Annotated in this window: 54 protein-coding genes and 1 pseudogene (1 of these 55 running past the window's edge); 22 read left to right on the top strand and 33 right to left on the bottom strand. The window is 42.4% G+C overall.

What is annotated here, in order from left to right:
- Positions 1-372: 372 nt before the first annotated feature.
- Complete coding sequence (locus tag FTU46_RS16740) at positions 373-513, bottom strand: hypothetical protein (protein ID WP_257224656.1); 141 nt, start codon at positions 511-513, stop codon at positions 373-375.
- A gap of 469 nt (positions 514-982) precedes the next feature.
- On the opposite strand from FTU46_RS16740, the gene FTU46_RS12405 reads away from it, so the two are divergent.
- On the top strand, positions 983-1,765 hold the full coding sequence (locus FTU46_RS12405) for an rRNA large subunit pseudouridine synthase E (protein WP_005236402.1): 783 nt from the start codon (positions 983-985) through the stop codon (positions 1,763-1,765).
- Positions 1,766-1,773: 8 nt separating this feature from the next.
- On the opposite strand, the gene FTU46_RS12410 is transcribed toward FTU46_RS12405, so the two are convergent.
- Together FTU46_RS12410 and FTU46_RS12415 are read right to left on the bottom strand one after the other, a co-directional pair.
- Positions 1,774-3,132, bottom strand: a complete 1,359-nt coding sequence (locus tag FTU46_RS12410) for a heavy metal sensor histidine kinase (RefSeq protein ID WP_180105100.1) — start codon at positions 3,130-3,132, stop codon at positions 1,774-1,776.
- The gene (locus FTU46_RS12415) at positions 3,129-3,800 is read right to left on the bottom strand and encodes a heavy metal response regulator transcription factor (protein ID WP_180105101.1); all 672 of its coding nucleotides are present in this window, start codon (positions 3,798-3,800) and stop codon (positions 3,129-3,131) included. The genes FTU46_RS12410 and FTU46_RS12415 overlap by 4 nt, the downstream gene beginning before the upstream one ends.
- 174 nt (positions 3,801-3,974) lie before the next feature.
- On the opposite strand from FTU46_RS12415, the gene FTU46_RS12420 reads away from it, so the two are divergent.
- From FTU46_RS12420 to paaI, 3 genes are all read left to right on the top strand, one after another.
- Complete coding sequence (locus FTU46_RS12420; protein ID WP_240904205.1) at positions 3,975-4,418, top strand: heme-binding protein; 444 nt, start codon at positions 3,975-3,977, stop codon at positions 4,416-4,418.
- A 31-nt stretch (positions 4,419-4,449) separates the two neighbouring features.
- Positions 4,450-4,848, top strand: a complete 399-nt coding sequence (gene uraH, locus FTU46_RS12425; RefSeq protein WP_180105103.1) for a hydroxyisourate hydrolase — start codon at positions 4,450-4,452, stop codon at positions 4,846-4,848.
- Positions 4,849-5,018: 170 nt separating this feature from the next.
- Positions 5,019-5,411, top strand: coding sequence for a hydroxyphenylacetyl-CoA thioesterase PaaI (gene paaI / locus FTU46_RS12430; RefSeq protein ID WP_180053860.1), 393 nt, complete (start codon positions 5,019-5,021; stop codon positions 5,409-5,411).
- Between the two features lie 71 nt (positions 5,412-5,482).
- Here paaI and FTU46_RS12435 read toward each other — a convergent pair whose 3' ends face one another.
- Entirely contained in the window at positions 5,483-7,186 is a 1,704-nt protein-coding gene (locus tag FTU46_RS12435; RefSeq protein ID WP_180105104.1) for a M61 family metallopeptidase, read from the bottom strand.
- 175 nt (positions 7,187-7,361) lie between these two features.
- On the opposite strand from FTU46_RS12435, the gene FTU46_RS12440 reads away from it, so the two are divergent.
- The 3 genes from FTU46_RS12440 (at position 7,362) to slyD (ending at position 10,793) form a co-directional block, all read left to right on the top strand.
- The gene (locus FTU46_RS12440) at positions 7,362-8,675 is read left to right on the top strand and encodes a D-alanyl-D-alanine carboxypeptidase PBP6B (RefSeq protein ID WP_180105105.1); all 1,314 of its coding nucleotides are present in this window, start codon (positions 7,362-7,364) and stop codon (positions 8,673-8,675) included.
- Between the two features lie 212 nt (positions 8,676-8,887).
- Positions 8,888-10,174, top strand: a complete 1,287-nt coding sequence (locus FTU46_RS12445) for an NAD(P)/FAD-dependent oxidoreductase (protein ID WP_180105106.1) — start codon at positions 8,888-8,890, stop codon at positions 10,172-10,174.
- A gap of 136 nt (positions 10,175-10,310) precedes the next feature.
- The gene (slyD, locus tag FTU46_RS12450; RefSeq protein ID WP_004784172.1) at positions 10,311-10,793 is read left to right on the top strand and encodes a peptidylprolyl isomerase; all 483 of its coding nucleotides are present in this window, start codon (positions 10,311-10,313) and stop codon (positions 10,791-10,793) included.
- A 139-nt stretch (positions 10,794-10,932) separates the two neighbouring features.
- Here slyD and FTU46_RS12455 read toward each other — a convergent pair whose 3' ends face one another.
- The 5 genes from FTU46_RS12455 to FTU46_RS12475 all read right to left on the bottom strand — a co-directional run bounded on the left by FTU46_RS12455 (position 10,933) and on the right by FTU46_RS12475 (position 15,702).
- Positions 10,933-11,706, bottom strand: coding sequence for a M48 family metallopeptidase (locus tag FTU46_RS12455; protein ID WP_125279059.1), 774 nt, complete (start codon positions 11,704-11,706; stop codon positions 10,933-10,935).
- 112 nt (positions 11,707-11,818) lie between these two features.
- The gene (locus FTU46_RS12460; RefSeq protein ID WP_180004067.1) at positions 11,819-12,127 is read right to left on the bottom strand and encodes a hypothetical protein; all 309 of its coding nucleotides are present in this window, start codon (positions 12,125-12,127) and stop codon (positions 11,819-11,821) included.
- Positions 12,128-12,220: 93 nt separating this feature from the next.
- Entirely contained in the window at positions 12,221-13,006 is a 786-nt protein-coding gene (locus FTU46_RS12465; RefSeq protein ID WP_180105107.1) for a M48 family metallopeptidase, read from the bottom strand.
- Between the two features lie 130 nt (positions 13,007-13,136).
- Positions 13,137-14,456 (bottom strand): adenylosuccinate synthase, encoded by a 1,320-nt coding sequence (locus tag FTU46_RS12470; protein ID WP_004784184.1) that lies wholly within the window; start codon positions 14,454-14,456, stop codon positions 13,137-13,139.
- A gap of 79 nt (positions 14,457-14,535) precedes the next feature.
- Entirely contained in the window at positions 14,536-15,702 is a 1,167-nt protein-coding gene (locus FTU46_RS12475) for an ATP phosphoribosyltransferase regulatory subunit (protein WP_180105108.1), read from the bottom strand.
- A gap of 533 nt (positions 15,703-16,235) precedes the next feature.
- On the opposite strand from FTU46_RS12475, the pseudogene FTU46_RS12480 reads away from it, so the two are divergent.
- A pseudogene (locus FTU46_RS12480) lies at positions 16,236-16,926 on the top strand (AzlC family ABC transporter permease); the annotation flags it as partial.
- Positions 16,923-17,222, top strand: a complete 300-nt coding sequence (locus FTU46_RS12485) for an AzlD family protein (RefSeq protein ID WP_180105109.1) — start codon at positions 16,923-16,925, stop codon at positions 17,220-17,222. The pseudogene FTU46_RS12480 and the gene FTU46_RS12485, both read left to right, overlap by 4 nt.
- Positions 17,223-17,258: 36 nt before the next feature.
- Here FTU46_RS12485 and FTU46_RS12490 read toward each other — a convergent pair whose 3' ends face one another.
- Together FTU46_RS12490 and FTU46_RS12495 are read right to left on the bottom strand one after the other, a co-directional pair.
- Complete coding sequence (locus FTU46_RS12490; protein ID WP_180105110.1) at positions 17,259-17,555, bottom strand: hypothetical protein; 297 nt, start codon at positions 17,553-17,555, stop codon at positions 17,259-17,261.
- A 179-nt stretch (positions 17,556-17,734) separates the two neighbouring features.
- Complete coding sequence (locus tag FTU46_RS12495) at positions 17,735-18,763, bottom strand: type I glyceraldehyde-3-phosphate dehydrogenase (protein ID WP_004815403.1); 1,029 nt, start codon at positions 18,761-18,763, stop codon at positions 17,735-17,737.
- Positions 18,764-19,172: 409 nt separating this feature from the next.
- On the opposite strand from FTU46_RS12495, the gene alaS reads away from it, so the two are divergent.
- The 3 genes from alaS (at position 19,173) to csrA (ending at position 23,717) form a co-directional block, all read left to right on the top strand.
- The gene (gene alaS / locus FTU46_RS12500; RefSeq protein ID WP_180105111.1) at positions 19,173-21,866 is read left to right on the top strand and encodes an alanine--tRNA ligase; all 2,694 of its coding nucleotides are present in this window, start codon (positions 19,173-19,175) and stop codon (positions 21,864-21,866) included.
- Between the two features lie 64 nt (positions 21,867-21,930).
- A complete protein-coding gene (locus FTU46_RS12505) occupies positions 21,931-23,211 on the top strand; it encodes an aspartate kinase (RefSeq protein WP_159123232.1) in 1,281 nt (426 codons plus the stop codon).
- 248 nt (positions 23,212-23,459) lie between these two features.
- Positions 23,460-23,717, top strand: coding sequence for a carbon storage regulator CsrA (gene csrA, locus FTU46_RS12510; RefSeq protein ID WP_004784202.1), 258 nt, complete (start codon positions 23,460-23,462; stop codon positions 23,715-23,717).
- A gap of 79 nt (positions 23,718-23,796) precedes the next feature.
- On the opposite strand, the gene rnhB is transcribed toward csrA, so the two are convergent.
- The 7 genes from rnhB to yaaA all read right to left on the bottom strand — a co-directional run bounded on the left by rnhB (position 23,797) and on the right by yaaA (position 29,720).
- Positions 23,797-24,387, bottom strand: a complete 591-nt coding sequence (gene rnhB / locus FTU46_RS12515) for a ribonuclease HII (RefSeq protein ID WP_004784204.1) — start codon at positions 24,385-24,387, stop codon at positions 23,797-23,799.
- Between the two features lie 57 nt (positions 24,388-24,444).
- Positions 24,445-24,825, bottom strand: coding sequence for a hypothetical protein (locus tag FTU46_RS12520; protein ID WP_159123230.1), 381 nt, complete (start codon positions 24,823-24,825; stop codon positions 24,445-24,447).
- A gap of 183 nt (positions 24,826-25,008) precedes the next feature.
- Entirely contained in the window at positions 25,009-25,353 is a 345-nt protein-coding gene (locus FTU46_RS12525; RefSeq protein ID WP_180011669.1) for a hypothetical protein, read from the bottom strand.
- 82 nt (positions 25,354-25,435) lie between these two features.
- On the bottom strand, positions 25,436-26,437 hold the full coding sequence (locus FTU46_RS12530; protein ID WP_180011671.1) for an adenosine deaminase: 1,002 nt from the start codon (positions 26,435-26,437) through the stop codon (positions 25,436-25,438).
- 77 nt (positions 26,438-26,514) lie between these two features.
- Positions 26,515-27,837, bottom strand: coding sequence for an NCS2 family permease (locus FTU46_RS12535; RefSeq protein WP_004815389.1), 1,323 nt, complete (start codon positions 27,835-27,837; stop codon positions 26,515-26,517).
- A 440-nt stretch (positions 27,838-28,277) separates the two neighbouring features.
- The gene (locus FTU46_RS12540) at positions 28,278-28,466 is read right to left on the bottom strand and encodes a hypothetical protein (protein ID WP_004784216.1); all 189 of its coding nucleotides are present in this window, start codon (positions 28,464-28,466) and stop codon (positions 28,278-28,280) included.
- 471 nt (positions 28,467-28,937) lie between these two features.
- Positions 28,938-29,720, bottom strand: coding sequence for a peroxide stress protein YaaA (gene yaaA / locus FTU46_RS12545; protein ID WP_180011673.1), 783 nt, complete (start codon positions 29,718-29,720; stop codon positions 28,938-28,940).
- A 122-nt stretch (positions 29,721-29,842) separates the two neighbouring features.
- Here yaaA and FTU46_RS12550 point away from each other — a divergent pair, with 122 nt between their 5' ends.
- On the top strand, positions 29,843-30,475 hold the full coding sequence (locus FTU46_RS12550) for an alpha/beta hydrolase (protein ID WP_159123226.1): 633 nt from the start codon (positions 29,843-29,845) through the stop codon (positions 30,473-30,475).
- Positions 30,476-30,508: 33 nt separating this feature from the next.
- On the opposite strand, the gene FTU46_RS12555 is transcribed toward FTU46_RS12550, so the two are convergent.
- From FTU46_RS12555 to pheA, 5 genes are all read right to left on the bottom strand, one after another.
- Positions 30,509-31,054 carry a GNAT family N-acetyltransferase gene (locus FTU46_RS12555; RefSeq protein WP_180004051.1) on the bottom strand — a complete coding sequence of 182 codons (546 nt, stop codon included), beginning with the start codon at positions 31,052-31,054 and terminating at the stop codon, positions 30,509-30,511.
- Positions 31,042-31,407, bottom strand: a complete 366-nt coding sequence (locus FTU46_RS12560) for a hypothetical protein (protein WP_166136040.1) — start codon at positions 31,405-31,407, stop codon at positions 31,042-31,044. Before FTU46_RS12560 ends, FTU46_RS12555 begins: the two co-directional genes overlap by 13 nt.
- 100 nt (positions 31,408-31,507) lie before the next feature.
- Entirely contained in the window at positions 31,508-33,754 is a 2,247-nt protein-coding gene (locus FTU46_RS12565; protein ID WP_180105112.1) for a bifunctional prephenate dehydrogenase/3-phosphoshikimate 1-carboxyvinyltransferase, read from the bottom strand.
- A gap of 3 nt (positions 33,755-33,757) precedes the next feature.
- The gene (gene hisC, locus FTU46_RS12570) at positions 33,758-34,849 is read right to left on the bottom strand and encodes a histidinol-phosphate transaminase (protein ID WP_179993203.1); all 1,092 of its coding nucleotides are present in this window, start codon (positions 34,847-34,849) and stop codon (positions 33,758-33,760) included.
- A gap of 66 nt (positions 34,850-34,915) precedes the next feature.
- Positions 34,916-36,025 (bottom strand): prephenate dehydratase, encoded by a 1,110-nt coding sequence (pheA, locus tag FTU46_RS12575; RefSeq protein ID WP_125279073.1) that lies wholly within the window; start codon positions 36,023-36,025, stop codon positions 34,916-34,918.
- 487 nt (positions 36,026-36,512) lie between these two features.
- Here pheA and FTU46_RS12580 point away from each other — a divergent pair, with 487 nt between their 5' ends.
- Positions 36,513-37,031: a DJ-1/PfpI family protein gene (locus FTU46_RS12580; RefSeq protein WP_180018496.1), complete on the top strand. Its 519-nt coding sequence runs from the start codon at positions 36,513-36,515 to the stop codon at positions 37,029-37,031.
- Positions 37,032-37,113: 82 nt separating this feature from the next.
- Here the strand turns inward: FTU46_RS12580 and FTU46_RS12585 are convergent, their stop codons facing one another.
- Positions 37,114-38,256 (bottom strand): acyl-CoA dehydrogenase family protein, encoded by a 1,143-nt coding sequence (locus FTU46_RS12585; RefSeq protein WP_005236468.1) that lies wholly within the window; start codon positions 38,254-38,256, stop codon positions 37,114-37,116.
- 167 nt (positions 38,257-38,423) lie between these two features.
- Positions 38,424-39,767, bottom strand: a complete 1,344-nt coding sequence (locus tag FTU46_RS12590) for a dicarboxylate/amino acid:cation symporter (protein WP_005236469.1) — start codon at positions 39,765-39,767, stop codon at positions 38,424-38,426.
- Between the two features lie 414 nt (positions 39,768-40,181).
- Between FTU46_RS12590 and FTU46_RS12595 the strand changes: the two genes are divergently transcribed.
- Positions 40,182-41,183 carry a glycosyl transferase family protein gene (locus FTU46_RS12595; protein ID WP_166136025.1) on the top strand — a complete coding sequence of 334 codons (1,002 nt, stop codon included), beginning with the start codon at positions 40,182-40,184 and terminating at the stop codon, positions 41,181-41,183.
- Positions 41,184-41,242: 59 nt separating this feature from the next.
- On the opposite strand, the gene FTU46_RS12600 is transcribed toward FTU46_RS12595, so the two are convergent.
- Together FTU46_RS12600 and FTU46_RS12605 are read right to left on the bottom strand one after the other, a co-directional pair.
- On the bottom strand, positions 41,243-41,515 hold the full coding sequence (locus FTU46_RS12600; RefSeq protein WP_004784238.1) for a YeaC family protein: 273 nt from the start codon (positions 41,513-41,515) through the stop codon (positions 41,243-41,245).
- A 2-nt stretch (positions 41,516-41,517) separates the two neighbouring features.
- The gene (locus FTU46_RS12605; protein WP_125279078.1) at positions 41,518-42,456 is read right to left on the bottom strand and encodes an NAD(+) kinase; all 939 of its coding nucleotides are present in this window, start codon (positions 42,454-42,456) and stop codon (positions 41,518-41,520) included.
- A 191-nt stretch (positions 42,457-42,647) separates the two neighbouring features.
- On the opposite strand from FTU46_RS12605, the gene mrcB reads away from it, so the two are divergent.
- Entirely contained in the window at positions 42,648-45,038 is a 2,391-nt protein-coding gene (gene mrcB / locus FTU46_RS12610; RefSeq protein WP_180105113.1) for a penicillin-binding protein 1B, read from the top strand.
- 14 nt (positions 45,039-45,052) lie between these two features.
- Positions 45,053-45,601, top strand: coding sequence for a tetratricopeptide repeat protein (locus FTU46_RS12615; RefSeq protein ID WP_125279080.1), 549 nt, complete (start codon positions 45,053-45,055; stop codon positions 45,599-45,601).
- A 41-nt stretch (positions 45,602-45,642) separates the two neighbouring features.
- Here the strand turns inward: FTU46_RS12615 and FTU46_RS12620 are convergent, their stop codons facing one another.
- A complete protein-coding gene (locus tag FTU46_RS12620; RefSeq protein ID WP_179993307.1) occupies positions 45,643-46,542 on the bottom strand; it encodes an NUDIX domain-containing protein in 900 nt (299 codons plus the stop codon).
- Between the two features lie 138 nt (positions 46,543-46,680).
- Between FTU46_RS12620 and hemP the strand changes: the two genes are divergently transcribed.
- Positions 46,681-46,851 (top strand): hemin uptake protein HemP, encoded by a 171-nt coding sequence (gene hemP, locus FTU46_RS12625; protein WP_004784247.1) that lies wholly within the window; start codon positions 46,681-46,683, stop codon positions 46,849-46,851.
- An 86-nt stretch (positions 46,852-46,937) separates the two neighbouring features.
- On the opposite strand, the gene FTU46_RS12630 is transcribed toward hemP, so the two are convergent.
- The 4 genes from FTU46_RS12630 to FTU46_RS12645 form a co-directional block, all read right to left on the bottom strand.
- Positions 46,938-48,263: a HAMP domain-containing sensor histidine kinase gene (locus FTU46_RS12630; RefSeq protein WP_180105114.1), complete on the bottom strand. Its 1,326-nt coding sequence runs from the start codon at positions 48,261-48,263 to the stop codon at positions 46,938-46,940.
- A complete protein-coding gene (locus tag FTU46_RS12635; protein WP_034703721.1) occupies positions 48,260-48,931 on the bottom strand; it encodes a response regulator transcription factor in 672 nt (223 codons plus the stop codon). The genes FTU46_RS12630 and FTU46_RS12635 overlap by 4 nt, the downstream gene beginning before the upstream one ends.
- Before the next feature lie 136 nt (positions 48,932-49,067).
- Positions 49,068-49,433, bottom strand: coding sequence for a NirD/YgiW/YdeI family stress tolerance protein (locus tag FTU46_RS12640; protein WP_034170733.1), 366 nt, complete (start codon positions 49,431-49,433; stop codon positions 49,068-49,070).
- Between the two features lie 95 nt (positions 49,434-49,528).
- On the bottom strand, positions 49,529-51,286 hold the full coding sequence (locus FTU46_RS12645; RefSeq protein WP_180033818.1) for a GspE/PulE family protein: 1,758 nt from the start codon (positions 51,284-51,286) through the stop codon (positions 49,529-49,531).
- 213 nt (positions 51,287-51,499) lie between these two features.
- On the opposite strand from FTU46_RS12645, the gene FTU46_RS12650 reads away from it, so the two are divergent.
- Positions 51,500-52,765: an MgtC/SapB family protein gene (locus FTU46_RS12650; protein WP_180105115.1), complete on the top strand. Its 1,266-nt coding sequence runs from the start codon at positions 51,500-51,502 to the stop codon at positions 52,763-52,765.
- Positions 52,766-52,894: 129 nt separating this feature from the next.
- A complete protein-coding gene (locus FTU46_RS12655) occupies positions 52,895-53,947 on the top strand; it encodes a hypothetical protein (protein ID WP_180105116.1) in 1,053 nt (350 codons plus the stop codon).
- Between the two features lie 53 nt (positions 53,948-54,000).
- On the opposite strand, the gene tsaA is transcribed toward FTU46_RS12655, so the two are convergent.
- Complete coding sequence (tsaA, locus tag FTU46_RS12660) at positions 54,001-54,720, bottom strand: tRNA (N6-threonylcarbamoyladenosine(37)-N6)-methyltransferase TrmO (protein ID WP_180105117.1); 720 nt, start codon at positions 54,718-54,720, stop codon at positions 54,001-54,003.
- Between the two features lie 105 nt (positions 54,721-54,825).
- Between tsaA and FTU46_RS12665 the strand changes: the two genes are divergently transcribed.
- Both FTU46_RS12665 and FTU46_RS12670 read left to right on the top strand, forming a co-directional pair.
- Entirely contained in the window at positions 54,826-55,605 is a 780-nt protein-coding gene (locus FTU46_RS12665; RefSeq protein WP_005236496.1) for a ferredoxin--NADP reductase, read from the top strand.
- A 372-nt stretch (positions 55,606-55,977) separates the two neighbouring features.
- On the top strand, positions 55,978-57,671 hold the 5' portion of the coding sequence (locus FTU46_RS12670; RefSeq protein ID WP_180105118.1) for a membrane-bound PQQ-dependent dehydrogenase, glucose/quinate/shikimate family. The gene runs 721 nt beyond the window's last position; the window shows 1,694 of its 2,415 coding nt (coding positions 1-1,694); its start codon is at positions 55,978-55,980; its stop codon lies off the right edge, out of view.

Raw genomic sequence — 57,671 nt, forward strand, 5'->3', positions numbered from 1 at the left:
ACTTGGGCGGTCTGCCTTTGGCAGGGACATGTTTCTTCAATTGCTCAACCATTAAATCAAAGGTTGACCATGAGATGCCCGTGTATCGCTTGAACTGAGGATCAGAAAGCTTGTTTGAATCGATGTAATTCATCCGCAGATTATGCATGAATGCCAAGAAATCTGGAGTGCAAATATTAACCAAAAAGAAGATCGTTTTTTGATTTATGAAAGAGATCTAATAGATTAATCATGTAACCTTCATTTTGATATAAATTTTCTTATGCACCTTATTTAAAAATATTCAAACGATAAAAATAAAAAATCCCAACAATATATGTTGAGATTCTCTATTCATAACCGGGTTAAGCTGGCAGTAAATATAGGTAATGTTCAGGCTATAAAATCTCGTAAAATGTGTTGATTTATCACTTCATCAAAATTTAGATTTGAAAGATTTTGCTTGTTATATTTGATGCTTTTATAACAATAACTCGCTGCAATACCCATACTAATTAAAGTCAACAATTTCATTGTTCACCTCAAAATTAAAAATATTAGAAACCGTGAAATTAAAATATCAGCTTGCTTTGTAGTGGTCTAAGCCAGTTTGGAAAGCTTTTTGTATGGTATGTAAATTCATCAAAACTATTTCAGCTCTATAAAAATCATTATCAATTTTTTGCTTTGCCTTGAATTGTCTGATCTTCCTTTAACTGACTCGACAAGTTCAGTAGAAAATGAAGATCATTGAGGATTAACATTCTTAAACGGAAGATCATATTTGAATACAAAAAGTACATCATTTTAAAGCGGTATGGTCGTAATCAAATTAGATGCAAAACATAAATTCGAGGAAGATAAATCAGAATCTGCTATGATAGCTTCCACTTAGTGGACTCTTTTATGTTTTCCCTTATCTCCTATTTATAAGTAAAGGAGTATCACAATGGGCAACATGACTGCCACATCAGAATTATTTTATATATTTTAGTAGGTTAAAGTGAAAATTGTCATTCTTAACAAGCCTTATGACGTCCTCTCCCAATTTCGTCCAGATGAAAAACATCAGACTATGGCAGATTTCGTAGACGATCCGGATCTGCGTATTGCCGGTCGTCTGGATATGGATTCTGAAGGTTTGATGTTCCTGACCGATCATGGTGGTTTAAACCAATATATTACCAATCCAGCCAGCAAAAAATTCAAAACTTATCTGGTTCAGGTCGATGGGGATATAACCGAAGAAGCTCTAGAACAGCTTCGTAAAGGCGTTGAACTGAATGACGGTATTACGCTACCAGCCAAAGCAATTAAAGTCACTGAACCGGAATGGTTATGGGAACGTAATCCTCCTGTACGTTTCCGTGCTTCTGTTCCAACTTCATGGGTCGAAATTTCAATCTGTGAAGGTCGTAACCGTCAGGTTCGTCGTATGACTGCAGCAGTCGGCTTTCCTACATTACGTTTGATTCGCACCAAAATCGGTTCGATTGATCTGGTTCAATTAGGTTTACAGCCAGGTGAAACTAAAGAAATTGAACCCCTACTTTATCCAGACTTTAAAGATGTGCCTGCACAGGAACCGTATCGTTCGCGTTCTTATGTGAAGAAACCGGGTGGCACCGGTGGTAAACCGATTAACAAGAAAGTAACGAAAGACGGCACCAAGAAAAAAACCGGTACACCACGTATCTGGCAAATGGAAGAAGGTGAAAAACCACGTCGCAAGACCAATGGTACCACCCGTCCAAATACCAAGAGTCGTGGCCGTCGTACACGTTAAGCCACTGCTTAGATCGGGAAGATCAAACTAAAGACCACCCCTTGAGAATGGTTATTCACCTGAACTTCCCCCTGATGCAACTGCATAATCGACTGCACAATCGCCAAGCCCAAACCACCCGTTTGGGCTTTTTGATGCCGGCTGCTATCAACTTGATAAAAGCGTTCAAACAGATGGGCTAAATGCTGCTCGGGGATCTGTACACCTGCTGTCAGCACATCAATCCGACAGCTATTTTCTGTAGTCATCGCCGTGATTCTGATCTCGCCATTTTCCTTTCCATACTGCACTGCGTTGCTGAGTAAATTGGCAAGCGCACGTTGCAGATGTTCCGGATGCGCAGCTATATTCAGTTGAGCCGGAATATCCGTATAAATAGATATATTTTTTTCTTCTGCCAGAAACTCAAAATATGCCAGCAAATCTTCTATGATCTGGCTAAGTTCTAGTGTCTGTTTTTCTATCTGATAGTGGCCATGTTCAACTCGGGCGATAAATAGCATGTTTTCAATCATCTGAGTTAGACGTTCATACTCTTCCAGATGGGAATACAGCAAATTTTCTAATTCATCGCGACTGCGTGACTTCGACAAGGCAATCTGGGTTTGCCCCATCAAGTTATTCAGGGGCGTTCGTAATTCATGGGAAATATCTTCAGAAAATCGGGCCAACTGTTCATAGCCTTGCTGTATTCGGTCCAGCATGGCATTCATAGCCTCTGTTAGTTGCTGCACCTCAATAGTTCGGGATGGCAACTCGATACGCTGATCCAGCTGCTGCACATTAATTTGCTGAGTGGCGTAAATTAATTGGCGCATGGATCGCAGTAGATAGTGTCCCATCAGCCAGGCTAACAAAGTAGATAAAATAATACCAAGCAGAGTGTAGATCACTAATTTTATCAGGTAATGTTTTAAAACCTGTTGCCCTGCTGCGAGCTGCTTACCGGCAATCAGTTGATAAGACTGTCCATTAAAGTCCACTTGCTTAAATGCCAAACGGGTCGTGGGTTGTTCAAGCTTATTATTTTGATAATTCAGCCTGGTGTGATAATCCAATAGAGGAATAGCGATATTTAAAGGATTAATGTCAATCAAGGTATTCTGAGCATTTTTAAGAATCAGTAAATTATCTTCCTGTCCAAGCATATTCTCATAAAGCTCTGGATGTTCGATCAGCACCTGAAAGCTTTGCTGATCAGCCAGAAATATTTCTATTCTGGAAATCCGCAAGGCCAAAGCTTCATCCTGCTGTTGTAGCACCATCTGCTGCATATTTTGATAGGACAACCCGCCGATACTTAAAAAGACAATACAGGAAATGAGGCCAAAAGCGATGCCGAGACGTGTGCCCAAATGCATTTTCATGCTTGCACATCCAGTTTATAGCCCATACCACGTACTGTATGAATAAGTTTTGGACTGAAATGGTCATCAATTTTAGAACGTAATCGGCGTACAGCAACATCAACGACATTGGTGTCAGTATTAAAATTAATATTCCAGACCAGTGAAGCAATTTGTGTCCGGGTTAACACTTCGGACTGGTGTTCCATCAGCAACTGCAAAAGCGCAAACTCCTTTTGGGTAAGCTCAATTTTTTGCTGGTCTCGAAATACTTCCCGGGTTAAACGATTCAGCTCTAAATTGGCCACCTGATACGTTTCGTGTTCAGTTTTTGGTACACGGCGCAGCAGGCTTTTGATTCTGGCCAAAAGTTCGATATAAGAGAAAGGCTTGGTTAAGTAGTCATCTGCACCCAGTTCCAACCCTTTGACCCGGTCAAGCACATGATCTTTGGCAGTCAGCATGAGTACGGGGACTTTAGAGAAAGTACGCAAGGTTTTGAGGACTTGCCAGCCGTCCAGGTCGGGCAGCATCACATCCAGCAATACCAGATCAATCGGTTGCTGTTCCAGCACTGATAAGGCATGCAGGCCATTACCCACCTGTGTAGTCTGGTAGCCGGATTCATTTAAGCCTGTGGCCAAGAATCCGGCAATTTTGGTTTCATCTTCTACAATTAAAATATGCATGGGCTGAGTTTAATCAATTTCATACGGCGCAAAGATTACAAATTGGTAATCTGATTGTCATCCATGAGCTTCCATTCTTTGATTATGATCTTCTCAATTTCTATATGACTGAACACTATCATGAGAAGCAGATTAAATCAGAGAAAAATATTGTTATATCTAGCGAGTTTAGCAATGGTTAGCTTAAGCCATGCTGAATTAAAAACGGCCTATATTATGGACTTGAGTACAGCAAATCAGCTTACTGAGAACGTCATGCAAGCTTGTCAGAAAGCCAGCAAACCCGCTGCAGTCACAGTACTGGATCAAGGCGGTAATGTTCTGGCCAGCCAACGGCATGAATCTGTCGGAATTCACAATTTAACTGCATCACAGCGTAAAGCCTTTACTGCATACTCGACTAAGACCAGTACATTGGATTTCATGCGTCATGCACAAAAGAACCCGGATGCACAAAATTTAAATACCCTGGATGAATTGTTATTATTGGGCGGCGGGGTACCTGTGGTTTATAAAAACCAGCTCATTGGCGCTGTTGGCGTTGCAGGCTCTGGTGGCTCTGAACAGGATCATCAATGTGCCGCACAAGGCATTCAACATACTTTAAAACAACTTTAATTTTATCTATCTATTGAATAGGAACAGACCTATGAAAAAAATTATTTTTGGTGCTCTTCTAGCGGCGACAGCAAGCTTTTCTTTTGCACAGAATCCTTTAAGTGTGCATGTGCTGAATCAGGAAACTGGTCTGCCTTCCGCCAATGTCGCGGTGATTCTGGAAGCTCAGCAAGGTGACAAGTGGATAAAACTGAATGAGTTAAAAACAGATGCCAATGGCCGTATCAAAGAGTTTTATCCTAAAGATACAGCTTTACAGAAAGGCATCTATAAAGTGACCTTCAAAACCGGTGACTGGTTTAAGGCCAATAATCAACGCACCTTCTTCCCTGAAGTACCTGTGGTATTTACGATTGACGGTGCTTTGGAGCACTATCATATTCCCTTATTACTGAGCGCTTATGGTTATTCAACCTATCGTGGTAACTAATTCTTAATCCCTAAAAGCGTCATTTTCATGGCGCTTTATTTTGAAGCGTAAAACAGCTGCATTGCATCATTCATCTGGCTTTCGCTTGTTATTTATCTCCTGGAATGTTATTTATGATTCACATAATTAATATTTTTAAAACAAAGTGTATCTAAAAAAGGAGTTCTGCAATGGATCAGCAAGTGAACCAGATGTTTAATCAGGACCGATTAATTCAGTATCTCGGTGCACATCTAATTTCCTATAACCACAATCATGCGAAGATTGAACTTAAAGTGTCTGAACAACATTTACAGGGACATCAGACCTGTAACGGCGCTGTGATTTTTGCATTAGCTGATGCTGCATTTGCCATTGCCTGCAATACCGGCGAACATCCAGCAGTCGGCCAACATTGTGGTATTCATTATCTGAAACCGGCACTGCTCGGTGATACCCTTACCGCCATAGCTGAACATAAAGCCAGTAGCGGTCGCAGTGGGATTTACGATATTCAGATCCTGAATCAGAAAGATCAAATCGTGGCTGAATTCCGTGGAACCTCACGACTGATCGTTAAATAATTATTCTAAAACTTAATGCAATAAAAAAACCGGTGCATCAACACCGGTTTTTTAAAACAGCAAATGCTAAATTAAGCTTTCAACCATTTCTCAGCTTTAGTTTGATCTTCAACTTTCAATTCAACTTCAGTCAGTTCAGAACCACCATTTTGAACTTCAAAAGTCATCAGCTCATCACGACGGAATGCATGGACAGTATACGTACCTTCCTGTTTCGCATATTTCTCGACAAGTTTCGTCGTTGCTTTAAGGCCATCAATCGCCACAATTACATCATTCGCTGAAAGGCCCGCTTTCACCCCTGCTCCATCACGACGTGCAGACTGAACCAGCACACCTTCAGGCTTATCTGCAAGTTTCAAACCAAATGGTAATGACTTGTCATTTTTCAGGGTATAGCTCACGCCAAATTCAGGTAGTAACTGATCTAAAGGCAATTCATCTGTGGTATTGATCAAATGATTGATCTGTTCTAACCAGTTATCACCTGTCAATTCCTGACATAACTCAAAGATAGTCCGTTCATTGACCTGAATGCCATTTTGCGTATTTTCATATAGCTTACGCATCAAAGCGTCCAGACTTGAGCCACGCAGACGTAAACCTAGATCCAGACAAAGTGCAACTAAACAGCCTTTATTGTAGTAGCTGGTACCGGCATTATTTGAGTTTTCATCCTGACGATAGAATTTTACCCAGGCATCAAAGCTAGACTCAGATACTGACTGAATAAAACGTCCCGGGTTTTGCAAATAACGGTCAATCTGCGCTTTGAGCAATGCAATATAAGATTCCTGATTAATCACGCCACTACGGAGCAGAATCAGGTCATCATAATACGACGTAAACCCTTCAAAGATCCAAAGCAAAGAGGTATAGCCTTCTTTATTTAGATCATAATTCACGAAGTTTTCTGGACGAATAAATTTCACTAACCATGAATGGAAATACTCATGACTACATAGGCCAAGGAAACGCTGATAATCTTTCGATGGCTCTTCAGGCTCATCTACTTTAGGGAAATCATCACGCGGTGTAATCAGACTGGTTGAGTTTGGATGCTCCAAACCGCCATAGCTGTTACCGGTTGCTATGGTCATAAAGGTATAATCATTGAATGGCGCAGAACCGAACATGGAAATTTCTGTCGCACAGATTTTTTCAATGTCCTGCTTCATACGCTGTTCATTCATCGCATGCTTGCCTGACACCACAAACTCATGCGGAATGCCATTGGCTTCAAAGCTGAAACGGGTCTGCTCTGCCAGTTCAAACGGCGCATCAATCAGTTCAGCATAGTTTTTAGCTTTTAAGGTATAACGACCTTTGACCAGACTTTTAGCCTGCATACCTGTCGCAAGCTGGAAATGTTTTAGCTCATCCGGCAGGAATACTTCTACTTCAATTTCTTTATGCTCCTGACCTTCTAGACCCAAACATGCACAAGCTGGGTTCACATAGAGACGGTTTTGATCCACATATGCACCACGAACAGACAGGTCATACGCGTAGACATCGTATTCCACAGTAATCAGTTCATGATCCGTATTGAATAAACGCCATTTATTCTTTTCAAACTTCTGGATTTGTAGCTGGCGTCCATCCTCATCATAAGCCTTGACTGCTTCAATATGCTTGGAGAACTCGCGAATCAGGTAACTACCCGGAATCCAGGTCGGTAAAGAAAGGACTTGTGTTGGGTCTGCTAAAAAGCGAAGAGTTACGTGAATAAGGTGCTGACGATAATCGTCAAATTCGATTTGATAATGCAACATAATGGGCGATATAAAATACAAATAAATGAGTTATAGCTTAGCTTAGCATTTTTTAGGCCAGTATTGCTTAGCTGTCGCATTTGTCTACATTTCTGACTAGCTATCCTTAAAAAAAAGGCATAGCATGCGTGAAAATTAAATCGTTCATCGACCGGTTGGTTATTAAGGAACACCTTTGAAATACATCATCTCACTGCTTGCAGTTCTTAGCCTGTTTGTGCCTGCAATTTCATATGCTGCCCTTCTGAATATTTTGCCTGAAAGCGTTGAAGCAGAAGCCTGGACCATTCTTGACTCACAGTCAGGCCAGGTCATTGCCGAACACAATGCCGACGTTCAACGTGCTCCAGCTTCCCTCACCAAAATGATGGTCGCTTATATTGCATTGAAAGAAATTCAGGCGGGTAAATTAGATAAAAGTGAAGTATTAACTGCAACACCGATTGTGAAAACAGTGATGTGGGATGAGTCACAAATGTACCTGAAAGAAGGTGAGCAGATTTCGATTGATCAACTTCTGGCAGGTCTGATTATCATGTCGGCGAATGATGCTGCTGTGACATTGGCAGAAAAAATTTCAGGTGATATTCCGAGCTTTGTCGAGCGAATGAATCGGGAAGCAAAAGCTTTAGGTATGGTTCATACCCATTTCCAGAATCCGGCCGGTATTACCATGCCTGAGCACTATTCTACTGCAGCGGATCTGGCGCGTTTGTCGGCAGCTGTAGTCAATCAAACTCCGGACTATCTGTATTATTCCAAACAGCCAAGTTTTACCTATAACAACCATTTCCACCGTGCCACTAACCGTGTGTTGCAAGTGGACTCAAGCGTCGATGGTTTAAAAACTGGCTTTACTCGTGCAGCCGGCTATAACCTGGCGCTTACCGCCAATCGTCCGACTTATGATATGGAACTACCCCACCGTCGTTTGATCGTGGTGGTTCTAGGGACTAAAAGTGCTGCCAAACGTGCTGAAGTGTCGCATAAGTTGATGAATCTGGCATATACCTATACCCGTAATGAAGTCGCCATTAAAGATAAACAATTACTGGCTGAGTTACCGGTGATCAAATCGACTTTAAAAATGTTTAAGGTAGAGACCAAGCAGCCGCAGATTATTACCACCTCTTTATATGATCAGAATTATGCCATTGATCTGAACCAGTTCGATCAAAACCATCAACGGGTAATGTTGAATACAGGTGATGGTGTAATGCAAAGCATTGAACCGCTCCATGAAACCCAAACTCATATCAATGTAGAAATGAATGCTTCTGAGTTGATTGCACCTATGGCCAAAGTGATGCCATTAGCGACGATTCATGTGTATCAGAATAATCAGCTTATTCGTACCATCCAGATTGAAGATATGGTGGAACTTGAAGAAGCCGGTTTCTTCCAGAAATTCCTGAGCTGGTTATCTAGCTTCTTTGGCATCTTTGCAGAAAATGCACCAAGTGCCAAACTCTATCCAATCCAGAAATAAACGCTGAATACAGTTAGAAGGCCCTCATTTGTCTTCTAACTCCCACCATAGATTTCTTCTCTTCTCTCGTCGATTTTACCTCTTCTGCCATAATTGCTACGTTTTGTAATTTGTATAACAATTCTAATCAAGACGGCCTGCTGCCCATGCCATAGTATATTTGGTCTAAATTTCTCTTATTTTTATTAGAAAAATAAATAGGTTAATAATATATGACAGCACATCGAATCGTAATTGTAGGTGGTGGCGCAGGTGGATTGGAGCTAGCTACTCAACTGGGCGAAACCTTAGGCAAAAGTGGCCAAGCGCATATCACGTTGGTAGATCAGAAACTGACACATATCTGGAAACCCTTATTGCATGAAATTGCTACAGGTACGCTTAATCCGCATGCAGAAGAAACCAATTATTTTAGTCATGCTGCAGCTCATCATTATCACTTTGTGCTGGGAACATTTGTTGATCTGGATCGTAAGGCTAAAGAAATTGTTCTGGAAACAGATTACTTTTCTAAAAAAGCTCAGCCTAAACAGAAGAAACACATCAGCTATGACACGCTGGTGCTGGCATTAGGTTCCACTTCCAATGATTTTAATACGGAAGGTGTTGCCCAATACTGTCATTTTCTCGACAGCCGCCAGCAGGCCGATGTCTTTCAGCAGGATCTGCTACATCTTTATCTCAATGCTCAAAATCAGACCTCTTCGCGTGAGCTTAAAATTGCCATTATTGGAGCCGGTGCAACTGGTGTAGAACTGGCTGCCGAGCTGGTGATCGCCAAACAAAACTTTTTTAAATATGGTCTGAACAAGATCGATCCAAATAAAGTCAAAATCACTTTGATTGAAGCCGCTGACCGAATCTTACCTGCACTGTCTGAGAAAATGGCTGAACACACCATGGAGCAACTCGATCGTCTAGGTATTGAGGTATTAACCAGTCATAGGGTCGCTAAAGTCGATGAAGACCAGATTTATTTTGCAGATGGTTCAAGCCTCGAAGCAGAAATTAAAGTCTGGGCTGCTGGAATTAAAGCACCTGAAGTTCTGGCAAAACTTAAAGAGCTGGAAAAAGACAACATTAATCGCCTAAAAGTTTATGCAACTCTGCAAACTCTGTCAGACCCGGATATTTTCGTTTTTGGTGATTGTGCGCATTGTCAGCCTGAAGCAGATCAACCGGTTTTAGGCCCGCGTGCGCAAGTCGCCAGCCAGCAGGCCGCTTTTCTGGTCAGAGCCTTAAAAGCACGCATTAATGGTGAAAGCTATTTACCGATGTTCAAGTTTTCTGACAAAGGCTCATTAGTGTCTTTAAGTCAAAACAGTGCTGTCGGTGAATTATTGGGTCAGGTCAATGTTCAAGGCTTTGTCGCGAAATCCATGTATGTATCCCTGTACCGAATTCATCAGGCCACTATTCATGGCTATACCCATGCTGGCCTGTTAACTGCCAAAGACTTTGTTACACGAAAAATTGCACCCAAGCTGAAATTGCATTGAAATTGTAAATATTGTCCTCATATATGAAAAAATCGTCATTAAACATGTCAAATTGCATTTTTTTGCTATTTTTAGTCTACAAAAATACAATTTCACTTTATGATGTACCCTTAAAAAATTGAATGGATCAATTAATATGACTGCTATTGCAAATAACCTCGTGGTTTCTTTCCACTACACATTGACTAACGCAGAGGGTGAAACTCTCGACAAATCTCAAGGTGAACCACTTGCCTATTTGCACGGTGCAGGTAACATCATCCCTGGTTTAGAAAAAGCTTTAGAAGGCAAAACTGTTGGTGAAAAATTCACTGTAAATGTTCCTGCTGCTGAAGGCTATGGCGAATATAACCCAGAGCTAGTGCAAGAAGTGCCTAAACAAATGTTCCAAGGCGTAGACAACATCCAGGCAGGCATGCAGTTCCAAGCACAAACTGATGACGGCGTTCAAATCGTAACTGTTAAAGCAGTTGAAGGTGATAACGTAGTTGTTGATGCTAACTTCCCGCTTGCTGGTCAAGATTTAACTTTCGAAGTTGAAATCGTGTCTATCCGTGAACCTTCTCAAGAAGAACTTGATCACGGTCACGTACACGGTGCAGGTGGTCACCACCACTAAGACTTCCCGGTCTTTAGCACAAAAAGGCAAAGTGAAAACTTTGCCTTTTTTATTGCCTTAAGATTTTAAATATAAAAAAGCAGGACTACTGCCCTGCTTTTCATCATTAAAATCGCGAATCACTCAAATTACGCAATCATTAACGTTTGTTATAGATCTGCATTGCTGCTGGCAGATTTTGACGCATTGCTGCGATACGCTGACTGTTCGATGGGTGAGTAGACAGGAAAGTCGCGCCAGTGCTACCACCTTCAAGCTTGTTCATTTTTTCCCAAAGAGTAATCGCTGCATTCGGGTTATAGCCAGCACGCGCCATGAGAGTTAAACCGCCCTGATCAGCACGGCTTTCTAGGTTACGTGAGTAAGGCAAGCCGATACCAATCTGGCTACCCAATTGTGCTACTGCAGCACCACCTTGTCCTACGCCCGCTGCATTTAAACCAATACCCAATGCCAGATCAGTCAGGGCTTGTGCACCAAGTTTCTGTTTCGCGTGCTCTTCCAGGGCATGGACCATTTCATGACCCATAATGGCTGCGATCTCAGCATCGGTCAGATTCAACTTATTCACGATACCGGTATAGAACACCACTTTACCACCAGGTGCGACAAAAGCGTTGACCTGATCAGATTTTAGTACGGCTAACTGCCATTGGAATGCAGTACCCGTCTGGTTCAGCTGGTTGGCATAAGGTTTTAAACGGTTAAAAACAGCATTAATACGACTATATGTCGCTGAACTGGTATCCAGCTGGCCTTTCGCTTTAGCGTCTGCCACCATGGCATTGTAGCTTTGGCTGGCTGAAGCATTTAAAGTCGCAGTATCTGCACCTGCAATATCGGCAATAGTTGTACAACCAGACAAAGTAATGGCTGCGGCTGCACCCATACCTAACAAGAATTTATTTTTCATTATAGTGACTCCACCATAAGCAAAAGGTTAATTTACATTGTAAAAAATTATAAGTTAAAGGCCGGAGCAACTAAATGTACAATTACTTCATCTTGTTATATTTTATGTAATTTTAACCCCAATACTGTATCGTAAGCCAATAAATCAGACAGACAATATTTAAACCTAAATATAAATAACACAAAGGTTTAATTTTTTCTTCTAAAATTTCACTTTTACGCTTAAAAAATAGAAAAGCATTCTGTAACAAGATGACCGGTACCAATACACAGGCAATGATCACACTCAAGCCAATAAATGCACCGTAAATAATGTCAGGATCCCGAGTTTGGGCACGGATAATCAGCATCGCAATGGTCGGTGCGCCACCCATCGCGAATAACAAGGAATAGAACATCGTTCCCGAGATATTTTTATGCATCCTGCATACTCATATTTTATTTTGTTTTATTCTAGCAAGCGCCATGCCACTGCACAGCACTTGCCGTTAAGACTTTAGTCCTGAGTTTCAAAATTATTTCTTAGTCTTATATACCGTCATCGCTTCAGGCATCAGCTGTTGCAAGACTGCAATTCGGTCATCATTTGTTGGATGCGTAGATGTAAATTTATTCAGGACGCTATTGCCACGGCTGTCTTGCGCATTCATTTTTTGCCACAACGTAATCGCTGCATTCGGGTTATAGCCCGCTCGTGCCATTAGCATGAGCCCGCCTTTATCGGCACGGCTTTCCAGATTACGTGAGAATGGCAAGCCCACACCAAATTGAGCACCCATATCCAGCAGTAGCCCACCATAACCACCAGCGGACTGCCCGACATACTTGCTACCGATACTTACTGCCAAATCGGTAAGTGCTTGCGCTCCTACCTTATTTTTAGAATGTTCCTCAAGCGCGTGCACCATTTCATGTCCCATGATGGCAGCAACTTCATCGTCTGTAAGTTTTAGTGTGTCGACAATACCCGTATAGAACACCACCTTGCCACCTGGTGCGACATAGGCATTAATCTCGTTAGATTTGATCACAGCCACTTGCCAGTCAAACTTCTGCCCAGTCTGATTCAGTTGATCCGCATACGGCTTCATTTTCAGGAAAACCCGATTTACTTTTTTATAGGTGGCAGAAGTCGTATCCAGAATCTGTTTCTGCTTGGCCTCTGTCAGCATCTGATTATAGCTTTGTGCTGCACTCAGATTTAATGTAGCTGAATCAGCTCCCATCAGATCTGCAACCGTAGTACACCCCGTTAATGTGGTCGCGATAACCATCCCCGCCAATAAATTTTTATATTTCATAACCTTCTCAAATATATAAGGTCAAAACATCATAAAGAATCCGAACAGGTTTTCAATCATTTTTATAAGCTCGCTCAAATAAAAAACCCTGTGAAATCACAGGGTTTTTTATCATTTTCAGCTTAAAGAATTAAGCATCAAACGGGTGGCGAAGAATAATGGTTTCTTCACGGTCTGGACCAGTTGAAATGATGTCGATTGGACATTCAATCAATTGTTCAAGACGTTTCACATAGTTAATTGCCGCTTGTGGCAATTGATCTAGTGATTTCGCACCGAAAGTAGATTCTTTCCAGCCTGGCATAGTCTCGTAAATTGGTTTTAAAGTTTCAAATGCAAGCGCATCAGAAGAACCAACACAGCCAGAATCAGCAGCTTCGTAACCTACACAGATTTTCACTTCTTCCAAACCGTCAAGAACGTCAAGTTTAGTCAAGCAAATACCAGACAGTGAGTTCACTTCTACTGAACGACGCAGGATTTCAGCATCGAACCAGCCACAACGACGTTGACGGCCAGTAGACGCACCAAATTCTGAACCTACAGTACCCAGGTGTTTACCAATTGCATCACCTGTATCTGTTGCAGCGTCATACACCAACTCAGTTGGGAATGGACCTGAACCTACACGAGTAGTATACGCTTTAGTAATACCAAGAACGTAGTCAAGGTGTAATGGACCAAGACCTGAACCTGAACTTACGCCACCAGCAGTCGTGTTTGAAGAAGTCACGTACGGATATGTACCGTGGTCAACGTCAAGCAATGAACCTTGCGCACCTTCGAACATGATTTTCTTGCCAGCTTTACGGTAAGCGTGAAGTTCACCAGTCACGTCCATGACCATAGGCTCGATCACTTTGCGCCATTCGTCGCAAAGCGCAAGTACGTCTTCAACTTTAACTGCTTCAACACCGAAGAATTGAGTCAATTGGAAGTTGTGGTATTCAAGCAATTCTTCAAGCTGAGCTTTCAGATGTTCGCCACCACGTACCAGGTCAGCAACACGGATTGCACGACGTGCCACTTTATCTTCATAAGCAGGCCCGATCCCACGACCAGTTGTACCGATTTTCGCATTACCACGTTTTTTCTCACGAGCTTGGTCAAGTGCGATGTGGTGCGGAAGAATCAATGGACAGTTTGGAGAAATGCGTAGACGTTCACGTACTGGCACGCCTTCTTTTTCAAGAATATCCATCTCTTTGATGAGCGCTTCAGGTGAAAGAACCACACCATTACCAATTAAGCACAATACGTTTTCACGTAAAATACCTGATGGAATGAGGTGTAATACAGTTTTCTTACCACCAACCACGAGAGTATGACCTGCGTTATGTCCGCCTTGATAACGAACTACTGCAGCCGCTTGATCTGTGAGCAGGTCGACGATCTTACCCTTACCTTCGTCGCCCCATTGGGTACCAAGTACCACAACATTCTTGCCCATAATAGCCTCATTACATCATGCTGTTAAAGTTGAAAGTCCCACTCAGCGACATGAACACTGAGTAAAACAATTAAAGCGATTAAATCGTTTTGATGGTCCACTCACCGTCCACATTCACCAGCTGGTGAGTTGCATACGGTACCGAGTTTAAATCATCATTACCTAATAACTGAATTACACTTAAGCCTTGTGCACGGGTTGCCTGAATCGCATTTAACAGCGCAGCATCTGTACCCTTAGGTGCTACCACAACTTTAGCTGTAGCAAACTTGCCTGCACTTAAAGCATATAAGTCACAAGAGAAACCGGTTGCCGGACGTGCACGACCAAAATGCTCACCAATGCCATCATAACGGCCACCTTGTGCCAGTGCCGCAGCACGGTTTGGTGCATAAACTGCATACATCAGGCCGGTGTGATAATGGTATGAACGTAACTCGACGACATCAATCCCAATATGCAGATTCGGCCAGCGCACCTGAACTTCATTTTTGGTGGTTTGCAGTGCATCAAATGCCTGTCTGAAGGCTGGATTTTCTAATACTTCAGCACTTAAATTCGTTTTTAAGGCATCCAGATCACTTGCAAAGCGGCCAAGCGTATAGAAGTCTGAACCAAACTTAAGATTTGCAGTAAATTCAGCTAATTCTGGCAACGCTTTACGTTGATAAAGATCAGACAATTGGCGTTCGGTTGCCTTACTTAAACCCGCTTGTGCAATCAGACTACGGAACAGCCCCACATGACCTAAATCAAGGTGGATACCGTCGGCCAGACCTGCTTCCTGAATCAGGCTGATCATCAAGTCAACCATTTCCACGTCAGCGTCAATGCTGTCTGAACCAAATAATTCTGCACCTAACTGCAATGGTGCACGTGTGGTATTAAATCCTTGAGGTTTCGTATGTAAAACCGTACCCGCATAACAATAACGAGCCACACCTTCCACTGGATGTACATGCGCATCGATACGAGCCACTTGTGGTGTCATATCGGCACGCACACCAAGCAAACGGCCAGACAACTGGTCGATCACTTTAAAAGTGGCTAAGTCTAAATCCTGATTCGATTCTGAGAGAGAAGATAGAGATTCAATGTATTCAATAAATGGCGTGTACACCAGCTGATAACCTCGAGATGCGAGGAAATCCAGTGATTGACGGCGCAGGCTTTCGATGACTTGCGCTTGTTCTGGTAATACATCAGCTACACCATCAGGTAATAACCATGTCTCTGAAATGGGCATGTTGTAAACCTAAATTCTTGTCAGCGCGGAATAAACCGCATAAAAAAATCGGGAGCACACCCGATTTCTCCTAGTCTAGCACGATCGTTTAGGCTGTGCATCGCAATTTTGATAATTTTCTCTGACTGAACAAAGGACTTAGATAGATAAACCAAACCATCTCCCTCTTATCAAGAGAAAATAGGCTGAATAAAATTTAACAACCAACATATCAACTTGATTTTCTAATATATTTCCCCAACCAAAACAATGACGAAAAACTTATTCTTGATTCAATCCTCATCTATCCAAGGGTAAGAATTTATAAAATATCAGTACTAGATGCTTAAAAATAATCCTATACAAAAACCTAATGTGCAGACTTAAATGACCAAGAAAACAGCATCATTCTGGTAGAGTTTAAAGGCACTGCAAAGACTCCTATATTTCTTATAAACTTTCTTTCTCCTTCTAGAATAAAACCCGATCATCTCATGCCTCCCTTCCAGCCACGTATTACGCCTTCTGATGCTACTCCTCTGAGTGAATTCTAGCGTGGTGTGAAAGACTGCATACCTTTATTATTAATTAGGTGTAATTCCTCTCGCGCTGGTCTTGGGCGCAACAGCAGCACAAAAAGATTTTAGCCTGCTTGAGGTTCCCTTGCTGACCGGGTTGAACTTTGCTGGCGGTTCCGAGTTTGCAGTTTTAGAAGCCTGGACTGATCCACCGCATCTGCTTACCTTAATCTTTATTAGTTTTCTCATTAACAGCCGCTATATTCTGCTCGGTGCCAGTTTAGTACCTTATTTAAGACATCTTCCAAATCGAAAAGTCTTTCCGGCATTATTCTTTATGGTCGATGAAAACTGGGCCTTAAGCCTGACCGATGCACAGCGTCGACTGGCACAGTTTGGTTATCGATATGCTTTTAGTCTGCCTTATTATGCCGGGCTATGTATTGTTCTTTATCTGGCATGGGTCGGGTTTACGACGCTCGGTGCACTGCTTGGACCTATGCTAGTAGACATTAACCGTTTTGGTTTTGATATGGCTTTCCCCGCCATTATGCTGGTCTTACTGAAAGGTATGTGGAAAGGCTTTATTGAAGCCAGACCTTGGCTAATCAGTTGTATTTGTGCTGCACTGGCTTATAGCTATCTACCGGGAAACTGGTATGTGCTGATTGGTGCGCTTGCAGGCATTGCCTCTGCCTTCTGGCTCATTCAGGAGAATGAAGCATGATCCAGATGAGCACTTTTATCGCCATCTTATTGGTGGCGCTAACGACTTACTGCACTCGGATACTTGGCTATGTCCTACTCAAAAATAAAACTTTGAGCAAACGTCAGCGTAAAATTCTGGAAGTGATTCCGGGTTGTGTACTGATTTCGATGATCACCCCATATTTTTTACGAGATGATCCAGCTGATCTGATCGCTATAATGGTGACACTATTCGTTGCATCACGCTTTGGCATGCTGCCGACCATTTTGATTAGCATGCCCTCGGCAGTTATTTTAAGAACGTTACTGGTTTAAATCCTTTATATAAGGCTAGGCCAGCATAAAAAGGTCTTATGACTTTGGTTCTACTACTTTAGCGAGCAGATTTACCAGTTCTGCATTTTGCAGTTCAACTTTTTGCAGTTTGGCTGTAGTCTGATCCAGTACTTCCTGCTGCACATGCATCTTTTTCGCCAGATCCTGCATAATTTCCAAGGTCTTTTTTAAATTTTCTTCCAGATGTGCCACTTTTTCCTCAACTGGCACGCCTTCCACATTTTGTGAACTCTCATTATTATTAAATTGCAGCCAGATCAAAAAAATCACAGCCAAGGTCAGTAATATAATAAATCCCCAGATCAATATCATGTGCTTGCTCTTATTCCATTTAATTATCTTTATCTTAACGAAAAAATATCCAGATCACAGAAATATTCGGCATAAATCCAGAGCTTTTCGATCAATTACGTTCAAGTTCTTATTCATTTTCTTCTAATTTTTTAATTTTGCATAAAAAAGCACCCTATTTAGGATGCTTTCAAAATAGCTTAATCTGTATAAAAGGATTCACAGAGATCCAGCAAACGGTTGGCATAACCCCATTCATTATCATACCAGGCAAATACTTTAGCCTGATGCCCCACTACCAGGGTTTGGGTCAGATCCACAATCAATGAATAAGGCGAATGATTAAAATCGCTAGAGACCAAAGGCTCATCTGTCACAGACATGATTTCAGCAAAATCCTGACGTGCAGCGTTAATTAATACTTCATTTAACTGATGATCAGTAATGGGTGACTGAGAAATAAAAGTCAGATCAATTGCTGCGACATTAATGGTTGGCACGCGAATCGAATAACCATCAATCCGGTTCTCCATCTTCGGCATTACGCGTTTTAAAGCACCCAAAGCTGAAGATGTGGTTGGAATAATATTTTGCCCGGAAGCACGGGCACGTCTTAAATCACGATGGGCATGATCCAGTACTGACTGATCCGCAGTCACCGCATGAATTTCAGTCATCAGTGCAGTCTCAATCCCAAAGGCATCATCAATGATTTTGACTAGCGGTACCAATGCCTGCGTAGTACAAGACACGCTAGAAATAATCTGGTCACTTTCTTTGACATCACGATGGTTGACGCCATAGACAATTGCAGCATCCACCGTATCAAACGGTGCAGCGCCGATAATCACCCGTTTTGCCCCGGCAGTAATATGCTGAGTCGCAGCCTCACGCGAACGGAATAAGCCGGTACATTCCAATACCACATCAATATTCAGTTCATGCCATGGCATTTCCACCGGATTCGCCTGTCTTAACACCTGAACTTTCTGATAAGCATCGCGATAAGTGACATGCAGGTAGGCATACTCATCTTCATAAGTCAGATCAACCTGCCCCGGGAAACGGCCATGAGTAGAATCATATTTAAATAAATGCAATAAGGTTTCAACGTCGGCAACGTCATTAATGGCAACGATGTCAAAATTAAAATCTTTCGGATTTTCAAACCATGCACGCAACACATTGCGTCCGATTCGTCCAAAACCATTAATTGCGATACGTTGCATCGACGTTCCCTACTGCGGCATAAAACTTTGTGCGCCTATATTAATGGAATTATCCAGCTGACTGATAACTATTCAGCTAAATCCACTAAAAATTACACAGAATGTCCAATATTTCATCGAAAAATTCATGCTTTGCTTGAAGTAATCCAGTCTTTCTATCAGCGAGAATTAAGATAAATTGCTGTAATGACAATAGCTTTTGATTTTGCAGGGCATTTTTCTGATTTTTCTAATATTCATTCCTTATAGTTTTATGATCTATAAATATGAAAATCATTGGTTGAACAGGCATTTTCCGTTATAATTTGGCGTTTTTAAATATTTAAGCCCCGCATTGCAGCAGAGAACCAACCTTCTTGTCAGACTGTGATGTTTTTAGCCAAATCGGAAATTATGGAGTGACTTGGTTGTGAGTACTCGTTTTATGACATCAGCTGAAATTCGCGAAGCTTTTTTAAGCTACTTTGAATCGCAAGGGCATACACGTGTCGCGTCGAGTTCTCTGGTTCCTGCCAACGACCCAACATTATTGTTTACCAATGCTGGTATGAACCAGTTTAAAGACTGCTTCCTGGGTCTGGAAAAACGTGACTACGTTCGTGCAACATCTTCACAAAAATGTGTACGTGCAGGTGGTAAACACAACGACTTAGATAACGTTGGCTACACAGCTCGTCACCACACATTCTTTGAAATGCTGGGTAACTTCTCGTTTGGTGATTACTTCAAACGTGATGCGATTAAATTTGCTTGGGAATTTCTGACCGGCGACAAATGGCTGGCACTGCCTAAAGACAAATTGTACGTAACTGTGTATCACACTGATGACGAAGCGTTTGATATCTGGAATAAAGAAGTTGGTCTAGATGCCAGCCGTATTATCCGCATTGGTGATAACAAAGGCGAAAAATACGCATCAGACAATTTCTGGGCAATGGGCGATACTGGTCCTTGTGGTCCATGTTCTGAAATCTTCTATGATCACGGTGAGCACATTTGGGGTGGCCTGCCTGGTACACCTGAAGAAGATGGCGACCGTTTCATCGAAATCTGGAACAACGTATTCATGCAGTTCAACCGTACTGCGGATGGCGTCCTGCACCCTCTTCCAGCACCTTCTGTTGATACCGGTATGGGCCTTGAGCGTATTTCTGCGGTTCTGCAACATGTCAACTCTAACTATGAAATCGACCTGTTCCAAAACCTGTTAAAAGCTGCTACTGAAATTATCGGTCTAGATACTTCAGATATTGAAGCGAAAGCACAAGCTGAAAACAAACCGGTTGAATACCCTGCTTCACTTAAAGTTGTGGCTGACCATGCACGTTCATGCTGCTTCCTGATTGCGGATGGTGTGAACCCTTCGAATGAAGGTCGTGGTTATGTACTGCGTCGTATCATCCGCCGTGCAGTTCGTCACGGTAACAAACTGGGTGCGACTGGTTCATTCTTCCACAAAATGCTTCAGCCTTTAATTGATGTAATGGGTGCTGCTTATCCAGAGCTTGAAGCAAACAAAACACGTATCGAAGCTGCATTGCTGAAAGAAGAAGAACAATTCGCGAAAACACTTGAGCAAGGTCTGAAATTGCTTGAAGGCGAATTGGCAAACCTGAAAGGTTCTGTGATTCCAGGTGAAATCGTATTCAAACTTTATGATACTTACGGCTTCCCAACTGACCTTACAGCAGATATCGCACGTGAACGTGATTTAACGATTGACGAAGCTGGCTTTGAAAAAGAAATGGCTGCACAACGTCAACGCGCACGTGATGCCGGTAAATTCGCAATCGACTATAACAGCGTTGTTAAAGTTGAAGGCGAAACTCAGTTTGAAGGTTATGACGCGACAGCAGGTCAAGGTCAAATCATCGCAATCTACAAAGATGGCGAACAGGTTGACGAAGTGGTTGAAGGCGACGAAGCATTAATCGTTCTTAACCAGACTCCTTTCTATGCAGAAAGCGGTGGTCAAATCGGTGATACAGGACTCTTCAAAAACGATACCGGTATTTTCGAAGTTCAAGATACCAAAAAATCTGGTGGTGCATTCGTTCACCAAGGTATCGTGACTATGGGTAACTTGAAAGTTACTCAAAACGTGGAAGCAACGGTTAAAGCCGACATTCGTGCCGCAACTGCACGTAACCACTCTGCAACTCACTTGCTACACGCTGCCCTACGTCAAATCCTGGGTTCACACGTACAACAAAAAGGTTCATTGGTTGCGTCTGACGTATTACGTTTCGACTTTGCTAACGATCAGCCTGTAACGTTTGAGCAACTGCAAGAAATTGAACGTCTGGTAAATGCCGAAGTGATTGCCAACACGCCTGTTACCACTGAACTGCTCGACATCGAATCTGCGAAAGCCAAAGGTGCGATGATGCTGTTCGGTGAGAAATACGGTGAAGAAGTTCGCGTATTGTCTATGGGTTCAGTGATTGACGAAAAAAACTTCTCAATCGAGCTGTGTGGCGGTATTCACGTGAAACATACAGGTGACATCGGTCTGTTCAAAATCACTTCTGAAGGTGGTGTCGCAGCAGGTGTACGTCGTATTGAAGCCGTAACCGGTACTAAAGCGGTTGAAGCCGTACAGAAAGTCGATCGTGATGTTCAATATATCAATGGTTTGTTAAAAGCACAGAACCATCAAACAGTCGAAAAAGTTGAAGCTGTGGTGGACACTGCGCATCAATTGCAAAAACAGATTGAACAGCTGAATCAAAAATTGGCAAGCCTACAAGCCGGTGAACTTTTAAGCCAGGTTCAAGAGCTTGCTGGTCGTAAAACATTAATCACGACTGTTCAGGGTATGGATGCGAAAGCACTACGTAACCTGCACGATGGTGTGAAATCAAAATTAGAAAATGCAGTCATTGTTCTTGCAGGTGTAGAGGGTGACAAGGTTAGCTTGATTGCATCTGTAGCTAAAGACTTTACTGCTTCTATTAAAGCGGGTGACATCATCAAACACTTGGCAACTGAGCTAGGTGGTAAAGGTGGTGGTAAACCTGACTTGGCACAAGGTGGCGCGCCACTTAACGAGAAGTTTGCTCCAGTGATGGCTGATTTAGCAGCTTGGCTTGAAGCAAAATAAAAACTTCATTTTGTGTAACTGACCCTGATCGGAAAATCAGGGTCATGGTTTATATGGAACAACTATGGCATTAATCGTTCAAAAATATGGCGGTACCTCAATGGGTACTCCCGAGCGCATTCTCAATGTTGCTCGTCGTGTGAAGCGCTGGCATGACCATGGCCACAAGATGGTTGTAGTCGTATCTGCTATGAGTGGTGAAACCAACCGCTTGCTTGCTCTCGCGAAAGCCATTACCGAAACCCCTGACCCACGTGAACTTGACCAAATGGTTTCTACGGGTGAACAGGTAACGATTTCCATGTTAGCTATGGCGCTGAATTCAATTGGCGTTGAAGCTAAATCTTTAACTGGTCGCCAGGTTGGTATTAAAACTGACAGTGCATTCACCAAAGCACGTATCGAATCTATTGATACCGATGTATTGACTGAAAACCTGGATGCAGGCCGCGTGATTGTGGTGGCTGGTTTCCAAGGCTTTGATGCTGATGGCAATACCACAACTTTAGGCCGTGGTGGTTCTGATACTTCAGGTGTCGCACTTGCTGCAGCGCTTAAAGCGGATGAATGTCAGATTTACACAGACGTTGATGGCGTATATACGACTGACCCTCGTGTTGCGCCTAAAGCGAAAAAAGTAGACCGTATCTCTTTCGAAGAAATGCTGGAAATGGCATCTTTAGGTTCTAAAGTTCTTCAAATTCGCTCTGTAGAATTTGCAGGCAAGTACCAAGTGCCTTTACGCGTACTCTCAAGCTTCGATAATGACAATGATGGCGCATTTGACGAAGACTTCAAAAACAACGTCGGAACTCTTATTACTACTGAACTGGAAGACAACATGGAACAGCCAATTATCTCTGGTATCGCGTTCAACCGCGACGAAGCTAAACTGACTATTCTGGGTGTTCCAGATGAGCCAGGTATTGCATCTAAAATTCTTAAACCAATTGGTGATGCCAATATCGAAGTGGATATGATTATCCAGAACGTTGAAGAAGATGGTACAACTGATTTCACGTTTACTGTAAACCGCGGTGAACTCGCTAAAGCCAAAAAAATCCTTGAAGAAACTGCTCAAGCGATTGGCGCACGTGAAGTTGCAACTCGTGATGACATCGTAAAAGTGTCTATCGTAGGTGTAGGTATGCGTTCTCACGCTGGTGTAGCGAGCAAAATGTTCACTGCCCTTGCTGATGAAGGCATCAACATCCTGATGATTTCTACTTCTGAAATCAAGATTTCAGTAATTATCGAAGAGAATTATCTTGAGCTTGCAGTTCGCTCACTTCACACTGCGTTTGGTTTAGACCGTGAACATGGTGAATCTAGCGCACGCGCTTAAGAGAACTACAAAATACCGTCATTGTCTGACAGTATTTCATTAAATCTCTACAAAAATGCAGGGCCACTATAGTTTTTTTTATAGTGGCTCTGTTATATTAAGCCTAAGGATTTTCAACAATCTGGATAGTTAACCTCTTCATTTCATGGACAGGACTTTCTATTCAAACTTTAATTATATAATTTTAGGTTGTGTTTTTTTATTACATTCAATAGATTGCAGGTTTTGCATTTTGCAAGGAGAGAAACATGCTGATTTTGACTCGACGCGTCGGGGAAACTTTAATGATCGGAGACCAAGTCAGCGTGACTGTACTTGGCGTAAAAGGCAACCAGGTTCGTATTGGGGTAAATGCTCCGAAAGAAGTCTCTGTACACCGTGAAGAGATTTACCAGCGTATCCAGCATGAACGTGCAATGCATGAACATCTTCAGCATATTGACCAGGATTATCAGCCTTCTTCTTATGAAGATGATAACCAGACACAAAATAACTTTAACCGTTAATTTTGTATGAATATAAAAGCGGCTTTTAAGCCGCTTTTAATTTGTCTAATTTTCAACTGCATAGCAAAATAATCAGACTTTATCCTGCCTGCTGCTGATCAAGCAACGCTGCCAGCACTTTTTTCACCGGTCCGAAACTACGACGGTGCTCATCAATCACCCCGTGTAAGGCAATCGCTTCAAAATGTGCTTTGGTCGGATAACCCTTATGCTTGGCAAAGCCAAATTGTGGATACTTCTGATCCATCTCTACCATCTGGCGATCCCGGGTCACTTTTGCCAGAATACTGGCTGCCGAGATTTCAGGATGCAGAGCATCCCCACCTACAACCGCATCACAGCTCATCGCAAGACCCTGAGGAATCTTGTTGCCATCGACCAGTACATGTTCCGGCTGAATGCTTAATGCTTCCACAGCGCGGCGCATTGCCAGCAAAGAGGCCTGCAAAATATTATGCTCGTCGATTTCTGCCGCAGAGGCTTCAGCGATGGCCCAAGCCAGTGCTTTTTCCTGAATCTCAATAAAAAGTTTTTCGCGCTTCTTCTCGCTTAGCTTCTTGGAATCATTTAAGCCCTCAATCGGGTTATTCGGATCCAATATCACAGCCGCAGCGACCACCGATCCTACTAATGGCCCACGCCCTGCTTCATCTACACCAGCAATATTCATTTTATTTCCCATAAAAAATAGGCTGAACCAGTCAGCCTATTCAAATTTGATTTTGACTTAGTTTACCGCTTCAGCCACGCAAGCGTTAATAGTATTTGCAACGACATTGCCTACAATAGTTGCACGTGCTGCTGGGTCAATTGCTGCAGTCGCCAAATCTACCGCAGTCACGTTTTGTGGTGCCTTTTCACTCACGCAACCACAAATTTCAGACTGGATATTCTGTTTTTGTGTTTCTGTCATTAAACGTGTTGCAGTTTGCCAAGCCGGAATATTATTTAGTTCAGTAACACATTTTGCATTGATGGCAATTTTAATGGCTGCAGAACCGAGTTGCTGACCTGTACTTGCTTGAGTTGGGGTGCCTGTACCTTGGGGTGCTACGCAGGCAGAAAGAACAAGTGCTAATGGAGCAACAACAGCCAATAATTTTTTCACGGATTTTATCCTTTTTTCAACTTTTAAAATATGCAGCTATTGTGCCGAAGTTTATCGCAATAAGAAATCTAAAAATGCGCCATGATGTCTAATCTGCGCACAGCCAGATTCACAGCCATCACAGAAAGAAGACTCACTATTAATTTAAGGGTAAGGCCTGAATAAGCCAGCACCCAAAAATCCTTAATTGATAAACTCGCCCATACAGCCTTTTAAGCTATTGGCAATTGCTTTACGGGTCAGCTCTTTTTTAGTTTCTTCATCAACGGTTGCTTTTAACAGGGTTTTAGCCGGAACACCTTCCAAGGCATGCTCACCTACACAGCCACATACTTTTTGCTGTAAATGCTGTTTATTGGCTTCAGCCATGAAATAAGTACCCATTTTCCAGACTTTGGAATCTTTCAGCTCTTGGCCACACTGATATTCAATCACAGGTTTCAGGGCTTTCTGAGTCATTGAGGTATCTGCACAAGCAGGATTGATTAAGCTAACAGCCAGAACAGGCCACAGGAATTTTAATTTCATCTTTGGTTCACAGATCAGATTAAATAAAAAGGCAGAGCGAACTCCACCCTCTTTGGGCTAACAAATTTACTGGAATGATATTTTAAACGAGTGCCTGAATCAGGCTGATCCATTTCTGTTTTTCAGCATCAGAAATAAATGAAGCTTCAAAAGAATTGATCGCCAGCTGTTTTAGCTCATCATTGCTTAGGTCCAAAGCTTCAGCAATGGCAATGAAATTGTCATTCATATAACCACCGAAATACGATGGATCATCTGAATTCACCGTGACATGCACGCCCTGCTGCAACAGGCGACGGATATTATGCTGCTGCATATCATCTACCACACACAGTTTCAGGTTTGAAAGTGGACATACTGTAAGCGGCATCTTCTCTGCAATCAAACGCTGCATCAATTCTGGATCTTCCTCAGAACGTACCCCATGATCAATACGGTTTACTTTTAATAAATCCAAAGCTTCCCAGACATATTCTGCCGGACCTTCTTCACCCGCATGTGCAACCACCAGAAAACCGGCTTCACGCGCTTTGGCAAAGACACGTTCAAACTTAGATGGTGGATGCCCGACTTCACTTGAATCCAGCCCTACTCCAATGATTTGATCTTTATAAGGCAGTGCTTGCTCTAATGTCTCAAATGCCGCTTCTTCACTAAGATGACGCAGGAAACACATGATCAGATGTGAAGTAATGCCTAATTTAGCTTTCGCATCATCGCAGGCTTTCTGCAAGCCATTAATCACGGTTTCAAAGGCAATGCCACGATCAGTATGCGTTTGCGGATCAAAGAACATTTCAGTATGCACGACATTGTCATCTGCGCATTTTTCAAAATACGCCCAGGCCAGATCATAAAAGTCCTGTTCATGAATCAGAACATTGGCGCCCGCGTAGTAGATATCTAGGAAAGATTGCAGATTATGGAAATTATAAGCCTGCTTTACTTCCTCAACCGATTTATAAGGAATGCTAATTTCATTACGCTGTGCAATTGCAAACATTAACTCAGGTTCAAAGGTACCTTCGATATGCACATGCAGCTCAGCCTTTGGCAAGGCCTGAATCAATTCAAGACGGTTCATCGCTACTCCTGATTAAACCTGAGAAAAATAAAAAAGGGTGCAAACTGAGTTTACACCCTTTTGATATTCGACAAAAATTAGCCGCCAAACATCCAGAACTTCAATGCCCACAGTACTGCGATGATCCATACCATGTATGGAACAGTTTTCGCTTTACCTGTCAACAGTTTAATCAGCGCATAGCTGATAAAACCCATTGCGATACCATCTGCAATTGAATACGTAAATGGCATGAATACAATGGTCAGGAATGCCGGAACCGCTTCAGTAATATCATCCCATTCAATATGGACAATACCCTGAATCATCAATACACCGACAAATAGCAATGCTGGTGCAGTTGCAAAGCCTGGTACAGATTGAGCCAATGGAGCCAGGAACAGGCAGGCAATGAACAGCAAGCCAACCACAACTGCAGTCAGACCGGTACGACCACCTGCTGCAACACCCGCTGATGACTCAATATAAGGTGTAGTTGAAGAAGTACCCAAAGCAGCACCTGCAACAATCGCAGAAGAATCGGCAAATAATGCTTTTTTCAGACGCGGCAATTTACCATCTTTTAACAAACCTGCACGATGTGAAACACCTACTAGCGTACCAGTAGAGTCAAACAGATCGACCAAGAAGAATACGAAGATCACACCGATCAGGCTGGCTGTAAACAGACCTTGAAAGTCCATTTGCAGGAAGGTTGGTGCCAGTGAAGGAATTTGACCCACTACACCTTGGAACTGGTTATAACCTAAAGCAGTAGAAATCGCAGTGATTACCAAAATACTGATAATGATCGCACCACGTACTTTGAAGTGATGCATTACCACCACTAACAGGAAGCCAAGTAGCGCAAGCATAACAGTTGGCTGTTTCAAATCACCCAGACCCACCAAGGTCGCTTGATTATCCACAATGATGCCAGCATTTTTCAGTGCAACCAGGGCCAGGAACAGGCCAATACCACCGCCAATCGCCAGTTTGAGTGACATTGGAATGGCATTGACAATCGCCTCACGTATTTTGAACATACTGATGGCAATGAAGACCAGACCAGATACAAATACTGCACCTAATGCAGTTTGCCAAGGCACACCCATTCCCAGACAGACTGAGTAGGTAAAGAAGGCATTCAGGCCCATACCCGGTGCAAGTGCGATTGGATAATTGGCAATTAGCCCCATCACCAGACAGCCAATTGCGGCTGCAAGACAGGTGGCTACAAAGACAGCCCCATGATCCATCCCGGTTTCGGATAAAATCATCGGATTAACAATAATGATGTAACACATTGTCAGGAACGTGGTTACACCTGCCAGAACTTCTGTACGGAAACTGGTTTTGTTTTCACTCAGTTTGAACAGACGTTCCAGCATATTTTCTGAAGATGGATTAGGAGTCGTCATGACCTAGCCCCTATTGAGTAAACTTTATGCTTTAAGCATGCCGCCGAATCCAGGAAATTTTATAGAAAACTTCATGAATTTTAAGGATCTGTTAGCAACGAATATGCCAGCTTCGCCATTTAGCGGGTCAAAATGTTTCAATAGCGAACAGTAAGAAAACTGCGCTAGAAAAACTCAAAAAACAATCTAAACAAAAAAGCTGCATAACCCCTATGCAGCTTTTTCATCATTAGAATCAAATACTTAATTTAAGTAAATTTGATCTAACTTTATCTTTTGCAAATTATAACACATTGATTTCTGATTGCTTCTTAGAATTTATATTTTATTAAAAATTAATATAATCTAGTTCTACTATTATTAAATTTTCTTTTATTTATTATAATTTTATTTTTATCTTTTTACCTGTTTCCCTAATCAAAGAGCTTAGTACAAATCTATTAAGGTCGGGGCCGATTTGCATTCAGCAATTTAGTTGAATGTTGTACTTCTTTCAGAATCTGATGAAGCTCTTCATGTTTTCTTGTTTCGGCCTGTTGGTGAACACAATAACCGAGTAAACCCACCATCAGCACAAAAATAGGAATTGTATAAATTTTCATTTTTGTAGTTGAGTTATGTAACAGCATTGAAATTATGCTAACAAAATAACAATAAAATTGTGACATAGTTTACAAATAACCCGATAAAATGCAGTTTTTTCAAATATTTAGGGTCTTTTCATTCTTCGTTTTTTTATACTTCTTATTCAATTAATCATAATTTTCTGAGCCATATTTTTTTATTTTTTAGTCATTTTTTGAATATTAAAAGAAATTAATTGATTGATTCTATTTTTTATTTTTTTAGAAATTTGTCTTTACTATATAAATTTATCGAGTGAAAAATATCTTTTAAAGCTCCCTATAGCTTTCATTATTTTATTTAGCTTTTCTTCTAAAAAATTTATCCATTTCCTGTTAAAAATTCTTCTAAATAAATGATATTTTGGAAGTTCCTTCCTTTTTTTTAATTTTTATTCAATTCAATATTGCTAAACTTAAATTCACCCAAGACTTTTAAGAAAATTTCTTCATTCAGCCTTGGGTAAATCTTTTACCTTAAGCAGCTAGCTGCTCATCACGTCTAAATACCAACTCACCTTTTAATGAACTTTCAGCATCAAAATAATACCCATCGGTATTAAAGGCTTTTAAGTCTTCAGTTCGTTTGATCTTGTTTTCAATGATAAAGCGCGCCATTAATCCACGAGCTTTCTTGGCATAGAAGCTGATGACTTTATATTTGCCATTTTTCTGATCTAAAAATACCGGCTTGATGATTTCAGCCTGAATTTTGCTTTCTTTCACTGCCTTGTAATATTCATCAGAGGCAATATTGACCAGAATTTCAGACTCTGCTGCTGCCAGATCATGATTGATCAGGTCAGTAATGGTTTGTCCCCAGAACTCATAGAGATGAGCACCACGTGGGTTAGTCAATTTGGTTCCCATCTCCAGACGGTAAGGCATCATCAGATCCAGCGGACGCAATAAGCCATATAGGCCGGATAACATACGCAGATGGTTCTGTGCGTAATGAATCTGATCCTGCTTTAACTGGTAAGCATCCAGACCGGTATAAACGTCCCCTTTAAAGGCAAAGATTGCCTGACGAGCATTGGAAAAATCAAAATCTGGCTGCCAGTCTCTAAAGCGTTCCGCATTCAGATTGGCAATTTTTTCACTGACGCTCATTAAGCTGGCAATTTCAGTTGCGGATAACTGGCGGGCAACTTCTATCAATTCCTGGGAATGTTCCAGCAATCTTGCCTGAGTAAATTGATCGGTAGGTAAAGGTGTTTCGTAATCTAAAGTCTTGGCTGGTGAAATTAAAGCAAGCATAGCAACCTGGTTAAAAAATGATTAATCAAACTATATCAGTAGACTTATTTTAATTCCAATTCATGTTTTTATTTATCATAATCGTTAAAATAGAAAATTCTCCTGCAATTTATCGGTTTTCTATGTCCGAACCAATCTTCCTCCAAGGCCCTGCTGGCCAACTTGAGGTTTTTGTGGATTATCCTCAGGGTGAAGTGAAAGGATTCGCGATTGTTTGTCATCCCCATCCATTACAAGGTGGCACACCACAACATAAGGTTCCGGTGTTACTGGCACAAATGTTTTTAGAGCGTGGTTGTGTTGTCTATCGTCCAAGTTTCCGTGGTTCTGGTCAAAGTGCCGGTCTGCATGATGAAGGCTTTGGTGAAACGGATGATATACTTGAAGTCATTAAATATGCGCGTCGCCAACATATTGGCCTGCCTTTCTTTGCAGGCGGTTTCAGTTTTGGCGCACATGTCATGGCCAAGTGTTACGCTGCCCTGCCCGTTGAACTGCAACCTTCAAAAGTGATTTTGTGTGGCCTACCGACTGCGACCGTAGCTGGCCTACGTCACTATGTTACTCCACAGATCAAAGGTGATATTTTATTTATCCATGGTGAAGCGGATGATGTCACGCTTTTATCCGACATGATTGAATGGGCCAAGCCTCAACGTCATCTGGTCACGATCTTGCCTGGCGCAAATCATTTCTTTACCGGTTATTTAAAACAGCTTCGGATTGCGATGAGCCGTTTCCTCGCATTAAGCTGATCAAAAAAAACCTCATCGAATGATGAGGTTTTTTTATTCAGAAATAAAATCTTTAGCATGAATTTCATAAATTACAGCCCGATATTTAGGTTTATCTAGGTGGTTGGTAATTTTTCCACCTACACGTTCTGCAATTTTTCGGCTAGCCCAGTTTTCTTCGGCTACCGGATAGCTCAAAGCTTTGATCCCTAATGTATTGAAAGCATAGGCCACAATGCAACGTACTGCCTCATGTCCATAATGATGACCATGCGCCTTTTCACGAATCCAGATACCCACTTCAGGTATTTCATCATGCAGTCGATGTAAACCACATAGTCCGATAAATTCATGTCTTTCAATATGACGGATCACAAAGATATATTCTTTATGATCAGCCATATTGTTTAGCCAGTTTTGCCAGACTGTTGCAAATACCTGTTCAGATTCCGGTGCATCCCATGCCATAAAACGGGTCAGACTCGGGGTAATCGAGGCATAGGCTTCCGCAGCATCAGATGGCTTAAAATAATCTAAAACAAGACGTTCACTTTGTAGTATGGGCAAAACCCTTTGCATTTGTTGAACTAGTTCTTCCACTCAAACTCACTAAAACTTTCTTGTTCTTTCAATGATGCTTCAACGGCTTGTGCCAACTGATTTAATAAACTTTGTTCTGTAATCCGGTCCAGCCAGTCCTGTTCTTCATCCGGATAAGAAGCAATTTCACAAATCAGGTGCCCTTCCTGGTCTCGTGTCTCACAGCTCACTGATAATGGCAACTCATGTTCATCGACACTTACGGCCACTTGTGCACCACTTTGCGCCAAAGTCTTAAAGCCATATTTACCGAGCTCTTCCGTCAGCAGATGTGCCACATATTCCTGAGTCTGCTGACTGCCCTGTAATTGTTGCTGGCTCTGAGGATTGGCCATAAATTTTAATTTTCGCATTGCTACATCCAAATGGCTTTTTTGTTGTATGGTTTTAGCATAAGCCAATATAAACAAAACAGCCAAGCAAAAGCTTGGCTGTTTCATGTAAATTTTAGAATTATTCTGTCACTTCAATCGCCAGACCAGCTTGAGAAGTCAGTTCAGTGAAGGTTGGGAAACTGGTTGCGACAGTTTCAGTCCCAACAATCTTAATTTCACCTGAGTTACGCAGACCTGCGATTGAGAAGCTCATGGCAATACGATGATCATGATGCGATTCAATTTCACCACCGGTAAAGATTGGTGACCAGTCACCTGCCTTGCCCTTACCTTCAATGATAATGCCATCATCAGTTGGCGTACAATCAATGCCCATGGTTTTCAGACCATCTGCCATCACCTGAATACGATCCGATTCTTTGACACGCAGCTCAGCAGCACCAGTTAGAATCGTTTGGCCTTCAGCACAAGCTGCCGCGATAAACAATGCCGGGAATTCATCAATTGCTAGTGGCACTTGGTCTTCCGGCATATGAATGCCTTTTAAGGTACGTGTACCGCGAATACGAATATCTGCAATCGGTTCACCGCCCGCAATACGTTCATTTTCAACAGCGATGTCGGCTCCCATCTGTTTTAGGATTTCGACGACACCAGTACGAGTTGGGTTAATCCCCACAGCTTCCAAAGTCACATCTGAATTTTCAGTAATCGCTGCACCGACCATAAAGAAAGCAGCAGATGAAATATCCGATGGTACTTGGATATTGGTTCCGACCAGCTTACCACCACCTTGCAGGGAAATACGGTTAGCTTCAGTTTTTACGTCATAACCAAACGCACGCAACATACGTTCAGTATGGTCACGGGTTGGTTCAGGTTCAGTCACTGAAGTTTCACCTTCTGCCCAAAGACCCGCCAGTAGAATACCTGATTTCACCTGAGCCGATGCCATTGGCAAGTCGTATTGAATACCTTTTAGGTTTTGATTACCGGTAATCGATACTGGTGGTGTACCACGTTCACCCGTAGTTTGAATCTGTGCACCCATCAAACGTAATGGTTTAGCAATACGCTCCATTGGACGTTTAGATAGTGAAGCATCGCCAGTCATTACAGAATCAAATTTCTGTGCTGACAGTATGCCAGACAGCAGACGCATCGAAGTACCCGAGTTGCCCATGTAAAGCGCAGATTTTGGTGCTTTCAGACCATGCATACCCACGCCATGAATGGTCACTTCGCCATTCTTAGGACCTTCAATACTTACGCCCATGTCACGGAAGGCTTGCAGCGTCGCAAGCGCATCTTCACCCTCAAGGAAACCCGTTACATGCGTTGTGCCTTCAGCGATGGCACCAAACATGATGGAACGGTGTGACACAGATTTGTCACCTGGCACGGTAAATTTACCCTGGAACGTCTTGGCACCTGGTTGAATGGTAAATTGTTGTGTCACTTTATTTTTCTCCATGAGAGGTTTCTTGGCGAGCATATGATTGAAGTGCTGACGCGCAGCCTGCGCATGCCCCAATAAGCCCATTAAGGCTTGTGAATCTTCATCTTCAATCAGCTTGCGGATAATCGCGAGTTGAGCTTCAAAGCCGTCCACGGCATTGAGAATCGCCTTTTTATTGGCAAAAAAGATGTCATGCCACATTTGTGGATCACTGGCGGCAATACGCGAGAAGTCGCGAAAGCCACCGGCAGCATAACGAAAAATATCCAGATTGTCTTCGCGCTTGGCCAGTTGTTCGACCAAGTTGAAGGCCATCAGGTGCGGAAGATGACTAGTATGTGCCAGCACTTCATCGTGCTTTTCCACATCCATACAAATCACTTCCGCCTTTGCCGCCTGCCACAGTTGAATCAGTTTCTCGACCGCCCATTGTCCGCTGCTTGGCAACGGTGTCAAAATCACCTTGTGATTAGCGAACAGATCCACCTTACCCGCATGTACACCAGTATGTTCTGCACCCGCAATTGGATGCCCCGGCACAAAACCGGCTGGTAGATTTTCACCAAATACGGCTTTGGCTGCTTCTACCACATTACCTTTGGTACTACCCACATCGGTGATAATGGCGCCCTCAGCCAGATATGGCTTGACGGTTTCCAATACCTTTTGCGTTGCACGAACAGGTAAAGCCAGCACCACCAGGTCTGCACCTTGAACAGCTTCTACAGGATCTGCATAGCCGTCTGAAATCAGACCAAGTGCCTTGGCATCTTCCAAGGTTTTTTGTGAGCGGGTCGATGCCACGATGTCATTGGCTAAATGCTCGGCCTGAATGACACGCGCCAGGCTTGAACCAATCAGTCCAAGTCCGATAAAGGCAACTTTTTCAAACAGTGGCTGCGACATAACTTACGCTTTCGCCTCTAAGCCAAGTACTTTACCTAATGCAGCAAGGAATTTGGCATTTTCAGCTTCAGTACCAATCGATACACGCAGGTGGTTTGGAATACCCACTGGACGTACGATCACGCCTTCTTTCAACAACTTGTTAAATGTTTCAGCTGGATCAGCCTGTACATCGACCAAGATGAAATTCGCGCGTGAAGGTACATAGTTCAGGCCCAAAGCTTTGAAGCCAGCTTCAAGCTGTGCCATACCTGCTTTATTTACTTCACGAGATTTCTCGATGAATGCTTCGTCTTTCAGTGCAGCCACCGCAGCAACCATCGCCAAGTGGTTCACGTTAAATGGCTGACGGATACGGTTCAGGTAATCAGTCACTTCAACAGAAGCCAGGGCAAAACCAACACGCAGTGCAGCCAAACCATAGCACTTAGACAGCGTACGGCTGACAATCAGGTTTGGATACTGTTTCAGGAATTTTAGGCTATTGAAGTTCTCTGGGAAATATTCCACATAGGCTTCATCTAGCACCACGATCACGTTCGCAGGCACTTTCTGCATGAATGCTTCAAATTCAGCTTCTTCAAACCAGGTCCCTGTCGGGTTATTCGGGTTTGCAATAAAGATCAGCTTGGTGTTGTCTTTTACCGCAGCCGCCATCGCTTCAAGGTCATGTGAGAAACCTTTAGCAGGTACTTCGATCGCTTCAGCGTTAATCGCTTGAGTCACCAGTGCATATACCGCAAACGCATGCTGGCTATAAATCACTGAATCTTTTTCAGAAACAAATGCACGGGCGAATATTTCCAGTAAGTCGTTTGAACCATTACCTAAAGTAATCTGGTTATGATCAAAACCGAATTGTGTCTTGATCTGATCTTTCAGGATAAAGCCACCGCCATCCGGATAACGGCCAATTTCCGCCAGTTCCGCAGCCACTGCTTCTTTGACTTTATCTGAACAGCCCAGCGGGTTTTCATTTGAAGCCAGTTTTACGATATCAGTGATGCCCAACTCACGCTCAAGTTCACTGATCGGTTTACCTGGTTGATATGGCTTTAATTTAGAGATGCCTTCATTGGCTGGGACAAACGACATTTTATACTTCCGATTTACAGATGAAACAGTGGTTAGCACCCTCGCACTAACCACGAAAGGCTGCTTTTATAAAACAGCTGCAGGATATGAACCAAGCACGCGGACTTCTTTCACAAACGGACGAATTTCTTCGATCGCAGCTTTAACATTTTCCTGCTCAATATGACCTTCAAGATCGATAAAGAATACATAAGCCCATTTTTCAGGAAGTGCAGGTCGAGTTTCAATACTGGTTAGACTAATGTTGTGTTTGGCAAATGGAGCTAAAATTTCCAGCAATGCACCGGCACGGTCATGCGCAGACACCAATAATGAAGTTTTATCATTACCGCTTTGTGGCACTTTCTCGCGACCAATCACCAGGAAGCGTGTTGTGTTCTCTGGATTGTCCTCAATATTGCTGTGCATAATCTCAAGATTATAAATATTCGCAGCAATTTCAGAAGCGATCGCAGCAGAATGCCATTCATTCTGAATACGGCGCGCAGCTTCAGCATTTGAACTGAGTGCCACACGTTCTACACCTGGATAATGGGCATCCAGCCATTTACGGCATTGAGCCAGAGTCTGCTGGTGTGCATAGATCTGTTTAATACTGTCCTTACGGGTATTTTCAGAGATCAGGAACTGGTGATGAATGGGTAATTCTACTTCGCCAATCACATTCAGATGCGAAGTCTTGAAACAGTCTAAAGTGTGGTTCACTACCCCTTCAGAGGAGTTTTCAACAGGCACCAGACCATAATGTGCACTGCCCGCTTCTACTTCACGGAATACTTCATCAATGGTGGGTAATGGACGAACCACAGCATCATGACCAAAATGTTTCAATACTGCTGAGTGTGTGTAGGTACCGACAGGTCCCAAGAACGCAATACTTTGCGGTGCTTCAAGCGCCAAACAAGCCGACATGATCTCGCGGAACAGACGTGCCATCGTCGTATCTGACAATGGTCCTTCATTGCGCTCCATAACATTGCGCAAAACCTGTGCTTCACGTTCCGGACGGTAAAACAGCGGATTTTCTTCAGATGCGAATTTCGCTTTTGCTACAGCCTCAGCCAAACGTGCACGACGGTTAATCAATTGCTGGATTTGTTGATCAACTGAATCGATATCTTCACGAATTTTAGCCAAATCTAAAGAAGCCGTTGTGTTTTGATCGTCGTTGATCATCGTGATGTCGCCCTTCATAAACCTTATCTGTGCAGTATAACAATTAGTGCGCTGCAAATGTTACACAATATAACTTTAGTAGATTAATTCTTAAAAACAGGGATTTGATTTTAACCGTTCATCGCTTTAGTCATATCTGGTAACATTTCTTTCAGCATTTTCGCATCTTTTACATTATCAAATTGTAAACTTTGCCCGCCCATCTTAACTGATTTTTATCAAGATGAAATATCACTATTTCTTAATCTACATAACGATTTTAAGCATAAGAAAATAAAAATAAAGCCATCTCGATTCCTCTAGTTTAACTACTTAAAATCTGAGTGACAGTTCACAATAAAATGCACATAGAAAACTGTTTTTTTGGTCATTTTACTTTGATTTAATTGAATTTTTTACACTAAATCACTATTTGGTTACAAAGCAGAGACGTTTTTTAAACCTTAAATCGCTAGTCTAATTTAAAACTATATTGGGGGTGCCTATAATGCCAAAAAGAATAGCGGTACTTGTAACGAATAATTTTGAAGATCTTGAATATACTGAACCTGTTGCAGCCTTACTTGCTGCAGAGCACAGTGTCTGTAATATTGAACTGCATGCCGGAAAAGTCGTACATGGACTACATGGCCAGTCGAGTGTAATCATTGATCGGGGAATTGATCATATCAGTATTGAGGATTTTGATGCCCTGCTCATTCCAGGCGGTGAATCACCAGTGTCCCTCGCCAACGATACGCGAGTCTTACATTTCATTCAGGCTTTTAATGAGGCCAAAAAGACCATTTTTAGTCTTTGTGATGCCTCCTTACTCCTGAGTGAAGCCGATGTTTTAAAGAACCGCATCATTACCAGTATCCGTGCGCATGCACCTAGGGTACAACATGCGGGTGCGACGTATTATGATGTTGAACTGGTCAATGACAATAATCAGCTGATTTCATCTCGAGTGCCAAATGATTTGCCAATTTTTATTCATGAATGTCTGGATGTACTAAAATCTTAAAATAATAAAATATCTAGATTTCAAGAATATTCTTTCTATAAAAAAAGAGTCCATTTCGGACTCTTTTTTTATCTGTTGATTTTTAACGTCCAAGCAGACCACGTGCAACAATTTCTTTCATGATTTCATTGGTACCGCCATAGATCCGTTGAATGCGGGCATCAACAAAGAAACGCGAAATCGGATATTCAGTCATATAGCCATAACCACCAAAGAGCTGAAGCAGATTGTCAGCAACTTTCATCTGCATATCAGTAGAGAAACTCTTTAGCGCTGCTGCAGTTTCAACATCCAGCTTGCCTTGCATATACAACTCAACATTCTGGTTATAGAAAGCTGCTGTTGCCAGCTCGTCAATCTTGGCCTGTGCCAGTACAAAACGGGTATTCTGGAACTGGCCAATCGCCTGACCAAAGGCCTGACGCTCTTTGACATATTGAGTCGTTACATCAATCGAGCCACGAATCGCCCCCAGTGCGGTTGCCGCAATAGCGGTACGTTCACGTGGGAGTTCCTGCATCAGATAGACGAAGCCCTGACCTGGCTGACCCAGCAACTGATCTTTCGGTACTTTGACATTATCAAAGAACAGCTCTGAAGTATCCTGTGAATGCAGACCAATCTTGTCCAGATTCTTGCCTTTTTTAAAGCCTTCCAGATGCGTATCCACCAGCATCAAAGACACACCTTTGGCGCGTGCTTGTGGATCGGTTTTCACGGCTAATACGACTAGGTCAGCATGCTGACCATTGGAAATAAAAGTTTTAGAACCATTTAACAGATAATGATCATCCTGCAAGATGGCATTGGTTCGCATGGCTTGCAAATCAGAACCTGCACCCGGCTCAGTCATGCCAATCGCACCGACCACTTCACCAGACACCATTTTCGGTAGCCAGTATTTTTTCTGCTCTTCTGTACCGATATGCAAGATATACGGCGCTGCGATATCCGAGTGACAAGACAGGCCAGTTGAGATGGCGCTATAGCCTGCTCGAGCTGACTCTTCGATTAACATCAGGGAATAGTGGGTCGGAACACCGTAGCCACCATATTCTTCCGGGACATCGACACACAAAAAGCCATTTTCGCCCATGGCATTCCAGACTGAACGCGGCATCATGCCTTCACGCTCCCACTCTTCATAGTAAGGCGCTACATGTTCATTCATAAAGCGTTTGAAATTGTCGCGGAAAAGTTCCAGGTCAGCATCGTAAGCCAGCATTCTTTTATCCTTATCGTGTTTATCGTTTTATTTCCTGTGCACAGGCTAACTATTTTTAGAAAGGCTGTCATGTACCTGACTTATTTTTTTGCTAACTTCACAGTCAGATAAAAATAAAAAAGGAAGCCGAAGCTTCCTTTTTTATGACCTATAAGACAAACTCAAACTTAATGAGCATTGTTGCCTTCTTGCGCCATTTTTTCATCAATTTCAGCCGGATTTGCTAATGCATAGTTCAGCTTGTCCATATCTAACTGACCGACCCATTTTGCTACAACCAGAGTTGCCAAAGAGTTACCGACCAGATTGGTCAAGGCACGGGCTTCAGACATGAAGCGATCAATACCGAGAATCAAGGCCAGACCTGCAACCGGAATATTACCTACAGCCGCTAAGGTTGCTGCCATCACGATAAAGCCTGAACCAGTTACACCCGCTGCACCTTTAGAAGAAATGAGCAATACGAGAAGCAAGGTAATCTGGTGAGACAAATCAAGTTGCGTATTGGTCGCCTGTGCAATGAAGATTGCCGCCATTGTCAGGTAAATCGAAGTACCATCCAGGTTAAACGAATAACCTGTTGGAATGACCAGACCCACCACTGACTTTTCAGCACCTGCCAGCTCCAGTTTTTTCAGCATACGTGGCAATACAGATTCAGACGATGAAGTACCGAGTACAATCAACAGCTCTTCACGAATCAGGCGAATCATCTTTACAATGCTAAAGCCGGTAAAGCGTGCAATTGAACCCAGCACAATAAAGATAAACAGCAAACAGGTGATATAGAAACAGATGATCAACTGGGCCAATTGCGCCAGAGAACCGATCCCATATTTACCGATCGTGAAAGCCATCGCACCGAACGCACCAATAGGTGCAAGTTTCATGATCATGTTCACGATGTTAAAGAACACATGTGAAATCTGATCTACCAGTTTAAGAACTGGCTTACCTTGTGCACCCAGTTTGTGTAATGCAAAACCGAACAGGATCGCAAATAAAAGGACTTGCAGGATTTCACCTTCAGCAAATGCACCAACCACCGTATTTGGAATGATATTCATAAAGAAATCAACGGTAGACTGAGAAGCACCCGACTCTACATATTTAGAAATCCCGGCCGTGTCCAGCGATGCCGGATCAACATTCATCCCAACGCCTGGCTTGGCAATATTAATCACCAGAAGACCAATGATCAGCGCCATTGTTGATACGATTTCGAAGTAAAGTAGAGCGACACCACCAGTTTTACCGACTGATTTCATGCTCTCCATACCTGCGATACCGCTAACCACGGTACAGAAAATCACAGGTGCGATGATCATTTTAATTAAACGGATAAATGCATCACCCAGCGGCTTCAGTTGTTCGCCCAGACCTGGAACATATTGTTCTGCACCATTAATGATTTGTGTACCACTTGGCGAGAAATGTCCGACGAGGATACCCGCAATAATGGCTACAATCACTTGAAAATAAAGCGACTTATAAATTGGTTTTTTAGCCATAACCTTACTTCACGATATACTTCTAACCAGAAGCAATATTCAGTTTTCACTTATTTTTAAAAAACAAGCGTCCAATACTTCATTGTCTGAAACAAAAAAGTGCCTATGTATCAAAAAATTAATCTGATACTGAAATTAGAATGTGTATGTACATTTAACAATCACAGGAACACCGATCTTTAAGAAAAGTCAGTGCATTGATCAGGAGATAAAGCAAACACAAGAATTGCGTGAAATTTTAACCGCTTTTTAGACTTTTGTTTAACCCGAAATGTTAAATTTGCCTAAATACTAAACAATACCTCTTAGACTATAGTCTTATAAAACTCTAATAATTCTGCAAAATAAGAAGGTGAAATACCAATATCAGCGTAAAATATGCCAATACTTGATGAACATGATTGATCTATGCCCATGACCACAAAGCGAAATATTTATAAAGATGCCGAACATCCTTTTGCCCAGTTTATTCGTATTATTGGCAAGGGAAAAAATGGTGCACGTTCTTTAAGCTATGAAGAAGCCTATCAGGCTTTTAGCATGATCCTGAAAAATGAAGTACTGGACGTACAACTGGGCGCTTTTCTGATGCTATTACGCGTCAAAGAAGAATCCGTTGATGAACTCGCAGGCTTTGTGCAAGCGACCCGGGACCAACTGAATTTTAAGGCGCTTGATGTTGATCTGGACTGGTCATCTTATGCAGGTAAACGCAAACATTATCCTTGGTTCATTCTGGCTGCGCTTACCCTTGCTAAGCATGGCTATAATATCGTGATGCATGGTGCTTCAGGTCATACCTTGAATCGGGTCTATACCGAACAGGTACTTAACTACTTAGGCTATCCGATCTGCCAAAATGATGTTGAGGTGGAACAGCAGCTTAAAGACAAACATTTTGCTTACCTGCCATTGGAGGTGATCTCTCCAATTCTGGCTGAGTTGATCGGGCTACGTAATGTCATGGGCTTACGCTCTCCGATTCATACGCTGGCACGCCTGATTAATCCATTTAATGCCAAAGCGACTTTACAAGCTATTTTCCACCCTGCTTATCGTAGTTCACATCAGCAGTCCGCTTATAAGTTAGGCTATCAAAATAGTGCAGTCATTAAAGGTGAAGGTGGTGAGTTCGAACGTAACCCGGATGCCAAAACTTTAATCTGTGGAATTAAGAATGGCGAACTTTATGAGCACGAATTACCAAAACTGACTGACAACCGTAGTCCGATTGAAGAAGAGCTGGATCTAGCTGTGTTTAAGCAAGTATGGGAAGGTCAACGCTCACATGAATATGGGGAAATCGCAGTGGTTGAAACTATGGGCATTGCACTGTATACCATGGGCGAATATGACAGCTATGAAGCGGCGATGCAAAAAGCCAGAGAACTCTGGAATAGCCGTCTTTCAGTTTGATCAAACCAAAAAACAGACATTAAAAAAGACCACATCTGTGGTCTTTTTTTCGGTTTCGATTAAACGAAACGGATCGGTTTAAATTCCGGCTCATTTTTGTGATGATCATCATCACATTGTTCGCCTTCTTCTTTAGTGCCACGATCGATATAACCGCTACGTTCGGTTTCTGGCAGGTTTTTCATTTCCCAGGCATAGACAGCCTGCATACAGGTCTGACGCTGCTCCTGAGTCAGTGCTACACCATTTGGCCACTTGCCAATTTCAATGGCTGTTCTTAAGCGTTCTACAATCTCAGGATTGAGTACGGCAAGCATTTGTTCAATATTCATATTTAATCCTGCTTAAGATAGTCGAAGTCCTGATTCCAGCCCAGTTTGGTTCGACATGCATTATAGAAGTCATAACCTGGCGGATGCAGAAGATTCAGTTTAAAGGGATGCTTACGAATATGGACGCTATCGCCAACATTCAAAGACACACTGTGTTGTCCATCCGCACTCACCATCGGCAGTACGCGATTTTCACGAATCATCAGTTTAATTTCACTATGCCCTCCGACCACAATCGGACGTGAAGACAAGGTATGCGGATGCATCGGCACCAGCACAATTGCATCCATACTTGGATGCACAATCGGCCCACCACCGGAAAGCGCATAGGCTGTTGAACCGGTCGGTGTAGATACAATCAGACCATCACTATGCTGGCGATAGACATATTGTCCATCAATATTCAGCTCGAAATCGATCATATGCACCGATTTACCGGAGTGCAAGACCACATCATTCAGGGCAATCGCATCATAGATGATTTCACCTTTGGAGCGAACTTCCATTTCCAGCAAGAAACGGCGTTCTGCCTGAAAATCACCTTTTAATACCTGATCCAGTTTAAAGATGACTTCAGTTGGCTTGATATCTGTCAGGAAGCCCAAACGACCACGGTTCACCCCGATCACTGGCGTATTGTATTTTACCAATGCCCGCGCTGCATGTAACAGTGAACCATCCCCACCTACCACAATGACTAGATCAACCACTTCGCCCAACAAGGCGCGGCTAACTGTTTGGGTATTCTGATAAGGAACCAGTTCAGCTGTATCTGCATCAAAAACAGGATGTAGACCTAAATTGAGCAGATGATCGTGGATCAGGCATAAGGTTTCAACCACTGAAGATTTATCCGGGCGTCCAATCAACCCGATATTTCGAAATGTCTTGTGGGAAATTTGCACCAGTGTCGTCGCTCCGCTTCGAATCCTGCTTATCATAACATTAAGCTTGAATAGGATGACAATTTATAACATGACAAAGCTGTGCAGGATTGAATTGAAATAGATTGAAATTAAGGAGAAAATGTGAAGTTTAATTTTAATTTTAATCTCAATAATTGATTAAATATTGCAAAATAATGAAAAGCTTCGCATGATTAGCACAATTTCACAGGGTCTTATCGTCATTTATGAAATCTGAACGAGGTATGGGGTTCATTGCCTTAATCTTCTCCATTCTAGTCATTTCTGCATTTGTAGCATTTAGTATCTATTTGATTAAATTAGATAATATTGTGCGTGAAAAATTTGAAGGTCAACGCTGGGATATTCCGGCCAAGGTTTTCGCACGCCCGATGGAAGTGTATGTAAATGCCCCGGTCAGCCAGCAGGATTTCCAACAAGAATTAAAATTACTGGGTTATAAAGGTTCAGACAGCTATACCAAATCGGGCAGCTTTGTCAGCACTGGCAATACCATGTATGTGCATACCCGTGGCTTTGATTTTGGCGATCGCGTTGAACCTGAACAGGTATTGAAAGTCAGCTTTGATGGCGATCAGATTGCTGAAGTAAGTGCGACCAAACCCTCTTCTAGCGGGATTGCCCGTCTGGAACCTTTATTGATTGGTGGTATTTATCCACAGCATAATGAAGACCGTGTGCTGATTAAGCTCAATAAAGTGCCTAAACCGTTAATTGATGCGTTAATTGCCACTGAAGACCGTAATTTCTACAATCACCATGGTGTATCTCCACGCGGGATTGCACGTGCAGTGGTAAGTAATATTACTGGTGGTAAACGTCAAGGTGGTTCAACCCTCACCCAGCAGCTGGTCAAGAATTTCTACTTAACACCAGAACGCACCTTAAAACGTAAGGTGAATGAAGCCTTTATGGCAATGCTGATTGAATTGCATTATGGCAAAGATGAGATTCTGGAAGCCTATTTAAATGAAGTGAATCTGGGCCAAAATGGCAACTATTCCATAAATGGTTATGGTCTGGCTTCACAATTTTATTTTGGCTTGCCGTTACGTGAACTGAATATTTCTCAACAGGCCTTTTTAGTCGGTCTGGTACAAGGTCCAAGCCTGTATAACCCATGGCGTAATCCTGAACTTGCGAAAAAACGTCGTGATGTGGTTCTAAATAATATGCTGGTAATGGGTAATCTGACCCAAGATCAGTATGAAACAGAAACTGCCCGTCCGCTGAACGTGATTTCCAAGCCAACTTTAGGCCCTGCTCGCTTCCCGGATTTTCTGGATATCGTTCGCCGTCAGTTGCGTACCGAATATCAGGAAACTGATTTAACCAACCAGGGTCTGCGTATTTTCACAACCTTAGATCCATTGGCACAAACCCGAATTCAGGACAGCTTTAAGGAAAGTGTAGCCCGTTTAAGTAAAGGCAATCCAGGTCGTCTAAAAGATTTGCAAGGTGCTGTTCTGGTCGCACACCCTGAAAATGGCGAACTGGTTGCAGCGGTAGGTTCTACCCAGGACTTTACCGGTTTTAACCGTGCTTTAGATGCCAAGCGTCAGGTGGGTTCATTACTCAAACCGGTGATTTATCTGACAGCGCTAGAATCGAATCGTTATCACTGGGCCAGTCCAATTGAAGACAGTCAGATCACCATTCAAAGTGATGGCAAACCCTGGACACCGAAAAACTATAGTGGTAGCGCACATGGTGTAGTACCGATGTCTCTTGCCCTGTCACAATCCTATAACCTGTCTGCGGTACGTTTGGCACAGGAATTTGGCCTGTCGACCTTTATTAACCATCTGCAAAAATTCGGTGTGACTTCTGACATTCCTTCTTATCCATCTATTTATTTAGGTGCAGTAGACATGTCACCGATGGAAGTGATGAATATTTACGGTAACTTCGCAACAGGTGGCTTTAAATATCCGGTGAAATCGATTCGTTCAGTAGTTGATGCTAATGGCCGCTCGCTTGAACGTTACAGCTTAAGTGTTCAGCCGACGATTGATCCAGCATCAGCCTATGCTCTGAATTATGGTTTACAACAGGTCATGTCGAGTGGTACTGGTCGTTCTGCCTATAACAGTTTGCCACGCAACCTGAATCTGGCGGGTAAATCGGGTACGACAAACGATACCCGTGATTCATGGTTTGCAGGTTATTCTGGCAACTATATGACAGTGGTCTGGTTAGGTCTGGATGACAACAAAGTCACTGGATTAACCGGTTCTTCAGGTGCACTTCCGGTCTGGACCAATGTCATGAAACAGCTGCGTCAGAAGCCGGTGAATCTGGCTCAGCCTAATGAAATTGAATGGCACTGGCTGGACCGTTATACAGGTAAACTGACTGCCCAAGGCTGTGATGGTGCCATGTATATTCCGATTTCACGTCATGCCTTGCCTAATCAGGCAACTGCTTGTGGCATCTCGCATTACGCCACTGAACCTTATACGATTGATTCAGAACCTTCACCAGAAGATGAGGAAGATGATGATCTCAGTCGTTATATACAAGAAAGTGAAACAGAAATAGAACGCGAAGTTGCTAAACAAACCCGTATTATCGCGAGTGGAAGTTATAGCCAATAATTGAGTCTATGTTTATGTTAAGAAAATTGATTCCTGGTCTGCTCATCCTCGGTCTGGTGGGCTGCCAAAGCATGTCGGAGCCAGAACAGCCTGCGGCTCCTACTAAACCTCCGGTTCAGCAGAAACCAAAATCCTCTACACCTGATGGTGTAGTGATTACGCCCTATGATCGACCGGAGATTAAACGTCAGAAGATTGTGATCCCTGAGCAAAAGCCTCAGGCACAAAAGTTTGATGATGGACGTAACTTACCTGCATTTAAAAAATTGATGCAGCAAACTCAGCAGGCCTATAGCAAGCAGCAATATAATCAAGCTGAAACTTCTGCAGTACAAGCTCAGCGTTTGGCGCCCCAAGCTTCAGAAACTTATCTGTATCTTGGCTTGATCGCAAACCGTAAAAACCAGCCGGCCCGTGCAGATGCTTTCGCCTTACGTGGTTTGAGCTATGCGCAGACCAATGCAATGAAAAAGCAGCTCTGGCAGGTGCGCCTGAAAGCAGCTCAACTGCAAAAAAACACCAAAGCCATTCAGCAAGCTCAGCAGGCCTTAAAGAAATTTTAAGGCCCTGGCGTGAGCCCGGTTATTTATAATAAGTTTCTGACTTAAACATAACGGATCCCTGCAATCCCATAAGCATGCTGGTTTTGAGCATGGTCTAGATCTTCAGCTTTTATACCGCCTAAGGCAAATACAGGAATCTGTACCTGTTCAGCCATCTGTTTAAATTTTTCCCAGCCTAAAGCTGCGGTATCAGGATGTGTTTCTGTTGCCAGTACCGGGCTGAGTAAAGCTGCTTCACAGCCTATGTTTTCTGCATGTTTTAATGCTTCCAGATCGTGACAGGCTGCAAGATAACGATAGCCACCAGCTAACTCCCCTTTTTGCAGTTGCATCAATTGAGACTGTTTCAGGTGAAGCGTACGAATGGTTTGCTGCTGCAATTCATTCAATTGTGACCAAAGTTCCTGATTAATGATCAATCTGGATAACTGATCGACTGGAATCTGCTGTAACTGGCTAATGTGTTCAGGGCTGGCCATTACTCGCCAATACAGCATCTGGTCTGTTTCCAGATTATTCAGGTGACTCAAGTCTTCAGAAATTTTGATCTTTCTCGGCCATTGCAGCTTTTGAATCATGGCCTGATTGGCTTTAGGAAAATTTAGTTCACTGAGTTCATCCCGGCTATACCAGCGCCAAGGCTGCTTGATTCCAGCTAATTGTTCTGGCTGAACCGAAGCATGGAAAATATGCAGATTGACGATGACATCTTCATATTCATGCGAAATAAAATCAAAAGCCTGCCATTGTTCGATGTCAATTCCGACTTCTTCAATCACTTCACGTCGACATGCCTCTATAGGCAATTCGCCCTGTTCTACTTTTCCGCCTGGAAACTCATATTTATTGCCCTGATGCTGTTTAGCTTCACGCCAACCGACCAGAACCTGAGTTTGATGAAATAAAATAGCGATTGCGACATGAATTGTGGTTTTAGACATAATGTTCTGAACTATTGAAGTTTTACAGATTGTAAGCAAATTAGAGTTTTTTATAAATGCAGCAATTATTCGTTGACAGATCTATTCGATAATGATTATCATTTAAATCAATCCAAAACACACCACGGAGTCGACGGAATGAACGCACCATTTAGCCTATTTACCCGCAATAATGATACTCAGCATGCGCTACCGATGTTGCATTCGAACAATTTATTTGCGCTAGGACGAGAAATCCGGATCATGCATGCGGGTGAAGAATACCGTCTACGTTTGACTCGTAACAATCGTCTCATCCTGACTAAGTAATTTAAATACTCCAAAAATAATAAACGTGGGAACAGGCAGTATGAATCAGCGCATACTGCTTTTTTTAATTGCTATATCTAATATCTTTATTCTTCAGATTGAAAAATTAATGAAACTTTAAGCCCACCCAAAACTGACGGCGCATAATCAATCTTGGCCGTATGTAACTGCATAATCTTTTGACAAATCGACAATCCCAAACCTGAACCTTGTGTTCGCGTGCCCAAGGCGCGGTAAAAACGCTCACCTAAACGTTGAACAACTTCTTCCTGAATTCCCTCTCCCGAATTTTCAATCATAAGTTGTAGATTCTGACCTTCAACTATCGTCCTGATTTCGACCTGTCCCTGCATCGGCGTGTAACGAATGGCATTATCAACCAGATTGCGGATACAGCTAAAAATCAGCTCTGCATTTGCTTCAATCACTGCATCTTCAAGTTTTAAGTTCCAGTGGATCTCTTTTTCCTGAGCAAAAGGTTGTAAAGCTTGTAAGACCTCCTGAACCAATACTTTAAGATTCACCTGCTGTTTGGGCAACTGCTCTGCATGTTCTGGATCAAGCCGAGCCAATAGCAGTAAGTTTTCCAGAATCTGCGTTCCGCGGTTGACGTCATTCTGAATCATCTGTAACGCTTGCCTAAGTTGAGCATCTTCCTGATATTTACGTTTCAGCACCTGTAAACGCATTTGAATGGCAGACAATGGGGAACGCAACTCATGTGAAGCATCGGCAGTAAAACGTTGCTCGGCAGCCAATGACTTTCCCAGCCTGCTCAACATGGCATTCAGCTGACGGATAATCGGTTGCAATTCAGTAATCTCAGGATCAGGACTTTGAACCGGAGTGAGATCCTGTGCAGATTTAGAACCGATTTCTCGGGAAATTTTATTTAAAGGTCTTAATTGCCGCTTAATGGCAAAACGTAAAATCAGCCACTGTAATATCCATAGGATAAATAAAATCCCGGCGAAACCTAAAGTCGTTTGCCAAAGCTCATCAAAGCGTACCGAAAGCGGTTGTACCACTTTCACTTTCAAGTCTTGATCTTCAGCAATCAGGATGCGAATAAAATGACCATTTTCATAATCAAAGTGAAATCCATTTTTCTGTGCAAGTGGTATCTCATTAATCAGTTCATCATCAATTGAAGTGGTCAGTACCTGCTGATTCAGTAGTAAGGCATATTGAATATCAAACTGCTCACTGATTTCATCAACCTGCGTATTTTTGGCCTGGTTAACATCTCCCAGAAGTAACTCTGAAATTTCCTCCATCAGGTCATCATGCAGATCAATCGCCTGATAGCTGGAAATTCCCAATAACAGCAGCCACGCCAGAAATCCTGCCAGTATGGAACTGAACATGGCATGTTGAATCAGCCGACTTTGCAGGGAAATGGGTGCCTTCATATGGAGGCCTCGGGTTTATGCATCCGGTAGCCCAAGCCACGAATGGTTTTAATCATCTGACTGCCAATTTTTTTACGTAGCTGATAAATAAAGACTTCAATCGCATTGCTTTCGATTTCATCTCCCCAGGCATAGAGTGATTCCTCCAGCTGCTCCCGGGTAATGATATGTTCTGGTTTTTGCATCAGCTTATATAAAATCTGGAATTCTTTTGCAGTCAGATTAATGCTCTGTCCCGCCTTCATTACGGTCTTGGCCTGAGTATCCAGACTAAGATCCTGCCATTCCAGGATATGATTTGGCGTTTGCTGTTTTTGTCTGAGCTGGGCACGTACGCGAGCGGAAAGTTCTTCCAGACTGAAAGGTTTTACCAGATAATCATTGGCCCCCAGATCGAGTCCTGCAACCCGATCATGAATACTGTCCTTGGCGGTGATAAATATAACGGGCGTATCTTTCTGTTTATTGCGCAAGCTTTTAAGAATGTCATCTCCAGTTGCATTCGGCAGGCCACGATCCAGCAAAATACAGTCATACTGATGCTGTTCAATCGCCAGAATGGCATGATCCCCACGATCAACCCGATCAATTACATAACCGTCCATTTCCAGCCAAGTTTGAATACTTTCCGCCTGAGATTCATCATCCTCTGCCAAAAGAATACGCATGTTATGCTCCGCTTATTTTATCTTTCTATCATGCCTTGAAAAAGTTCCAGACTCAAAAAAACCACATGCTTTTTGGTAACTTGCATGTGGTTTTTTGTTGCTGTCTTCAGATTCAGTTCAGGAAATCATGCTGGAATTAGAACTGAACTTGGTCGACATCAATTTCAACACGTTTCGCAGGTTTATAGTCAATGTCTACTTCACCAATGATTACCACAGGTGTTTTAGCTGATACAGGTTTACCCTGCCAAAGTTCATCATCAATTTCGACAGTAATGGTGCCAGTATTATCGCGGAACTGGTATTTTTCATCACCGACAGCTTTTACCACATAACCTTTCAGCTGAACCTTGCTGTCATCTTTCATGGTCAATGCTTGCTTAACTGTAGTCGTTTTAGCAAATGCAGCCTGATTCACCGCAGTTTCACTACTCGCAACTGCGACAGTCCCAATTGAACCCATTAATGCTGCTGCTAAAACAGTATTCATCATCATTTTCATTGCAGTTACCTCTTTTTAAAGTCTTGCCCTGTTTCGATAATGCTATTAAAACAGCCGAAGATGAATTGAATCTTAAGATCGCTTCATCTTTAGAATTAATTTAATGGCACAACTCTTAAAACCTCTTCAAGCGTGGTGACCCCTTCCAGAATCTTGCGAGCACCGGCAATCCGTAAAGGTTCTACCCCTTCTTTTTTTGCCTGCTGACGTAACTGATTCAGGTTAGCATCCGCTCCGATCAATTGCTTGGTGGTCAGGCTAAGCGGCATAAACTCATAAATCCCGATTCGGCCTTTATAACCGGTATGGCGACACTCTTCACAACCGACTGCTTTAAAAACAAATTCCGGACGTGGTAAAGGATAGTCCACTGCCAGATGTTGCCATTCCTGCTCATCCAGAAAACTCTCCTGCTTGCAGTGTGGGCATAGCTTACGCACCAGACGTTGGGCCAGAACCCCCAGGATAGTCGCTGCTGTTAAAAATGGTTGTACGCCCAGATCATGCAAACGGGTCAGACTCGACGGCGCATCATTGGTATGCAAGGTAGAAAGTACCAAGTGACCGGTTAATGCTGCCTGAATCGCCATATTGGCCGTATCTTGGTCACGAATCTCGCCGACCATAATAATGTCAGGATCCTGACGCATCAGTGCACGTACACCATCTGCAAAGCCCAGTTCAATTCCGTTATTGACCTGCATCTGGTTAAAGCTTGGTTCCAGCATCTCGATCGGATCTTCAATCGTGCAGACATTCACCTGCTCAGTCGCAAGCTGCTTTAAAGTGGAATACAGTGTGGTGGTTTTACCAGAACCGGTCGGTCCGGTGACCAAAATAATACCGTGACTATGGCTGGTCAGATTATTCCAGTCATTGAGCAGATGCCCTTCGAAACCGAGCTGCTGAAAACTTCTGACCAGAACTTCTGGGTCAAAGATACGCATTACCAGCTTTTCACCAAATGCGGTAGGTAAGGTCGATAAACGCAGTTCAGTTTCCTGCCCTTTTGGAGTCCGAGTTTTTAAACGACCATCCTGTGGTTTACGTTTTTCTGCCACATTCATCCGGCCCAGAATCTTGATTCGGGAAATGACTGCGGTCAAGGTATTGGCTGGCATGTTATAGATGGTATGCAATACTCCATCAATCCGGAAACGGATCTTGCCGGTGTCTTTGCGCGGTTCCATATGAATATCACTGGCACCCTGCTCAAAGGCAAATTGCAGCACCCAGTCTACCAGTTTCACGATATGCTGGTCATTGGCATCCGGATTCTGTGAATCACCCAGTTGCAGTAAGGCTTCTACGCCTTTATTTTCCCGGTCATAAGCAGATGATTTTTGTGAGCCACTGACTGCACGACTCACCTGATAATATTCAACAATATAACGCTGGAGCTGTTCCGGATTGAGCAATACCCGTTCAATTTTTTTTGGTGCAATATTCTGTTCGAGGTTTGAGACCCATTCAGTTTTATAAGGCTGATCTGTAGCAATCAGAACTTTATCTGGTTGAATTTCTACTGCCAGAATACGGTTACGCAATGCATATTCCTGTGACATAACATTGGTCAAGGCCTGCACATCAGCTTTGAGCGGATCGATAATATAGAACATTAAACCGGTTTTTTCTGCCAGCCACTGGCATAAGCGGTTGAGTGTCAAAGTACTTTGAGGATGGGACTGATCAACCAGACTAAAGTGCGCGATCCATTGCAAGGGATGCCATTTTATTTGTTCACGCTGACGATGTGTGGTCTGAACTCGCATCCGGTCACGTTCAGTTATTTTTCCGTCTTTTAAAAGCTGATCCAAACACCAGCCTGTATCAATTTCAAAATCGAATTTCATGATTGATGGTCCCCAAAACTGCCTCCACTATAACAAGTTTTTCCTGTTTTTCGCATTCCATCGCGACTTCTCAAACTAGAAAGCGGGTTTATCTTTCATGAACATTAAGCACATCACTTGGGTTTGAGTTCATAACCTTTTTCTGCTTGTCGATGTATCAATTTTTCGCCTATATTTCAATCAGGATATTTTATTCAATCGCTGAGGCCAGGTATGGATTTAAGCGTGGTTCCCTTAAGTGAAAGTAGTTCCTTTCATGAGTTGCTTACTATACTGACTGCTGCCTTAGGATGTGGTTTGCTAATCGGACTGGAACGTGAACGGCACAAACAGCGTGAAGAACAGGCCAGTTTTGCCGGGCTACGCTCTTTTGCGATCTGTGCTTTATTAGGCGCATTGTGCTTTTTATTCGGAATGGCAATGGGTCTGGCCGGTGCACTCATTATTGGCGGCATCGTCATTTTTTCTATCCGAAACCAGATAGAAGATCCGGGAATTACCACTGAATTGGCCTTTATCATGACCTATTTCATAGGGGCGATTTGTTTATGGAATATTCCTCTGGCTGCAGGGCTAGCAGTTCTGATCACGATAATTTTAATGGCCAAACACTCTATGCATAATATTGCCGGACAGTGGATTACTGAGGCTGAATTTAGGGATGGATTACTATTATTAGCCTTGATTCTGATTGGTTTACCGCTAACCCCTGACCAGCCTTTATGGGGTGAAGTGCTGAACCCTTATCTGATTTTAAAATTAGTAACTCTAATACTGGTAGTTCAAGCTTTGGCACATATCGCTAAACGTTTCTTTTCAACTAAAAATGCTTTGATGCTGTCTTCAATTGCTTCAGGTTTTGTTTCCAGTACCGCAACTATTGCTCAACTGGGGATACAGGTGCGCAAAGGTGAAATGGATGCAAAATCCAATGCTGGCGCTGCCCTGATGTCATGCATTTCGACACTGGTTCTATTATTTATTGTAGTGGGAGGCGTTTCCTGGGATTGGCTAAAAATTCTTCTTCTACCGTCGTTGGTCGCTATGGTTATTCTGGCTGCATGTGCATTTATATTATTACATAAAGCCGAACCAGCCAAAAATCAGGAGTCTCCGGAATCTTCTGACAGTAAAATGTTTAGTCTCAAGGAAGCTGTGATTATCGCTGCCGCATTAACCCTGATTCAGGCTGGCGTTTATGGATTGGAAATATTACTGGGCAATGCTGGTCTTCTGGCGGGTACTTTATTTGCGTCCTTATTTGAAATTCATGCCGCAATGGCCAGTGTGGTCATTCAAGGAGATCCATCCAATACCCGGCTGATCTATGCCCTGCTTTTAGGGCTGGGCGCACATGCTGTAGCCAAGTCAGTCAATGCTGCTGTAACAGGTGGTTTCAAATTTTCCCTGTACTTTGCGCCAGTACAGATTTTGCATATGGCGGTGTTGATTGGTATTTTGTGGTGGATGACATTTTGATTGTTAAGTATATTTAAATAGTTAATTTTTATATATTTTGCAAATTTAATTTTGATATTTATTCGCTATAATTAGTCTGCTTTATTTTAAAAAACAATTTTATTACTACGATTTTTTATAGGGATTTTTATGAAATTTAAGAATTTATCACTCGCAGTTTTTAGTGCATTCATGCTAAGTGCTTGTGGTGGGGGCTCCTCTTCTTCTGATTCAAACCCTGGAACTGGAACTGGAACTGGAACTGGAACTGGAACTGGAACTGGAACTGGAAATACTACAACAAATGATTCCGAATGGTCTGCCTATTCTCCTTCATATTTTACTGGCTCCGATTATTTATTCGACAAACTCACTTTTACGAGTAAAGGAGATACGCAGTATGTCCGTGTAGACTATTTAAGCAACCTAAAAGATATGGAAAATCTTGATATAAATGAACTGTATATTTTTGGTGATTACTTAACCAATGAAGGTCTGTACGAATTAGAGTTAAATAAAGATCCTGAATTAGGCTATAAAATTGGATCACTTCTAAAAAACTCGGTGACTGAGAAAACTTATATTCCATCCTCTAAAATTGGACATACAGGCCTTCAATTAACTGAAAAATATGAGTTAGTCGATCTATCTGGTAAACCATTGATTGAATACATAGACACTCATCTGTATCTAGTCTCTTCCGAACCCAAGCTAAATAATTATGGGGATTTCGGACAACTCTATCTTTCAAAACTTAAAGGCAAGACATTTCCAAGTGGCTCAAAATGCTTAAGAGGATTAAGTTTATCTTCGAGCAAAGACTTCATTATGATGTATCAAAATCCATACGATACTTTTGATAGTTTCCCAGACATATTCTCTGACGGATATAAAACTATAAACTTAGGTGGATATAACGCTTTCATCTCGAATTCAATTTACCCAAATGAATATGTTAGTGCCCTTGTGCAAGTTGATAATAAATATCGAATGGGTGAATACAATAAATCAGGTACCTATTACTCTTTAAATAAAGAAATTGAAATTGAAAGACAAATTTTAAAAGAACTTAAGTCTGACAACCTTACAGATGCAGAGGATATTTTAGAACAAGAGTTATATATTCAATCTTTACAAAAAGAATGTACTGTTTTCAACTCTACTGCTAGTCAAGAAATTGATAAATATCGTAAATTGAAGTAAAAATATGACTAGAGATAAGCGTATATAAGATACGCTTATCTTAGTTTCTTCAATCACAATTCAGTATATTCTATTTCTGATATATAAACAGATAACTCTCTTACCAAAAACCTCACATCTAAATCCGCAAACTTCATTCCATAAACCCGTTCCTCATCATCCTGATAAGCAGGTCTCGGATCCAAAGAGAGAACTTTTTCGAGTTCTTGCAGTATTTGTGGAGAAACTTTTCCCTTACTCATGAACTGCTGTTTTTGCTGCTCCGCCTCTTCTGTCCAAATTACCGATTTACGTTGTGGCTCATCCTGTGCATAACCACTTTGTGCCTCAATCACGGCATCTGAATACTGAATATAGGGTTTAATGTCTATAATCGGCGTTCCATCTAACAGGTCACTTCCTGTGACATAAACCCGGACATTTTTACCGACTTTTTCGATACGATTTAATTTCACGACTGATAAACCAATGGGTGCAGGACGGTACATACTACGTGTAGCAAATACACCTATTTTCTTGTTACCACCTAAACGGGGTGGACGAACCTGCGGACGAAATTGCTGGCTCTGCTGATTTTTATTATCATGAAACTGCCAGACTAACCAGAGATGACTAAACTCTTCGATGCCTTCAAATGCGAGTAAATCATTATATGGACCGGTCATTTCAATATAGCTTTCAACCTGTACCAAATTAGGCTGACGCGGGATGCCAAACTTTTCTTTATAGGGAGAATGCATATAGCCAATAATCGGCAGAGTGAGTTCGGTCATAATCACTTTTTTTGATAAGCTCAATTAAATATATTCAGTTTATAGAGAATGAATTTAGATTAGAATAGCAACCTGTTCTAATTTGATAACTTATTGAGACCTTTAATGGCTGCTTTTAACGTCGAAAAGATTACTCACGTCCACCATTGGAATGACACTTTATTCTCTTTTAAAACGACTCGTGACACTGCATTACGTTTTAAAAACGGTCAGTTTGTGATGATCGGCCTTGAGGTCAATGGCAAGCCTTTAATGCGTGCGTATTCAATCGCAAGTGCAAACTATGAAGAAGAGCTAGAGTTTTTCTCTATTAAAGTGCCAGATGGTCCTCTTACTTCTATTCTACAAAAAGTTAAAGTTGGCGACGAAATCCTGGTTTCTAAAAAACCTACAGGTACGCTGGTTCTTGATGATTTAAACCCAGGTAAAAACCTGTACCTGCTTTCTTCGGGTACTGGCCTTGCACCATTCCTTTCTGTGATTCGTGATCCAGAAACTTATGAACGTTTCGAAAAAATCATCGTCGTTCACGGTACACGTTTCATTTCAGAACTGGCTTATCAAGATTTGATTTTGAATGAAATTCCAAACCATGAATTCTTCGGTGAATTGGGCGCTAAAGAAAAATTAGTGTATTACCCAACTGTTACTCGTGAAGAGTTCCATACTCAAGGTCGTGTAACCACTGCGATTGAATCTGGTCAATTATTCGAGAAAATCGGTCTGCCACGTTTCAACCCTGAAACTGACCGTGCAATGCTTTGTGGTTCTCCTGCATTCCTGGACGACGTTGCTGCGCTTCTGGATCAACATGGTCTGAAAGAATCTCCACGTATGGGGGTTCTGGGCGATTACGTAATTGAACGTGCATTCGTTGAAAAATAAACTGCAAAAATTCTTTTGCAATCCTAAAACGCATGCTTTAAGCATGCGTTTTTTATATTCCATAAGTCTTAATTTAAAAGAATTAACCCAAGCTATTCTTGACTTAAAATTTCTTATAATTAGGACACTTAGAAAAACACAATTGTTTAAAACAATAAAATAAATGATAAATATCAATACTCACATTATATTTTTTAGTCAAAAATTCCTTCTTAAATGTTAGAATATGTAACTGTAATTGATTTCTCCTGAGGATTTATCCTCGCTAAAGACTTAGTTACATAAACTCTGTAAACTTTAAATTCGATCCGTTTGGATCCCATTCTCCTGTTTCACCGTTTATGCAACCAAGCCGTTTTTTATAGGCAAGGTATGAGCACTGAACAACCCTCCTCTATCGAGCGTACAGGGTCTAAAGTCTATCGATATTTTGTAGTCGTACTGACTTTACTTGTTGCGCTGTACTTGATCATTCAAGGCGCTAAATTACTCAGCCTCGGTGGTACAAGTTATTATCTCATTGCAGGGATTGCCTATGTTGCAATCGCCATTTTCTATGCGATGAAAAAAGCCCTTGGTTTCTGGCTTTCTATTATTACTTTTATTGCAACCATCCTTTGGGCAATTGCTGAAGTTCAAGGTTTGAGCTTCTGGCAATATATTCCACGTCTGGTGGTTCCAACTATTCTGTTTGTCCTCAGCATGTGGGCAAGCAAAAGCCTGCCAGCACTCAATGCTGCAAAAATCAAAGCTGCCAATCTTGTTGGCTTTGCCGGTTTCTTTGCCTGTGTCGCAGCCCTGATTGCTGCTTTCTTCCCGCACGGCAAAATCCTCAATCCTGTTGATATCGTACAAGACCCTGCTCTGGCTAAACCTAATGCAGAAAACCCGGACAACTGGGAATATTTCGGTCGTAATGGTAACGGTACCCGCTTTGCGCCGTACACTGACATTACCCCTGAAAATGTCAAAGATCTGAAAGTGGCTTGGACTTATCACACTGGTCGTGATACTTCTGCGGGTGTCGATGAAAATACACCAATTCAAATTGGTAGTACTTTATATTCATGTACACCGACTAACATCATTTCAGCAATTGATGGTGACAGTGGTAAAGCACTTTGGAAATATGATCCACATGCAAAAACTGCAGAGCATATCACTTGCCGTGGTGTTGGTTACTATGATGCAACTAAAGACAAATCTTTAACTGCAGCAGACTTACAAGCACCGGGTATTAAAGCTTGTCCACAACGTATCCTGACTTCTACTGTTGATGGCCGTTTAATTGCTTTGAACGCCAAAACAGGTGCTTTATGTCCTGAGTTTGGTGTGAATGGTCAAGTCGATGTCTTGCATGACATGGGCCCAACTGAACAAAGTAAACGTTATCACCCAACCTCGACCCCACTGATTGCGGGTCATGTCGCTGTATTAGGCGGTTGGGTACGTGATATTGTGCATGGTGAACCTTCTGGTGTTGTCCGTGCTTATGACGTTCGTACTGGTCAATTGGCTTGGGCTTGGGATGTCGGTAATCCTGAACTGGTTGGTGAACCTAAAGATGGCAAAGGCTTTACTTTAGAAACACCAAACATGTGGACCATCCCGACTTATGACAAAGACCTGAATCTGGTTTACTTGCCTACAGGTAATGGTCCTCCTGACTACTGGGGCGGCGACCGTAACGGAGCCAAAGAAAAATTTGGCTCTGCCATTGTTGCGGTAAATGCTTTGACTGGTAAAACTGTTTGGTCTTATCAAACTGTTCACCATGATGTCTGGGATTATGACTTGCCGTCACAACCTGTGCTTTACGACATGACTGATGATCATGGCAAAAAAGTGCCTGCGTTGATTCAAACTACCAAAATGGGTCAAATCTTCGTTCTTGACCGCCGTACTGGTAAACCAGTCACTAAAGTTGAAGAACGTCCAGTCGACACCAATGGTGCTGAAGGTGAAAAACTTTCTCCTACCCAACCATTCTCTGTTGGCATGCCACAAATTGGTAATGCGACATTGACTGAACAGGATATGTGGGGCATCTCAACCTTTGACCAACT

This window comes from Acinetobacter sp. YH12108 (genome assembly GCF_013419055.1).
GTDB lineage: Bacteria > Pseudomonadota > Gammaproteobacteria > Pseudomonadales > Moraxellaceae > Acinetobacter.

Coding starts and splice junctions, on each gene's coding strand:
- FTU46_RS16740 (WP_257224656.1), bottom strand. CDS start 513: ATGAAATTGTTGACTTTAATTAGTATGGGTATTGCAGCGAGTTATTGT.
- FTU46_RS12410 (WP_180105100.1), bottom strand. CDS start 3,132: ATGAAAATGCATTTGGGCACACGTCTCGGCATCGCTTTTGGCCTCATT.
- FTU46_RS12415 (WP_180105101.1), bottom strand. CDS start 3,800: ATGCATATTTTAATTGTAGAAGATGAAACCAAAATTGCCGGATTCTTG.
- FTU46_RS12420 (WP_240904205.1), top strand. CDS start 3,975: ATGGTTAGCTTAAGCCATGCTGAATTAAAAACGGCCTATATTATGGAC.
- uraH (WP_180105103.1), top strand. CDS start 4,450: ATGAAAAAAATTATTTTTGGTGCTCTTCTAGCGGCGACAGCAAGCTTT.
- paaI (WP_180053860.1), top strand. CDS start 5,019: ATGGATCAGCAAGTGAACCAGATGTTTAATCAGGACCGATTAATTCAG.
- FTU46_RS12435 (WP_180105104.1), bottom strand. CDS start 7,186: ATGTTGCATTATCAAATCGAATTTGACGATTATCGTCAGCACCTTATT.
- FTU46_RS12445 (WP_180105106.1), top strand. CDS start 8,888: ATGACAGCACATCGAATCGTAATTGTAGGTGGTGGCGCAGGTGGATTG.
- slyD (WP_004784172.1), top strand. CDS start 10,311: ATGACTGCTATTGCAAATAACCTCGTGGTTTCTTTCCACTACACATTG.
- FTU46_RS12455 (WP_125279059.1), bottom strand. CDS start 11,706: ATGAAAAATAAATTCTTGTTAGGTATGGGTGCAGCCGCAGCCATTACT.
- FTU46_RS12460 (WP_180004067.1), bottom strand. CDS start 12,127: ATGCATAAAAATATCTCGGGAACGATGTTCTATTCCTTGTTATTCGCG.
- FTU46_RS12465 (WP_180105107.1), bottom strand. CDS start 13,006: ATGAAATATAAAAATTTATTGGCGGGGATGGTTATCGCGACCACATTA.
- FTU46_RS12470 (WP_004784184.1), bottom strand. CDS start 14,456: ATGGGCAAGAATGTTGTGGTACTTGGTACCCAATGGGGCGACGAAGGT.
- FTU46_RS12475 (WP_180105108.1), bottom strand. CDS start 15,702: ATGCCCATTTCAGAGACATGGTTATTACCTGATGGTGTAGCTGATGTA.
- FTU46_RS12485 (WP_180105109.1), top strand. CDS start 16,923: ATGATCCAGATGAGCACTTTTATCGCCATCTTATTGGTGGCGCTAACG.
- FTU46_RS12490 (WP_180105110.1), bottom strand. CDS start 17,555: ATGATATTGATCTGGGGATTTATTATATTACTGACCTTGGCTGTGATT.
- FTU46_RS12495 (WP_004815403.1), bottom strand. CDS start 18,763: ATGCAACGTATCGCAATTAATGGTTTTGGACGAATCGGACGCAATGTG.
- FTU46_RS12505 (WP_159123232.1), top strand. CDS start 21,931: ATGGCATTAATCGTTCAAAAATATGGCGGTACCTCAATGGGTACTCCC.
- csrA (WP_004784202.1), top strand. CDS start 23,460: ATGCTGATTTTGACTCGACGCGTCGGGGAAACTTTAATGATCGGAGAC.
- rnhB (WP_004784204.1), bottom strand. CDS start 24,387: ATGAATATTGCTGGTGTAGATGAAGCAGGGCGTGGGCCATTAGTAGGA.
- FTU46_RS12525 (WP_180011669.1), bottom strand. CDS start 25,353: ATGAAATTAAAATTCCTGTGGCCTGTTCTGGCTGTTAGCTTAATCAAT.
- FTU46_RS12530 (WP_180011671.1), bottom strand. CDS start 26,437: ATGAACCGTCTTGAATTGATTCAGGCCTTGCCAAAGGCTGAGCTGCAT.
- FTU46_RS12535 (WP_004815389.1), bottom strand. CDS start 27,837: ATGACGACTCCTAATCCATCTTCAGAAAATATGCTGGAACGTCTGTTC.
- FTU46_RS12540 (WP_004784216.1), bottom strand. CDS start 28,466: ATGCTGTTACATAACTCAACTACAAAAATGAAAATTTATACAATTCCT.
- yaaA (WP_180011673.1), bottom strand. CDS start 29,720: ATGCTTGCTTTAATTTCACCAGCCAAGACTTTAGATTACGAAACACCT.
- FTU46_RS12550 (WP_159123226.1), top strand. CDS start 29,843: ATGTCCGAACCAATCTTCCTCCAAGGCCCTGCTGGCCAACTTGAGGTT.
- FTU46_RS12560 (WP_166136040.1), bottom strand. CDS start 31,407: ATGCGAAAATTAAAATTTATGGCCAATCCTCAGAGCCAGCAACAATTA.
- FTU46_RS12565 (WP_180105112.1), bottom strand. CDS start 33,754: ATGTCGCAGCCACTGTTTGAAAAAGTTGCCTTTATCGGACTTGGACTG.
- hisC (WP_179993203.1), bottom strand. CDS start 34,849: ATGTCGTTTGTCCCAGCCAATGAAGGCATCTCTAAATTAAAGCCATAT.
- pheA (WP_125279073.1), bottom strand. CDS start 36,025: ATGATCAACGACGATCAAAACACAACGGCTTCTTTAGATTTGGCTAAA.
- FTU46_RS12580 (WP_180018496.1), top strand. CDS start 36,513: ATGCCAAAAAGAATAGCGGTACTTGTAACGAATAATTTTGAAGATCTT.
- FTU46_RS12585 (WP_005236468.1), bottom strand. CDS start 38,256: ATGCTGGCTTACGATGCTGACCTGGAACTTTTCCGCGACAATTTCAAA.
- FTU46_RS12590 (WP_005236469.1), bottom strand. CDS start 39,767: ATGGCTAAAAAACCAATTTATAAGTCGCTTTATTTTCAAGTGATTGTA.
- FTU46_RS12595 (WP_166136025.1), top strand. CDS start 40,182: ATGACCACAAAGCGAAATATTTATAAAGATGCCGAACATCCTTTTGCC.
- FTU46_RS12600 (WP_004784238.1), bottom strand. CDS start 41,515: ATGAATATTGAACAAATGCTTGCCGTACTCAATCCTGAGATTGTAGAA.
- FTU46_RS12605 (WP_125279078.1), bottom strand. CDS start 42,456: ATGATAAGCAGGATTCGAAGCGGAGCGACGACACTGGTGCAAATTTCC.
- mrcB (WP_180105113.1), top strand. CDS start 42,648: ATGAAATCTGAACGAGGTATGGGGTTCATTGCCTTAATCTTCTCCATT.
- FTU46_RS12615 (WP_125279080.1), top strand. CDS start 45,053: ATGTTAAGAAAATTGATTCCTGGTCTGCTCATCCTCGGTCTGGTGGGC.
- FTU46_RS12620 (WP_179993307.1), bottom strand. CDS start 46,542: ATGTCTAAAACCACAATTCATGTCGCAATCGCTATTTTATTTCATCAA.
- hemP (WP_004784247.1), top strand. CDS start 46,681: ATGAACGCACCATTTAGCCTATTTACCCGCAATAATGATACTCAGCAT.
- FTU46_RS12630 (WP_180105114.1), bottom strand. CDS start 48,263: ATGAAGGCACCCATTTCCCTGCAAAGTCGGCTGATTCAACATGCCATG.
- FTU46_RS12635 (WP_034703721.1), bottom strand. CDS start 48,931: ATGCGTATTCTTTTGGCAGAGGATGATGAATCTCAGGCGGAAAGTATT.
- FTU46_RS12640 (WP_034170733.1), bottom strand. CDS start 49,433: ATGAAAATGATGATGAATACTGTTTTAGCAGCAGCATTAATGGGTTCA.
- FTU46_RS12645 (WP_180033818.1), bottom strand. CDS start 51,286: ATGAAATTCGATTTTGAAATTGATACAGGCTGGTGTTTGGATCAGCTT.
- FTU46_RS12650 (WP_180105115.1), top strand. CDS start 51,500: ATGGATTTAAGCGTGGTTCCCTTAAGTGAAAGTAGTTCCTTTCATGAG.
- FTU46_RS12655 (WP_180105116.1), top strand. CDS start 52,895: ATGAAATTTAAGAATTTATCACTCGCAGTTTTTAGTGCATTCATGCTA.
- tsaA (WP_180105117.1), bottom strand. CDS start 54,720: ATGACCGAACTCACTCTGCCGATTATTGGCTATATGCATTCTCCCTAT.
- FTU46_RS12665 (WP_005236496.1), top strand. CDS start 54,826: ATGGCTGCTTTTAACGTCGAAAAGATTACTCACGTCCACCATTGGAAT.